12 protein-coding genes (1 of these 12 running past the window's edge) are annotated in these 57,671 nt (G+C 50.0%); 11 read left to right on the forward strand and 1 reads right to left on the reverse strand.

The window, feature by feature from the left end; all coding sequences use genetic code 11:
* The 5 genes from ACOMHB_RS22485 to ACOMHB_RS22505 form a co-directional block, all read left to right on the forward strand.
* Window positions 1–5,391 carry the 3' portion of an AAA family ATPase gene (locus ACOMHB_RS22485; RefSeq protein WP_448218286.1) on the forward strand. It extends 2,070 nt beyond the left edge of the window, so the window shows 5,391 of its 7,461 coding nt (coding positions 2,071–7,461); the start codon falls outside the window, past its left edge; its stop codon occupies window positions 5,389–5,391.
* A gap of 147 nt (window positions 5,392–5,538) precedes the next feature.
* Window positions 5,539–13,014, forward strand: a complete 7,476-nt coding sequence (locus tag ACOMHB_RS22490) for an AAA family ATPase (protein WP_448218287.1) — start codon at window positions 5,539–5,541, stop codon at window positions 13,012–13,014.
* A 355-nt stretch (window positions 13,015–13,369) separates the two neighbouring features.
* Window positions 13,370–14,413, forward strand: a complete 1,044-nt coding sequence (locus ACOMHB_RS22495) for a PDDEXK nuclease domain-containing protein (RefSeq protein WP_448218288.1) — start codon at window positions 13,370–13,372, stop codon at window positions 14,411–14,413.
* Entirely contained in the window at window positions 14,410–16,461 is a 2,052-nt protein-coding gene (locus ACOMHB_RS22500) for a type I restriction enzyme subunit R domain-containing protein (RefSeq protein WP_448218289.1), read from the forward strand. The genes ACOMHB_RS22495 and ACOMHB_RS22500 overlap by 4 nt, the downstream gene beginning before the upstream one ends.
* Window positions 16,461–17,237 (forward strand): M48 family metallopeptidase, encoded by a 777-nt coding sequence (locus ACOMHB_RS22505; protein ID WP_448218290.1) that lies wholly within the window; start codon window positions 16,461–16,463, stop codon window positions 17,235–17,237. The genes ACOMHB_RS22500 and ACOMHB_RS22505 overlap by 1 nt, the downstream gene beginning before the upstream one ends.
* Before the next feature lie 178 nt (window positions 17,238–17,415).
* On the opposite strand, the gene ACOMHB_RS22510 is transcribed toward ACOMHB_RS22505, so the two are convergent.
* A complete protein-coding gene (locus tag ACOMHB_RS22510) occupies window positions 17,416–17,823 on the reverse strand; it encodes a type II toxin-antitoxin system HicB family antitoxin (RefSeq protein WP_448218291.1) in 408 nt (135 codons plus the stop codon).
* A 266-nt stretch (window positions 17,824–18,089) separates the two neighbouring features.
* Between ACOMHB_RS22510 and ACOMHB_RS22515 the strand changes: the two genes are divergently transcribed.
* From ACOMHB_RS22515 to ACOMHB_RS22540, 6 genes are all read left to right on the forward strand, one after another.
* A complete protein-coding gene (locus ACOMHB_RS22515) occupies window positions 18,090–25,748 on the forward strand; it encodes an AAA family ATPase (protein WP_448218292.1) in 7,659 nt (2,552 codons plus the stop codon).
* 123 nt (window positions 25,749–25,871) lie between these two features.
* Complete coding sequence (locus tag ACOMHB_RS22520) at window positions 25,872–33,398, forward strand: AAA family ATPase (RefSeq protein ID WP_448218293.1); 7,527 nt, start codon at window positions 25,872–25,874, stop codon at window positions 33,396–33,398.
* A 125-nt stretch (window positions 33,399–33,523) separates the two neighbouring features.
* Window positions 33,524–40,981 (forward strand): AAA family ATPase, encoded by a 7,458-nt coding sequence (locus ACOMHB_RS22525; RefSeq protein ID WP_448218294.1) that lies wholly within the window; start codon window positions 33,524–33,526, stop codon window positions 40,979–40,981.
* 113 nt (window positions 40,982–41,094) lie between these two features.
* Window positions 41,095–48,522, forward strand: a complete 7,428-nt coding sequence (locus tag ACOMHB_RS22530) for an AAA family ATPase (protein WP_448218295.1) — start codon at window positions 41,095–41,097, stop codon at window positions 48,520–48,522.
* Between the two features lie 499 nt (window positions 48,523–49,021).
* Window positions 49,022–56,611, forward strand: a complete 7,590-nt coding sequence (locus tag ACOMHB_RS22535; RefSeq protein WP_448218296.1) for an AAA family ATPase — start codon at window positions 49,022–49,024, stop codon at window positions 56,609–56,611.
* Between the two features lie 142 nt (window positions 56,612–56,753).
* The gene (locus ACOMHB_RS22540) at window positions 56,754–57,461 is read left to right on the forward strand and encodes a hypothetical protein (RefSeq protein ID WP_448218297.1); all 708 of its coding nucleotides are present in this window, start codon (window positions 56,754–56,756) and stop codon (window positions 57,459–57,461) included.
* The last annotated feature ends 210 nt before the right edge of the window (window positions 57,462–57,671 follow it).

Below are 57,671 nucleotides of genomic sequence, written 5' to 3' on the forward strand. Positions count from 1 at the left end.
CGTAATTTTATGAAAGTAGCTTGTTGGATGTTGCTGCCAGACGCCCCCGGGAAGCGGGATGAGGATCAAACTGCCTCGGTCGATCCGGATCAGTTAAATGAGATCATCAATAGTGCCCCACGGTTAGACAGAGAGTTTGTGAAGCAGAACCTGTGGCCGCTGATCAGAGCAGCCTCTGACCCTGGAGTCTTAAAGCAATTGCAACTGTCCTATTGCGATCCATTCCCAGAGCAGAGAAAAGAAGACGCTTTGGACAGACTCTGTGCCCTGATCGTGAGCCATACCCCTGAAAAACATCGACAGGCAATGGCCTGTCAGTTGGCAGTCGATCCGCAGGCAGCAGAACACTATCAAACCTTAGCCTTAAGGCCATCAAGACAGATTAAACGTTTACAGGATGCACTGGCCTCCGGCTGGCAGTTACCTCTGCCCTCAGGGCAGACCCGATCCGAAGCCATTAAATCTCTGGCTGCTGATTGTTTTCAGATGGCCAGAACCGCGAATTCTGAAACAAAAGGCATTGAACGTATAAAACATCGACTGTCTGAATCACTGGCATGGCAGGGCTCGACTTATGAGCCCTGGTCAGCACTGGCCCGGGATCTTTATCACGGTGAGACGAGTCAGAAGGATCGTGAAAGCCGTCGTTTATCCCGACTCCATGACCGGCTTACAGACTCTCCTGTTATATTCCTGCAGGGGGAAACCGGCACCGGGAAAAGTTACTTTTCAGCGAAAATAGCAAAAGCTTCAGGATCGGCTGTGGTGCTGTCCCTTGGACCTTCTGACAGCGAGCAGACCCTGATGAAACGCTGGCAGTGGCAGCAACACGCTGATGGCGACCGCTCTATGGCACAGCAAAACCGGGCGCTGATGGAATGGGCCAAGACCTCACACCCCAGAGATGGAGGCTATGTTGAAGGAAAATATATCACTCTGGTTCTGGATGAAGCCAACCTGGCCAAAACCGGATTGCTGGCGTCATTGAACGGCTTATGGGAACCGGAACCCTGCATTTATGTGAATGGTCATCCTGTCCCGGTCAGCACAGAACACCGGGTGATTCTCACCGGTAACCCCATTCATTACGGCGGACGCCAGTTGGATTCTGCCCTGAAAGAGAAACTGCCCAGGGCTTACTATCCTCGTCTGGACCAGGCTTTTCTTCGGGACAGAGTGGTGGAGCCGGCTCTGCTCAATCATTTACAACGGCATCTGCCGGAGTCTCGGCAAATAGACGACATGGCACGCATTGCCACCGAGAGCGTCATGCTACTCTGGCAGTATTATCAGGAACTGTTGCCAGAACATGAGTTTACCCCCAGGGATCTGACGGATATCTGCAGCTGGGTAGGTTGGTATCTTGATCGTTCGTTATCCACAGGTGACAGGGTTAACTGCAAGCAAGTACAAGGTTTAATCCAACAAGGTTTTCGGGATGTGCTGGTGCCCGAAATCACCGAAACTCATCGGGATGCCCTGTCAGCACTGGAAATCTGGTTTGCTGCCCGTTACCAACCGGAGAATACCCTGAGTGACAGAGTTCGCAACAAGACCCTGTCAGATATTCAGCAGACTTTCAGTACAGTCACCCAAAAAATCCGACCTGAGTTTGACACCTCCGGAACAGCAGTCATTGAACTGGTGCAACAACTTGGACAGGATTTAAGCCGCTGTCAGCAGGCTTATCACCTCGACAGGAAACACGGCGGACGACAGGCGACGCTGATCGAAGGTCCAGCCGGACGGGGTAAGGATGCCACGCTAAACCTGGTGATTGAAAGTGTCAGAAAGGAGGCTAAGCGACGGGGAGAATCCATGCCGGAAGTCTTTTACCTGAATGCCTGTGATTGTTCCTGGGACAGAGTGTGTGAAGCGATCCAGAAAGCAAAAGTGGAAGGCGGCATCGTGGTGATTTCGGAAATGAATCTGATCGACAGCCAGCATCTGGAAGGTGAGTTAAACGATATTCTGGCCGGTGACGCCCACCCGGGCTTCCACCTCTTTGCCACCATCAACCCGCCAGAGTACAGCGGACGAAAACCCTTATCACCGGCGCTGAAAGGGCGCTTCAGACATTTGCCCATCCGGCAGTACAACCTGGCAGAATTACAGACCATTGCCGGGAAAGTGTTGCCAGAGTCCTTAGAAGGGACATTCGCCGCCAAAAAGCTAACAGAAAAACATTGTCTTTTAAGGGCTCACCTGCAACGCAAAAAGCTGCCGTTGCAGCCAACCAGTCGTGATTTACAGAACGTCACCAGGGCTGTTATCAGGACATGGGATTTTACCGAAAACGGACTGAATCAATGCTTCCAGCGGTACTACCGGCTTTACCTGATGGCAGCCAGGCTGACGCTGGAAGAACTGCCCGGGTCATCAGCTATTGCCGTAACTAACGAAGCACTTGATACCAGGCTTTGCGAATGGTTTAACCAAAAGGTACCAGGCATTGATCGACCCTGGTTGATACGACGCAGTGATTGCCAGAGTATGGATGAAAAACGCCATGAAATTCGTATTAAAACTGATCTGAATAGAGAGGAAGCCAGAACGGAAATCATCAGGATGCTGGCACGTACCCGCTGGCAGGCATCGGGTCTTTCAGTGAAACCGGATAAGTCCGACGATATTCTCACCCAGACACTTTACCGACACTGGCAGCGACGCTGGTTTGATTGTGAGTATGGCCAGTTGGGCGTGGACGCTGATAGCGTATTTCCCCTGACGGATGCACAGAAACAAACATTGAAAACGTCAACCAACCAGCCTTATCTCGAGGCGGCTGACCAGCAGATAAGGGCGTGGAAAGCCAGTGAAGTTCAATTTTGGCCTGGGTTCTGGCATCAGATCAGTGATCTGCTGAGCCATTGTGCGCACGATTATACTCACCAGGATATAGTGATCGACAGTGACAAGGCTCCTGAGGAATGCCTTTCAGAAGTTCGCAGGAAACAGGCCAATACCCTGGACCGGGGCACGGAATATCAGCGCCAGAAGAAGAGAGTATTCGACAATTATAAAATTTTTGACACGAACTACCCTTTCAATATGTATCGCTTGCGAGCGAGAGATATTAATGTATCTGCCAAGGGTGAGGTCGAGCTGACTGATATGGGTGATCAACACCTGCAGGGGATCGAAATCCTTATACCCGAAGAGTTACCGGGGCGTAACCAGGAACTGACGTTAGCCAAAAACCAGACACTGGCAAACTACAAAGCGTCATCAAACAATGGTCAATATGCATTGCCCAGTCTGACGCCTGAAGACTATATCGTGGCCCTGCGTATAGAACCCGTTTTGCCATGTACCCTGCTCAGGGATCGATATACCGGGCTGCACACACTGTCTGTTCCCGAAGCCAAAGCCGGTCAGATTATTCAATTTACTTATGTCGTGGAACCCAGAGCGCCGAGCAAAAAAACACTGGCTAAAAAAGTCCAGCCAGCACAATCAATACGTTTTGACGCCCGCTGTTCCAAAGGTATAGAAACAGTATTGAACAAACTGTTTGCTGAGGTTGAACAACAACTGCCTGAAATAAAGGTGCCTTTGCAGGCAATAATGAACGCAAAAAACACGACGCAACGCATCAGGGCGATCAAGGACTATTGCCTGAAGTTTTCCGGAGGTGCTGAACCAGCAGGGCATCATCTGAATTTCTTTCACTTCCTCGTAACACAGCGACAAGGCAGTTGTCGTCATCGGACGCCTGTTTTTATTGCTTTTTGTCGCTATTTTGGGATTCCATGTCGGGAAATGATCAACCATATCCACGCCTTTGCAGAGTATTCTGTGGATAGAGGTCAAACCTGGGAGTCAGTGGATTTAGGCGGGGCGCCTGGTGAGCTAAAAAAAATCCCATCCAACTTCCAGCGCACCAATAAAGTCAGTAGTGAGTCAAAGAAGGCGAGGGATCTCTTGCGGGGTCTTCTGGTGGGTGCTGATTCAGCACAACAACAAACTCTGGCTAAAACCTATGGTATGAGCCTTGAGGAACTTAACAGGATCATTGAGACAGGCGGTACATTACCAGGAAAAAACCCGGGTATCCGCGAAACGGTATTGAAGCTTTGGAAAGGAAAAGATTTAACCGGTTTCTCCATGGGTGTCTCAATGATAGAGTCGCTGGATACAGAAGCATTGGGCTATTTCGAGCAGCAACTGGTCGGTAAGTTTATTACTTGCGACTGGAGTTTCTGGCCGATGTCGGCGGTTGTCATAAACATATTATCTGACGGTGATGAAGTCCGGGTCATCGAACAACTGCAATCATTGCACTCAAAAATGATTGTTGAGGCTAAAGCACGCCCCCTCGAGTGGTTGGGTTCAATGGTGAATATACTTGAGCACAGTGACCTGGCCAACCCCTCGGTTATTCGCTTTGCCCTTAAAATTCTGAAATTGGGTTGGCTGAATCCACTGCCACGGTATATGGACGAAATTATTGCGCCCCTTCAACATCACGAGCTGTTGATGCGTCTGAAAGGTATCGAAGAACTCAAGGTTGAAGCGACGAATTGCCTGAAAGAGTGGTATCAGTCTGTTCTGAAAAGGGGAAAACAAAGCCTGAACTGGTGGTCCATTTATGAATACTTTCTGAGGAGAAAAGGCAATGACATGTTCGTCAGTCATTGTCACGAAGGGGCTTCGCCATCCCTTAATGATAAAATTGCCAATCCATCTTTAGATACCGCCTGGACGGATGACCCTGAGGGTGTTCCGAATATAAAACGAATGCTGGTGAACCAGCCCGCATTTGTGCAGTTGCACTCGGTCAGAGCCAGACACCGTCCGCTGATTATCCTGGGCGACCCTTTCCTGAGCAGCACATTAATTGATAAAAAAGCCCGGGAGCTGTTGCAACTGAAAGCTAAGACAAACCCCGATTTAAAGCTGTTATTGGAAAAAGTCAAACAAGATAATGGGGTCTCAAACCGAGGCTACATGATTGGTATTTACAATCGCTACAGACCCATTCCTGAGTCTGGTGACATTTCACAGAAGGACGCAGAGTTTGCCAGTGATTTAGAAAACAAATGCAAACAAGCGATTCTTCAGGCCTTTTGTCATTACCTGTATGAATTGACACACTCGAAGGGTGGTCGTTTAACCTATTGTTGGGGCGATGCTCTTATCCGGTTTGTGAGCAATCGGAACTACTATGGCGCCCATGACCCATCTTCCCCGCAAGAGCTGTATGCCATGTTCTCTGAAATTGATCGATCCGAGTGGTTTGAGAAATCGGTTGATGATACCTACTTACGACAGACGCTGGGCGACAGTAACGCCCTGGTGCTCAGATCCGCAGAGCTGATAAAAATTACCGAAGAATTTTTGAACAGTGTGAATTTGAATTCGCTTTGTGAGTCACTGAATACTTGTTAAAGGTTTGATCATGATGAGTTTTTCGAGACTGTTGACTTCCCACAATGGCAACGAGCCAGTACCAAAATGAAACTTTTGTATTATTTGAAGGTCGAATAATTAAACAGTTTTAATGCAATCCTTCAGATGGTAGTAGTGAGGTTAACTATGGATGGTCAGATTGGTGGAGAAATTAACAAATCCGTTCCGGCTAGGCCAGCCAGGAGGTCAGGGCAGGATTTAGATTTACCATCAAACGTCAAAGCTGTCTGCTCTGGTCTCAATTACCAACTGAATCTATCGCCATCTCAGATTATGACACCTGACAGGACGAGAACCGTATCCTCAACGGATTCCCCGCTCCAAAAAAACCCTCATGCCTTCGATTTCCGTTTTGTCGCCAGTGATGATGAGGTTCGTCAGCTTTTGGCTGACCAGACCTGCGATAAAAATCGCGATGTCACGCTTATTTCCCACCCTGATGACCTTGCACAGGCTAACCTGGTGAGCCGGTTGACCATTGCCGGCAATGGTCGCCACGCTTTGCGCCCAGGCAAGCTCTTTGAAGGTTCACAGCCATTGACCCTGGTGATAGATATCCGAAAACTCACCAGTGAGGATCTGCCAAAATTTAACGATCTGCTGGACCCGGATAACCCCTGTCTATACGACAAGGTCAGCCAGAAGAAACGCCCTCTGGGAGAGCATGTTTCTCTGCTGGTTCTGGCAGCCCCTGAACAATTGACATCGGTTGGCCAGCATGACGAGGCACCTGCGGCCGGCGCTCCGGCGGCCGGCGCACCGGGCGCTGACTTCTGGCGGCGAATTAACCGACCGGGCAATACCTGGCAGTTCGAGGCTGAGACTGGCAATGAACCATCGATGGACATTGACCGGGCCCCACCGCTATTGCCTGAATTCCCCAGTGCCGAAAACGCCATGGACGACGACACTATCCTGGTTATTGACTGCCACTTGCACAACAACTGGCGACAATTACTGCTGGGTGCTCCCGGTGTCGATCAACAGGGGCGAATCCAGCACATTCCTGGCAGGCTTGAACAGTTGACATCCGGACAACGGGTGATACTGAAAGGCGCCGACTGGCAGGATCTGACCTTTGAACAGACCATTCGACAGATGCTGGTGCAACAGTGCTTTGAGAGCAATGGGGAAGTCTGTCCATTACCCAACGATGTTCAGTTTTATCAGATGCCGGTGGGGAAGGACGAGCTTCATTCGCTGTTCCAAAGTCAGTCTAAAGAGCACGCCGCAGAAAACCCGATCATCATTAACCAGCGGAATATCACAGAATGGCTGAGCCCGATTGCCATTACGCCTGAAGGCTATGCAATCCCTAACACCTGCCTGTTGGAACAGGTTAAGACGGGGCGTATCGTCACCGTAACATCTCCACTTACTGAAGCCCTCTGGTTTCGTTTGCTGAGTTCATTGCAAACCCTTCGCGAGACCACCGGCCCGGAGCCCCGACTTCAGGTGGCTCATACAAGACAGCAGCCAAAAGCCCTGGGATTGGCAGAAAACGATGGGCGCTTTCTGTCCAACCTGCATGAAAAAGCCAGGGCCCATGCCACCTTTGATACCATCACTTACCAGCAACATGCCCAGGCCAGTCATTGGATTAATCATCAGCCACAAGCCCCTCTGGTCATTCAGGTCAATGAACAGACTGGCTTCACTCAGCTCTTTGATAATATCCATATCGCCTCGGAACAAAAGGCGCATTTCAGACGATCTCAGAGTGAGTTGCAGGAGGCATTAACCGCTGGCAAACCCGTGGTATTCAGGGGACTGGAAAGTAATCCAAGGCTTCAGCAGCTTCTGGAACCCCTGGTTATTGGGCAACCTCTGTTGGTGAATGGCCAGTTGCAGGCCTATCCACGAGCTCATGTCACAATACTCTGGCCTGAGTCTGTGAAAAGCGCCTCTTCAGTATTTCATGGGATGGTCGCCACGGGTAAGTCCTGTCCTGAGCTCGATCTCTGGGATATCAATGCCCGCAGGCATGGTATCGTCCGGACTGAGCTGCCAGAACAAGCGCTTAAACAGCTTTACAAAGCGTTTAAAACCGTACCTGACCTCCTTTGCAGCCCTCTGCCTGAAATGACCGAAGGGCTGTTGAATAATCTGATACTGGCTGCTCGTCGAGCACAGCAGGTTGACCACTCCCTGCAGCTCCTGCCCCGCCACTGGCGCAAGGCCATCAATAGTGTCATCACCCATGGCATCCGGCAGCATCCGTCCGTGCGGGATTTTATGAAAGTGGCCTGTTGGCACTTGTTACCGGATAAGACGCCGGACGAGGATCAAGCCGCCTCCGCAGACCCGGATCAGTTAGCTGCCATCATCAATAGCGACCCGCGACTGGATAGAGAGTTTGTCAAACGGAACCTGTGGCAACTGGCCCGAGCCTTTGACCCGGCAGTATTTATAGGTACCGAATTACAACTGTCCTATGAAAGTCCATTTCCAGAGTCGGGTGAAAAAGAAGTTATGGACAGGCTCTGTGCCATGATCCTGGCCCACGCGCCTGAAAAACAACGAGATGCCATAGCGTATCAGTTGGCAGTCGATCCGGCGGCAACAAAGCCCTGGCAATCCTTAGCCATCGAGCCAACAAGACAGATTAAACGTTTGCAAGATGCACTGGCTTCTGGCTGGCACTTACCTTTGCACTCAGGGCAGACTCGATCCGATGCCATCCACGGTCTGGCCAGCGATTGTTTTCATAGGGCCAGAACAGCGAGTTCTGAGGCAGAAGGCACTGAACGCATAGAAAATCGCCTGTCTGAATCACTGAAATGGACGGGTTCCGCTGATGAGCCTCTGTCTGCACTGGCCCGGGATCTTTATCATGGCGTGACCAATCAGAAGGATCGTGAAAGTCGTCGATTATCCCGGCTCCATGACCGGCTTAAAGACTCCCCCGTTATATTCCTCGAGGGAGAAACCGGCACTGGTAAAAGCTACTTTTCCGCCAAAATGGCAAAGGCTTCAGGACAGGCTTCGGTCATTTCTCTTGGACCTTCTGACAGCGAACAGACCCTGATGAAACGCTGGCAGTGGCAAAAGCATGCCGATGGCGACCGCTCTATGGCGCAGCAAAACCGGGCATTGATGAAATGGGCCAAGACCGAATCCAACAAAGACGGAGTATACATCACCCTGGTGCTGGATGAGGCTAACCTGACCCAAGCCGGATTGCTGGCGTCATTGAACGGCCTGTGGGAACCGCAACCCTGCATCTATGTGAATGGTCATCCTGTCAAGGTCAGCGAAAAACACCGGGTAATTCTCACCGGCAACCCCGATCATTACGCCGGGCGCCAAATGGATCCGACCCTGAAAGAGAAACTGCCCAGAGCTTATTACCCGCGTTTGGATCAGGCTTTCCTTCGGGACAGAGTAGTGGAACCGGCTTTGCTCAGTCAGTTACAACGGCATCAAATAAACGACATTGCACACATTGCCAGCAAGAGTGTGATGGCACTGTGGCAATATTATCAGGAGCTGTTGCCCGAGCATGAGTTTACTCCCAGGGATTTAACCGACATCTGCAGCTGGGTGGGTTGGTATCTGGATCGTGCGTTATCCAAAGGCGACAGTGCCAGCTGTAAGCAAGTGAACAGTTTGATCCAGCAAAGTTTCCGGGATGTCTTGGGTCCCGAAATCAGCGAGACTCAACAGGATGCTCTCTCAGCACTGGAAATCTGGTTTGCTGCCCGTTACGAACTGGACAACACCCTGCGAGACAGAGTTCATAACCACACCCTGCCAGATATTCTGCAGGACTTCAGAACATTGACCAAAGAAATCCGACCTGAGTTTGATACCTCCGGATCGGCAGTCATTGATCTGGCGCAAGGGCTGGGACAGGATTTAAGCCGCTGTCAGCAGGCTTATCATCACGACAGAAAACACGGCGGTCGTCAGGCAACGCTGATTGAAGGTCCGGCCGGACGGGGTAAGGATGCCACGCTGAATCTGATGATCGAAAGTGTCAAACAGCAAGCTAAAGAACGGGAAGAAACCATGCCAAAGGTCTTTCCCCTGAATGCCTGTGATTGTTCCTGGGAGCAACTGTGTGAAGTGATCCAGAAAGCAAAAGTAGAGGGCGGCATCGTGGTAATTTCAGAAATGAACCTGATCGACAGCCAGCATCTGGAAGGTGAGTTAAACGACATTCTGGCCGGTGACGCCCATCCGGGTTTCCACCTCTTTGCCACCATCAACCCTCCTGAGTACAGCGGGCGAAAACCTTTGTCACCGGCGCTGAAAGGGCGCTTCAGACATTTGCCCATCCGGCAGTACAACCCGGCAGAATTACAGACCATTGCCGGGAAAGTGTTGCCAGAGTCCTTAGAAGGGACATTCGTCGCTAAAAAGCTAACAGAAAAACATTGTCTTTTAAGGGCTCACCTGCAACGCAAAAAACTGCCGTTACAGCCAACCAGTCGTGATTTACAAAACGTCGCCAGGGCTGTTATCAGAGCAAGGGATTTTACCGAAAACGGACTGAATCAATGCTTCCAACGGCACTACCGGCTTTACCTGATGGCAGCCAGGCTGACGCTGGAAGAACTGCCCGGGTCATCGGCTATTGCCATAAGTAACGAAGCACTTGATACCAGACTTTGCGAATGGTTCAACCAAAGGGTATCAGGTATTGATCGACCCTGGTTGATACGACGCAGTTATTGCAACAGTACGGATGAAAAACGCCATGAAATTCGTATCAAAACTGATCTGAATGGTGAGGAAGCCAGAATGGAAATTATCAGGATGCTGGCACGTACCCGCTGGCAGACATCGGGTCTTTCAGTGAAACCGGATGAATCCGACGATATTCTCACCCAGACACTTTACCGACACTGGCAGCAACGCTGGTTTGACCGTGAGTATGGCCAGTTGGGCGTGGACGCTGATAGCGTATTTCCCCTCACGAATGCACAGAAACAAACGCTGAAAACGTCAACCAACCAGCCTTATCTTGAGGCGGCTGACCAGCAGATAAGGGCGTGGAAAGCCAGTGAAGTTCAATGGTGGCCTGCGTTCTGGCATCAGATCAGTGATCTGCTGAACCATTGTGTGAACGATCAGACTCACGAAGATATAACGATTGACGGTGATAACGCTCCTGAAGAATACATCTCAAAAGCTCGCGGGAAACAGGGTAAGACCCTGGACCGTGACACGGACTATGAGTGCAGTAAGAAGTCAAAAGTCGACGACTATAAAATTTTTGACACGGATTACCCTCGCCATATGTATCGCCTGCAGGCTGAGGATATTAGTGTATCTGCCGGGGGTGAGGTCGTGCTGACCGAAATGAGTGATCAACACCTTCAGGGGACCGAAACCCTTATACCCGAAGAGTTACCGGGGCGTAACCAGGAACTGACGTTAGCCAACAACCAAACACTGGCAAACTACAAAGCGCCATCAAGCAATGGTCAATATGCATTGCCCAGTCTGACGCCTGAAGACTATGTCGTGGCCCTGCGTATTGAACCCGCTTTGCCGTATACACTGCTCAGGGATCGATATACCGGGCTGCACACACTGTCAGTTCCCGAAGCCAAAGCCGGTCAGATTATTGAATTTACTTATGTCGTGGAACCCAGAGAGGCGAGCAAAAAAACACTGACTAAAAAAGTCCAGCCAGCACAATCAATAGGTTTTGACGCCCGCTGCTCCAAAGGTATGGAAGCAGTATTGAACAAACTGTTTGATGAGGTTGAACAACAACTGCCTGAAATAAAGGTGCCTTTGCAGGCAATAATGAACGCAAAAAGCACGACGCAACGCATTGAGGCGATCAAGGACTATTGCCAACAGTTCTCCGGTACCGCCGCAGCAGAGAGCAATGAAAATTTCTTTCAATTCCTGGTAACAAAACGGCAAGGAAGCTGTCGTCATCGTGTGCCTGTTTTTGTCGCTTTATGTCGCTACTTCGGGATTCCGTGTCGGAAAATTCGCAACCCTTCTCACGCCTTTGCCGAGTGTTCCATGGATAGAGGCCAAACCTGGAAGTCAGTGGATTTGGGCGGGGTGCCTTTAGAGGTAAGAAAATTCCCATCTGACTTTCAGCACAACAAAAAAGTCAGTAGTGATTTAAAGAAGGCGAGGGATCTCCTGCAGGGTCTTCTGAAGGGTGCTGATTCAGCACAACAACAAACTTTGGCTAAGACCTATGGTCTGAGCCTTGAGGAACTTAACAAGGTCATTGAGACAGGCGGCGCATTACCAGAAAAAAACCTGGATATCCGCGAAACAGTATTGAAGCTTTGGGAAGGAAAAGATTTAACCGGTTTCTCCCTTGGGATCTCAATTTTAGAGTCGCTGGAGACAAAAGCATTGACCTTTCGCGAGTGGCAACTGGTCGGTAAGTTTTTTTATCGCGATTGGCCTTCCAGGCCGATGTCGGCGGTTGTCAAAAAAATATTATCTAACGGTGATGAAGTGCGGATCATTGAACAACTCCAATCATTGCATTCAAAAATAATTGTTCAGGGTGGAGCAAACTACCTCGACTGGTTGGGCTCAATGGTGGATATACTTGAGGACACTGACTTGACCAACCCCTCGATTATTCGCTTTGCCCTTAAAGTTCTGAAATTGGGTTGGCTGGATCCGGATCCAGTGCCAAGGTATAGCCGCAGCATTATTATGCCCACTCAACATCACGAGCTGTTGATGCGTCTGAAAGGTGTCGAAGAACTAAAGGTTGAAGCTATGAATTGCCTGAAAATGTGGCATCAGACATTACTGAAAAGGGGGAAAAATAGCCATAACTGGCGGTCGATTTATAAAGACTTTCTGAGGAGAAAAGGCAATGACATGCTCGTCAGTCATTGTCACGAAGGGGCTTCGCCATCCCTTAATGATAAAATTACCAACCCATCTTTAGATACCGCCTGGACGGATGACCCTAAGGGTGTTCCGAATATAGAACGAATGCTGGTGAACCAGCCCGCATTTGTGCAGTTGCGCTCGGTCAGAGCCAGACACCGTCCGCTGATTATCCTGGGCCACCCTTTCCTGAGCAGCACATTAATTGATAAAAAAGCCCAGGACCTGTTGCAACTGAAAGCTAAGAAAAACCCTGATTTAAAGCGGTTATTGGAAAAAGTCAAACAGGATAATGTGGTCTCAAACCGAGGCTATATGAATGGTATTTACAACCACTACAGACCCATTTCTGAGTCTGGTGACGTGTTACACAAGGACGCAGAGTTTGCCAGTGATTTAGAGAACAAATGCAAACAGGCGATTCTTCAGGCCTTCTGTCATTACCTGTATGAATTGACACACTCGAAGGGTGGTCGTTTAACCTATTGTTGGGGCGATGCTCCTGTCCGGTTTGAGACTCATCGGAACCACTATGGCGCCCATGACCCATCTTCCCCGGAAGAGCTGTATGCCATGTTCTCTGAAATTGATCGATCCGAGTGGTTTGAGAAATCGGTTGATGATACCTACTTACGACAGACACTGGGCGACAGTAACGCCCTGGTACTCAGATCTGCGGAGCTGATAAAAATTACCGAAGAGTTTTTGAGCAGTGTGAATTTGAATTCGCTTTGTGACGCAGTGATGGACCACGTAGTAGCCGGATCGTGATGAATTTTTCGAGACCGGTGATTTCCTTTAATCAAGAGTGTTCATAATCATCAATTCATGATGCAAAAAAGCAAGAGATACGCATCACGAGAGCAGCAAAAACAAAATTGCATAAAATAAATACTGCATTTTTTATTAAACTATTACTATCGTACTGCAATACTCTCCTCAGACTTACGATCCAGACTCTTTTTATGCCAACAGAAAAAAATTGCGACTGTACTCAGTTCTGCTGATAGTGAGCTAGAACATCTGGAACAAAACTTGCCAATCTCAAACAAGAGAAAAAATCTCTGATGCAACAATTGCTAACGGGCAAGCGCCGGGTAAAAGTGGAAACACAGGAGGTCGCCTGATGAGCGAAAGCCAGCACGACAAGCTGCTTAACAATATCCGTAAGCTGCTGACCCAAGGTCGCCAGCAGGTGGTGACGGCGGTCAATGCCGCCATGGTGCAGACCTACTGGGAAATTGGTTGCCTGATTGTTGAGGATGAACAGCAGGGCGAAACCCGTGCGGCTTACGGCAAAAAGGTATTAAAAAAGCTCACCGAAAGCCTCAGCCGGGAGTTTGGCAAGGGGTTTGATCTCACCAATCTGCGAAAAATGCGGGCATTTTACCTCTGTTTTCCAAAACGAGACGCACTGCGTCTCGAATTGTCATGGACCCACTACAGAGCACTGACACGCATCGAAAATGAACGGGCTCGCCAGTGGTATATGAAGGAAGCTGCTGAGCAATGCTGGAGCGCCCGTGCCCTTGAGCGCCAGATGGGGACACTGTACTACGAGCGCCTGCTGGCGACCCAGGACGGAAAGCACGGTTTGCAGCCTGTACTGGCAGAAGCCGAGCAAAAGACCTCGGTTCTGCAAGACACACCGCAGGACTACCTGCGTGACCCCTATATTCTGGATTTCCTCAATCTGCCTGCTGGTTCAGTTCAGGAAAATGAGCTTGAGCAGGAGCTGATCAACAATCTGCAAAAATTCCTGCTGGAGCTGGGCAAGGGTTTTGCATTTGTCGAGAGGCAGCAACGCATCAGCACAGACGATGGCGATTATTTTATCGATCTGGTGTTTTACAACTTCCATCTCAAGTGCTTCCTTCTGATCGACCTGAAAATGCACAGGCTCACCCATCAGGATGTGGGGCAAATGGACATGTATGTGCGCATGTATGAAGAGAAAAAACGCCGTGGGGATGATAACCCCACCATTGGCCTGATTCTCTGCTCCGAAGGCAATCACACTGTCGCCAAATATTCTGTGCTGAACGACAGTCAGCAACTGTTTGCTTCCAAGTACAAGCTGGAGTTGCCCAGTGAAGAGGAGCTGCGCCTGCAACTGGAGCAGCAGCGGCAGCAGTTGTTGAGCCAGAAGACAGAAGAGAAAGAAGATTGAACTTGCCTTTAAGCCAGAATGATAAGTTCGGGACAGCCAACAAGCTACCGGATTGCTACAACGACAGCCCGGATATCATTGTGCTGGTTGATGAAGGGCATCGGAGCCAGAATGGTGAAAACAATATCCGTATGCAGCAAACCTTACCCAAGGCGGCGTATATTGCGTTCACTGGCACACCTTTGCTGCAAGATGACAAAACTGAAAACAAGTTCGGTAAGATCATCCACTCTTACACCATGCAGCAGGCAGTTGAAGATGGCACTGTAACACCATTGTTGTATGAAGAGCGTATTCCTGAACTTTCTACCAATGACAAAGCCATTGATGCGTGGTTTGATCGAATCACCGAGAAGCTGACCGAAAAGCAGCGTTCAGACCTGAAAAAGAAATTCGCTCAAAAGGGACAGATTTATCAGACTGAAGGTCGGATTGAGTTGATTGCCCATGATATTTCCGACCACTTCCAGAACTTTAAGCAGCAGGGGTTAAAAGGCCAGCTTGCCTGCGACTCCAAGGCTTCTGCCATTCAATACAAAAGAATGCTGGATGAGATTGGCAAGGTCACGTCTGTTGTTGCCATGTCACCACCAGATACCCGTGAGGGGCACGACTGTGTTGATCAGGAGAGTACCGATCTGGTGCAGAACTGGTGGAAAGAAACCGTTGGCAGTCAGGATGAGAAAGCCTATACCAAGAAAATCATTGCAGAGTTTGGCGAGGAAGATGGGCCAGACATTATGATTGTGGTGGATAAGCTTCTTACGGGTTTTGATGAGCCAAAAAACACGGTGCTCTATATCGATAAGCCCCTGAAGCAACACAACCTGATTCAAGCCATCGCAAGGGTTAACCGCCTGCACAGCAAAAAGCAGTTTGGGTATCTGATCGACTACAGGGGCATTCTCAAAGAGCTGGATGCCACCATTGAAAAGTACCAAAACCTGGCGGAACGCACTCAGGGCGGATTTGATATAGATGATCTGAAAGGTCTCTATAACCGCATGGACACCGAATATAAAAAGCTACCGAGCTTGTATGCTGATCTGTGGGCTATTTTCGATAGCGTCAAGAACAAGCAGGATGGACAGGCTTTACGACAAGCATTGGCTCCCAGGATTGACACCGTTGATGGACAGCTTACGGATACCCATCTGAAAAAACGGGATGATTTTTATTCGGCACTCACCGCATTTGCCAACTGCATGAAGGTTGCACTGCAATCTGCGACTTACTTTGAAGACAAAAGTTTTGACCTACTATTTCCTGGAACCTATACCACTACCCGCCAGCATTACAAAGATACGCTGAAGATGATGTCGCAACTGCGTAAGCAAGTGCGGGAGGATGCAGAAGAAACCGTTGATTACGATGAGTACACAGACGATATCCGGGCATTGCTGGATAAGCATATTGGCGGCGTTGAAGTCAGGGAGTCTGAAGGCGTTTATCTGGTTGGCAACATGGGCAAAAGCACCAAGCCTGAGGAAATGACCGACGACGAAGCCCGGAACCAGAAAGATAAGATTACTGGCCGCATTAGCAAGATGATTGATCAGGATCTGGCTGATGACCCGTATGCACAGGAGTATTTTTCAAAGCTGTTGAAGAAAGCCATTCAACAAACCAGGGATATGTTCGACGCTCCGGTCAAACAGTACCTGATCTTTGCTGACTTTGAACAACAAGTGAAAGAACGAAGAGTTGAAGGCATTCCAACAGACCGGTTTGAATCTCTGGAGCCCAACATCAGGCAACAGGTTCAAGCGTATTACGGGTTGTTCCTGAAGCACCTGGGTGAACAACTACCTCCTGAAGGTCACGATACTCCATCGGAAGCTCAGTGCTTTGAGCATGCATTGAAAATTGATGAAGTGGTCAGGAAGTCTGTTGCCGAGTTCAGCATTAACCCACAGGAAATCGAGAACCAAATTACTATTGGCCTTCTGCCACTGCTGTTTGGTGATATCGGGATTGATAAGGCTCAGGCATTGATTACGGATGTTGTGCAAATCACACGGTCAGGTTTGTCAGGACTTAACAAATAATGGCATCCGTCGGTTCCGATGAACGTTCCAGGGAAGAGTACAGCTTTGTCTATGGAGATGAAGCTGTATCCTATGAGGTTGTCAGAAAGCCTCACCCTGAGGGAAAGAAACGAAAGATCAGTATCCGTGTTCACCCCGACTGCCAAGTGGTAGTCACTGCCCCTGATGATGCGGTCAACTCCGACATTCATGATGCAGTCCTTAAGCGTTCAAAATGGATATGGAATGCCCTGATAGAATTCAGAAACCATCAAAAGTTCGTGCAGAACAAACAGTATGTCAGTGGTGAAATGACCTTTTACCTCGGCAGACGTTATGTGCTGAAAGTGGTGGAAGATAAAGAGTCAACGGCTTCTGTAAAGATGGATCGAGGGAAGCTGCTGGTCACACTGCCACGGTTTGATAGTAATAAAGGCAAGCTAGTCAAAGGACTGCTTCAAGACTGGTATAAATACCGGGCGGAGATCATTTTTCAGGAGCGCTTAAACCACTTGCTGCCTCAAGCTACATGGGTCACAGGCATCCCCGGCTTTCGCATTATGAAAATGCAGAAACAATGGGGTAGCTGTTCTGCAAAAGGTTCTCTACTACTCAACCCTCATCTGGTGAAAGCCCCAAAGGAATGCATTGATTATGTCGTACTCCATGAGCTGTGCCATATTGCTGAACATAACCACAGTGAGCGCTTCTGGCGTTTACTGACCCAGGTTATGCCGCACTGGAAAGAAGTCAAAAGTCGTTTGGATGGGATGGCTGAATTGTACTTGAACGAATGAACTATTTTTTGCGGTGATTATCGAACAAGCGTAAAAACCCGTACTTTGAGAGGCTGTCAAAAAACTCTGATTCCCATGCTTTCAGGCCTTTGGGTCCCAGCGCAGGAACCCATACCCATCTCGCGCTGCAGAGTAGGCTTTTCAGGGGAGGCATGCATTCCCACGCAGAGCGAGGCTGTCAACCCATTGAGCGCAGCTTGGCGCGGGCAATTTCCTGAAGGAAACCAGAGCGGGTTCGGTATGCCGGGTCAGCTTCCACCAACTTGTCGATCTGCCGCAACAGCAGGACCGGCAAAGTGATGTTGATACGCTCTGACTTGCCCAGGAATGGCGTGATGTCGACATCCACCAATGCCCAGATACCATCTTCGTAGTCAAGGTTATTCTGGTGGTCGGCGATGCGGCCTGCTTCAGGTATTGTCATTTCATCTTCCGCCAGGATCTCAAGATGGCCTTCGATGGCTTCTTTGACGTTTGCCAGGGCTTCTTCGATGCTGTTACCGGCGGAGAAACATCCTTCGATGTCCGGCACCATTACGCCATAGCTTTCGCCGTCGTCTGTATGCAGAACTACTGGATATTTCATGGTTACCACCTCCGGGGGGTTCATTATGCCTTTTTGGGCCGCTGCGGTTTCACCCGGTCCGGCACCTCAGTATTCATTAACAACCTATACACTCAACCATGACTGGGTAGCACTGACAACTAACGTTATAGTCCACTGGATAGCACTGACAACTACACTTATTGTCCTTTACTGGTTTCGGGTAACCCTCCAAATAGAACTTTTCTCCTGTCTGAAGGTCAAACGATTAAACAACTTCAAGCAGTCCTCCGGGAGAAAGATTGATTATGGATGGTCAGATTGGTAGAGAAATCAACAAACCCGTTCCGGGTAGTGACGTGCCAGCCCAGAGGCCAAGGCTGGATTTGGACTTATCGCCTACGGTTAAAGCTGTTTGCACTGATTTCAGTGACCAACTTAATCTATCGTCATCTCAGGTTATGCCTACTGACAAGGCGAGAACCGTATCCTCAACGGATTCCCTGCGTCAAAAGTCCCCTCATGCCTTCGATTTTCGTTTTGTCGCCAATGATAATGAGGTTCGACAGCTTTTGGTTGCCCAAACCTGCGATGCGCATCGGGATGTCACACTTATTTCCCACCCCGATGACCTCTCACAGGCCAGCCTGGTGAACCGGTTGTGCATTTCCGACGATGGTCGCCACACTCTGGGTTCAGGCAAGTTGTTTGAAGGTTCAAAGCCATTCACCCTGATAATGGATATCCGAAAGCTCACCAGCGATGAACTGCCTAAATTTAACGATCTTCTGGACCCGGATAACCCTTGTTTATATGACGCAGTCAGCCAGACGAAACGCACTCTGGGCGAGCATGTTTCTCTATTGGTCGTGGCAGGTCCTGAACAGTTGGCATCGGTAGGCCAGCGTGACGACGCACCGGGAGCTGACTTCTGGCGACGAATTAATCGACCGGACAATACCTGGCAATTTGACGCAAAAACCAGCAATGAGCCATCGATGAAAATCGACGCGGTTCCTCCGGTATTGGCTGAACTCCCTTCTGCCGAGAGCGCTATGGACGACGACAACACCCTTCTAATTGACTGTCACTTACACAGCAACTGGCGGCAGTTGCTGCTGGGTGGCCCCGGTGTGGATCAACAGGGCCGAATCCGGCACATCCCCGGCAGGCTTGAGTCATTAAGGGCTGGACAACGGGTGATTCTGAAAGGGGCCGACTGGCAGGATCTGGCCTTTGAACAGACGATTCGGCAAATGCTGGCGCAACAATGCTTTGAGAGCAATGGGAAGATCTGTCCATTACCCGACGATGTTCAGTTTTATCAGATGCCGGTGGGGAAGGACGAGCTTCATTCACTGTTCCAAAGTCTGTCCTGCTCTGATCATTCATCAGAAAATCCGATCATCATTAACCAGAGTAACATCAACGATTGGCTGAGCCCGATTGCCATTACCTCGGCAGGCTATGCCGTGCCTAACACCCGTCTGTTGGAACAGGTTCAGGCGGGTGGGACAGTCACCCTAACCTCTCCCCTCACTGAGGCACTCTGGTTTCGTTTGCTGGGTTCACTGCAGACTATTCGTGAGACAACCGGTCTGGAGCCGAGACTTCAGGTGGCTCATTCGCAACTGCAGCCGGAAGCCCTGGGATTAGCAGAAAACGATGAGGGTCCTCTGTCCGGGAGCCCTCAGTTACAGAAAAAAGTCAGAGACCACAATGCTTTTGAGGCAGTCACATATCGACAACCTGCCCAGGCCAGTCATTGGATCAACCGTCACTGTGGGACAGCTCTGGTCATCCAGATCAATAGACAGACCGGCTTCAGCCAGCTATTTGATAATATCCATATCACCTCGGAGCAAAAGGCCCATTTTGGACAACGTGAGAGTGGGTTGCAGAAAGCATTAACCGCTGGCAGGCCGGTGGTATTCCTGGGACTCGAAAGTAATCCAACCCTTCAGCAGCTGCTGGAACCTCTGTTTGCTGGGCAGCCTCTGCTGGTGAATGGCCAATTACAGGCCTACCCGCAGGCTCATATCACCCTGCTCTGGCCTGAGTCTGCCAAAAGCCCATCGCCAGTCTTTCGTTCGAAGCTTGCCACGGGTAAACCCTGCCCCGAAATCGATCTCTGGGATATCAATGCCGACCAGCATAATATCCCCCGGTCCCAGCTGCCAGAGCAAGCGCTTGATAAGCTTTACGAAGCGTTTGCAACCGTGCCAGACAAACTATCTAACCCTCTGCCTGAAATGACCGAAGGGTTGTTGCATAACCTGATACTGGCCGCCCGACGAGCACAGCAGGTTGACTACTCCCTGCAGCTTTTACCCCGCCACTGGCGCAAGGCTATCAATAGCGTTATTACCCATGGCACCCGGCAGAATCCGTCAGTACGTGATTTTATGAAATGGGCTTGCAGGCAGTTACTGCCGGATGAGGATCAGGCCGCCACAGTAGACCCTGATCAGTTAGCGACCATCATCAACAGTACCCGGCAGTTCGATAGAGCGTTTGTGACGCAGAACCTGTGGTCACTGACCAGTGCCTTTGACCCGGCTGCATTTAATGAAAAATTTCTTCTGTCCTATGAAAAACCATTTTTTATGTGGGATAAAAAAGAAGCGTTCAACAGACTCTGTGCCCTGATCGTGGCCCATGGACCTGAAGCACAGCGACAGGCAATGGCGTACCAGTTGGGAGTCACTCCGGAGGCAACAAGGCAATGTCCAGCGTTAGCCATCAGGCCATCAAGACAGATCAAACGTTTACAGGATGCACTGGCTTCTGGCTGGCAGCTAAACCTTCCATCAGGTCAGACCCGATCCGATGTTATTCAGGCTCTGGCCAGCGATTGTTTCCACATTGCCAGGGGAGAATATGTCACAGAGAATCCCGTCGCAGAACGCATTGAACGCATAGAAAAACGACTGTCTCAATCAATGCAATGGCCGGGTTCCACTGATCAATCCCTGTCAGCAATGGCCCATGATCTTTATCACGGCGAGACAGGTCAGAAGGATCGTGAAAGTCGTCGATTATCCCGACTCCATGACCGTCTTACAGACTCTCCCGTTATCTTCCTTGAAGGGGAAACCGGCACCGGGAAAAGCTACTTTTCCGCCAAAATGGCAAAGGCTTCAGGACAGGCCTGGGTCATTTCCCTTGGACCTTCTGACAGTGAACAGACCCTGATGAAACGCTGGCAGTGGCAAGAGCACGCTGATGGCGACCGCTCTATGGTGCAGCAAAACCGGGCGTTGATGGAATGGGCCAGTACCGAATCCGACAAGGATGGAGAATATATAACCCTGGTGCTGGATGAGGCTAACCTGACCAAAGCCGGATTGCTGGCGTCATTGAACGGCTTGTGGGAACCGGAACCCTGCATTTATGTGAATGCTCATCCTGTCAAAGTCAGCGCAAAACACCGGGTAATCCTCACCGGCAACCCTGATCATTACTCCGGACGCCAGCTTGACCAGGCGCTGAAGGAGAAACTGCCCAGAGCTTACTACCCACGTCTGGACCAGGCTTTCCTTCGGGACAGAGTGGTGGAACCGGCGCTGGTCAATCAGTTACAACGGCATCTGACAGGACCTCAAATAAACAAAATTCTACCCGATGCTACAGTGAGCGTGATGGCACTGTGGCAATATTATCAGGAACTGTTGCCCGAGCATGAGTTTACTCCCAGGGATTTGACCGATATCTGCAGTTGGGTGGGCTGGTATCTGGATCGTGCGTTATCCGAAGGAGAGAGTGCCAGCTGTGAGCAAATGAACAGCTTGATCCGGCAAAGTTTCCGGGATCTACTGGGTCCCGAAATCAGTGAGACTCAACAGGATGCCCTTTCGGCACTGGAAATCTGGTTTGCCGCCCGTTACCCACTGGACAACACCCTGCGCGACCGAGTTCATAACCACACCCTGCCAGATATTCAGCGGGACTTCGAAGCATTCACCAAAGAATTCCGACCTGAGTTTGATACCTCCGGATCAGCAGTCATTGAGCTGGTACGAGGGCTGGGACAGGATTTAAGTCGCTGTCAGCAGGCTAATCATCGCAAGATAAAACACGGCGGCCGTCAGGCGACGCTGATTCAGGGCCCGGCCGGGCGGGGTAAGGATGTCACGCTGAACCTGATGATTGAAAGTGTCAGACAGCAGGCTGAGCAACGGGGAGAATCCATGCCGGACGTCTTTCTCTTGAATGCCTGTGATTGTTCCTGGGACAAAGTGTGTGAAGCGATCCAGAAGGCAAAAGTGGAAGGCGGCATCGTGGTGATTTCAGAAATGAACCTGATCGACAGCCAGCATCTGGAAGGGGAGTTGAACGATATTCTGGCCGGCGATGCTCATCCGGGCTTCCACCTGTTCGCCACCATCAACCCGCCAGAGTACAGCGGGCGAAAACCCTTATCACCGGCGTTGAAAGGGCGTTTTAGACATTTGCCGATCCGCCAGTATAACTCGGCAGAATTGCAGAACATTGCCGGGAAAGTGTTGCCAGAGTCCTCAAAAGGGAAATTCGTCGCTAAAAAGCTAACAGAAAAACATTGTCTCTTAAGGGCCTGCCTGCAACGGAAAAACCTGCCGTTACAGCCGACCAGTCGCGATTTACAGAATGTCGCCATGGCTGTTAAGAGAGGAGGCGATTATACCGAAAAAGCCGTTCATCAATGCCTCAATCAGCACTACCGGCTTTATCTGATGGCCGCCAACCTATCACTGGACAAACTGCCCAGGTCAGCAACGCTTGCCATGGGTAAAAATGAGCTTGATTCCGGACTTTGCCAATGGTTCAACGAAAAGGTCCCCAGGATCGATCGCCCGTGGTTGATACGAGGCAGCGATCGCAACAGTATTGATGAAACAAACCATGAAATTTGTATAAACACTGATCTGTCTGAAAAGGAAGCCAAAAAGGAAATCATTACGAGGGTGGCTCAGGCCAGGTGGCAGGCATCTGGTCTTTCCCTGAAGCCGGATGAGTCGGACGATATTCTCACCCGGGCACTGTACCGACACTGGCAAGGATGCTGGTTCGATCGTCTGTTTGGCCAGACTGGTGTGGACGCTGCCAGCGTATTTCCCCTGACGGCAGAAGAGAAACAAACGCTGAAAATGACAGCTAACCAGCCTTATCTTCAGGCGGCTGATCAGCGGATAAGCGCGTGGAAAGACGATGAAGTTCAATGTTGGCCTGGGTTCTGGCTTCAGATCAGTGATCTGCTGAACCATTTGACAGACGATTTTAGCAACCAGGCATCAGCTGTTGGCGGTGATAAGGCTCCTGCAGAAGACATGCCACAAGTCCACGAGGTACAGGCTCCGGCATTGGGTCAGAGACCGAACCATGAGCCACAGCCTGCAAATAAAGCGCCTGAAAAATGCAATCCGCAAGCCCTTGTAGCTCAGACTCCGACATTGGACCATATCACTGACTATGAGAACCTGGGTGAGTTACGGCATATCGATTATATAATTTTTCATCAGAATTACCCTTCTATCGAGCTGTATCGATGGTGGGCAGAAGATATTTATGTGTCTCCTGAGGGCGAAGTCGAAGCGATCAGCCTCAATGACAGACACATACAGGGGGCCGAAGTCATCATACCTGCCCTCTTGCCAGAACATGACCAGCCAGCGACATTAGCCAGCAAACAAACGCTGGGGACCTTTGACTGTAAACCGAGGAATGGTCGCTATACCTTGCCCAGCCTGAAGCCTGATAACTATATAGTGGCCCTGCGCATAACACCCGAATTGCCATTTACCCTGGTCAGAGACCGATATACCGGGCTTCATACAGTGATTGTTCCGGGGGCCAGAGCCAACCAGAGTATTCGATTTGCTTATGTCGTAGAATCCCGGAAACCAGACAAAAAAACTTCTGCCGAAGAAGTCCGATCAAACACATCAAACCGTCTTGACGCCCGCTGTTCCGCAGGTATGAAGACGGTAATGAAAGGAGTGCTTGAGAACATTAGCCTGCAACCAACCGAAATACAGGAGCCCCTGCTGAGAATAAAAACAGCCAAAGACACGAGGGAACGGATCAGGGCAATCAAGGACTATTGCACAGAGTTTTCCGGCGCTGCTGCACCCGGGCACAATCAAAATTTCTTTCACTTCCTCGTAACCCGGCGGCAGGGGAGCTGTCGTCATCGTGTACCAGTTTTTATTGCTTTTTGTCGTTATTTTGGGATTCCATGCCGACAAATGGTTAACAATGTCCACGCCTTTGCAGAGTATTCCACGGATAGCGGCCAAACCTGGACGTCAGCGGATTTGGGCGGGAGACCTGGCGAAATAACAGAAATTCTGCCCGACTTCCAGCCCATCAAAATTTTCTCTGGTTCTGGCACTGAGTTAAAGAAGAAAAGCAATCTCCTGCAGGGCCTTATGAAGACTGCTGATCTGGCACAACAGCAAACTCTGGCCAAAGCCTGTGGCATAAGTCCTGAAGAACTGGACAAAGCTCTTGAGACAGGCTGTGAATTGCCCGCAGCCCATCTAAGCATTGCCAAAATGGTAGTGAACCTTTGGAACAGAAAAGATTTAACCGGTTTTTCCATGGGCGTCTCAATCCTGGAGTCGCTGGAGACAGAAACATTGAGCAGTGAAGAGAAAAGTCTGGTCAGTCTTGTAGCTGACAGGGATTTGGATATCTACAGTAGACCGATGTCGGAGGCAGTCAAACAAATCTTGTCTGACAGTGATGAAGACCAGGTCACTGAACCACTCAGGATATTGCACTCAAAAATGATTGTTCAGGGCAAAGCGGCCCCCCAGGATTGGTTGTTTTCAATGGTGAAAATTCTGATAGACAGTGACCTGACCAGGCCTCCGGTTATTGACTTTGCCCAAAAGGCTTTGACATCGGGTTGGCTGGATAGTGTGCCGACCTTTTTTAGAAATCATCCACAGTTCCGTGAGCACCATGAGCTATTAGTGCGTCTGCAAGGTATCGATGCAGTGAAGGTTGCAGCCGACCGATGCCTGAAAAAGTTCTATAGGGTATTACTGTCCAGAGAAAAAAATTGCGGGCTATGGCAGCGGGCTTATGAAATCCCCCGGTGGGGAAAAGTCAGGACCTCGCTGGTCTCTCATTGTCATGATGGTTTTTCACGATCTCTGGAAGATCAAATTATCAGCTCGTCTATAAAAAAAGACTGGACGGACGAACCTGAGGGCGTTCCATGTATAGATCGGATGCTGCTGCGCCATCCTGCCTTTGTGAAGTCAATCTCGGGCAAGGCGAATCATCGTCCGGTGATTATCTTGGGGCAGCCTTCCTGGGACGATACACTGTTGAATGAAAAGGTCGAAGCCCTGTCACAACGACTCGCTGAGAACCGTCCAGACCTGAAGCATTTATTGGAAAGACTCAATCAAGTGCAGGCAACAAAAAAGCAACTCCAAAACACTCTTGCAGCGTTGCTAAGGGATCGCAACAAAGTCCCGGGTCGTCTGCGAGATCGAACTCTGGAAGAAGAATATCAGAAAAAAAGGTCTGTTATCCTAAGCAGGTACGAAGCCATTCTGGAACCCCTTAAGCTTTCACTCAGGGAGGATGTTCTTGTGGGAAATTTACAAGACAACTGCAGGAAAGCCATTCTGCAGGCCTTCAGTCATTATCTCTATGGAGTGACACACTCGAAAGGCGGTTGCTTAACCTATTGCTGGGCCGATGCTGGTGTGGAGGGCTGGCAAAAACACAGCTATGGCGCTCATGCCCCATCCTCACCAGAAGAGCTGCATGCCATGATGCTTGAAATAAAGAGCTCTTCCGCGTTTCAGCAATCTGTTAAGGATAACTACTTGCGTCAGGCACACAACGCCAATAATGCACTGGTACTCAAATCCGATGAGATGAGCACCATCGCCGAAGAGTTTTTGCACAGCGTGAATTTGAATTCGCTTTATGACGCATTGAGTGACCAGGTAGTAGCCGGATCGTGATGAGTTTTCGAGACCGGTGATTTCCTTTAATGGTTTCGGGTAGCCCTCCAAATAGAACTTTTCTCCTGTCTGAAGGTCAAACAACAAAACAACTCAAGCAGTCTTCCGGGAGAGAGATTGATTATGGATGGTCAGATTGGTGAAAAAACAGACAGTTCTGCGCTTAAGAGATACGTGCCTGATGGACCTGTGCCAACCAAGCCATCATCGGAGGAAAAGGAAAAGGGCATAGAAATCTGCTACCAAGTGACGTCCAAACTGAAGACATCGCCTTCTTCGGTGGCAATGCCTGACAAAGCGAGAACCGTATCCTCAACGGATTCCTCACTGCAAAAAAATCCTCATGCCTTCGATTTTCGTTTTGTCGCCCATGATGATGAAGTTCGACAGCTTTTAATTGCCCGGACCGGCGATGAACATCAGGATGTCACCCTTATTTCTCACCCCGATGACCTCTCACAGGCTAATCTGGTGACCCGGTTAAGCATTTCCGGCGACGGTCGCCAGACTCTGCGTTCAGGCAAGCTGTTTGAGGCTTCACAGCCATTAACCCTGGTGATGGATATCCGAAAACTCAGCAGCGATGAGCTACCAAAATTTAACGACCTGCTGGACCCGGATAACCCCTGTCTGTATGACAAAGTCAGTCAGCAGAAACGCCCTCTGGGACCTCATGTTTCTCTGCTGGTCCTGGCAGACCCTGTGCAATTGGCATCGGTTGGCCAGCATGACGACGCGCCTGCGGCCGACGCTCCGGGTGCAGACTTCTGGCGGCGAATTAATCGACCGGACAATACCTGGCAGTTTGACGCAAAAACCAGCAATGAGCCGTTGATGGAAACCGACGAGGTTCCTCCGGTATTGGCTGAATTCCCTTCTGCCGAGAGCGCTATAGACGGCAATACCCTTCTAATTGACTGCCACTTTCACAATAACTGGCGACAGTTGCTGCTGGGCGGCCCCGGAGTCGATAAACAGGGACGAATCCAGCACACCCCCGGCAGGCTTGAGTCATTAAGGGCTGGGCAACGGGTAATTCTGAAAGGGGCCGACTGGGAGGACCTGGCCTTTGAACAGACGATCCGACAAATGCTGGCGCAACAGTGTTTTGAGAGCAACGGGAAAGTCTGTCAGTTACCGGACGATGTTCAGTTTTATCAAATGCCGGTGGGGAATGACGAGCTTCATTCACTGTTCCAAAGCCTGTCCTGCTGTTTTGACAAACACGATGAGAAAGGACTTTCCCTCGACGCACCACGAAACCCGATCATCATTAACCAGAGCAATATCAGGGAATGGCTGAGCCCGATTGCCATTGCCCCGGAAGGTTATGCCGTCCCTAACAGCTGTCTTTTGGAACAGGTTCGGTCGGGAGGGATCGTCACCGTAACCTCTCCCCTCACTGAGGCTCTTTGGTTCCATTTGCTGGGCTCATTGCAGACTATTCGCGAAACGACCGGCATGAAGCCCGGGCTTCGGGTGGTCGATTCAAGACAACAACCGGAAGCTCTGGGATTGACAAAAAATGATGAGTGCCCTCTGCCCGGGAGCCATCAGCAAGATAAAAAAAGCAGGAATCAGGCCGCTTTTAGTACCGTCACTTACCAGCATCATGCCCAGATAAGTCACTGGATAAAAGATCACCTGGAAGCCCCTTTGATCATTCAGGTTAATGACCAGACCAGCCTCAGCCAGCTATTTGATGAGATCCATATCACCTCGGAACTTAAGGCCCATTTCAGGCGACGCCAGAGTCAATTGCAGGAGGCATTAACGGCTGGCAAGCCGGTTGTAATGCTGGGTCTCGAGGGTAACCCAAGCCTTCAGCAGCTGTTGGAGCCCCTGGTTGTCGGGCAACCTCTGATGGTGAATGGCCAATTACAGGCCTACCCACAGGCTCATGTCACAATACTCTGGCCTGAGTCTGCGAACAGCCCATCTTCAGTATTCGCTTCGATGGTCGCCGCAGCCACCCCTTGTCCTGAGATCGATATCTGGGGTATCAATGTCCTCAGGCATAAAATCTCCCGGACTGAGCTGCCAGAACAAGCACTTAATGAACTTTACGCAGCCTTTAAAACCGTACCTGCTGACCTTTGTAACCCTCTGCCTGAAATGACCGAGGGGTTATTGAATAACCTGATTCTGGCCGCCAGGCGAGCACAGCAGGTTGACCAGTCGCCACATCTTCTGCCCTGCCATTGGCGCAAGGCAATCAATAGCGTCATTACCCATGGCACCCGGCAGCACCCGTCCGTGCGTGATTTTATGAAAGTGGCCTGTTGGCAATTGTTCCCGGATAAGACGCCGGATGAGGATCAAGCCGCCTCGGTAGATCCGGATCAATTAAATGACATCATTAGTAGCACCCTGCAGTTGGATAGAACGTTTGTCGAGCAGAACCTGTGGCCTCTGGCGAGAGCCTTTGACCCGGCAGTCTTTAATGGCGACTTACAGCTGTCCTTTGAAAATCCATTTCCGCAATGGTACGAAGAAGGAGTCCCGGACAGTTTCTGTGCCATGCTCCTGGCCCATGCTCCTGAAGAAAAACAACAGGCAATGGCCTATCAGCTGGAAGTTGATCCGAAGGCAACAGAGCCCTGTCAATCGTTAGCCATCAGACCAACCAGACAGATTAAACGTTTACAGGATGCACTGGCCTCTGGCTGGCAGTTGTCCTTGCCGCTGGGGCAGACCCGATCCGATGCCATTCAGGCTCTGGCCAGCGATTGTTTTCACATAGCCAGAACAGCGAATTCCAGGACAGAAGGCATTGAACGTGTAGAACAGCGACTGTCTGAATCACTGAAATGGACCAGCTCCATTGATAAGCCCTTGTCAGCACTGGCCCGGGATCTTTATCACGGCGAGACGAATCAGAAGGATCGTGAAAGTCGTCGATTGTCGCGACTCTATGAACGATTTGCTGACTCTCCCGTTATATTCCTGCAGGGAGAAACCGGCACCGGGAAAAGTTACTTTTCTGCCAAAATGGCCAGGGCTTCAGGACAGGCCAAGGTCATATCCCTTGGACCTTCCGACAGCGAGCAGACCCTGATGAAACGCTGGCAGTGGCAACAACACGCCGACGGCGACCGCTCTATGGCGCAGCAAAACCAGGCGTTGATGGAATGGGCCAAGATCGAATCCGACAAAGACGACGAATACATAACACTGGTGTTGGATGAGGCCAACCTGGCCAAAACCGGATTACTGGCATCATTGAACGGCTTATGGGAACCGGAACCCTGTATTTATGTGAATGGTCATCCTGTCAAGGTCGGCCCGAAACACCGGGTGATTCTCACCGGCAACCCGGATCATTACGCCGGGCGCCAAATGGACCCGGCCCTGAAAGAGAAACTGCCAGGGGCATACTACCCTCGCTTAGACCAGGCTTTCCTTCGGGACAGAGTAGTGGAACCAGCTTTGCTCAATCAGTTACAACGGCATCTGCCTGAAACTGAAATAAACGACATTGCACACAGTGCCACCCAGAGTGTGATGGCACTGTGGCAATATTATCAGGAACTGTTACCAGAACATGAGTTTACCCCCAGGGATTTAACGGATATCTGCAGCTGGGTCGGTTGGTATCTGGATCGTGCGCTGCCCAGCGTTGACCCTGTTACCTGTGAGCAAATAAACAGTTTGATACTGCAGAGCTTTCGGGATCTTCTGGGTCCGGAAATCGCCGAGACTTATCAGGATAACTTGCTGGCACTGGAAATCTGGTTTACTGCCCGATACCAACCGGACAACATGCTGAGCGACAAAGTTCGTACACAGAACCTCAGGGATATACAGCAGCCCTTCATGCAACTCACCGAAAAAAAACGACCTGAGTTTGATACCTCCGGATCGGCAGTCAGTGAACTGGTGCAACAGCTTGGGCAGGATTTAAGTCGCTGTCAGCAGGCTTATCACCTTGACAGGAAACACGGTGGACGACAGGCAACACTGATTGAAGGCCCGGCTGGGCGGGGTAAGGATGCCACGCTGAATCTGATGATTGAAAGTGTCAGACAGCAGGCAAAGCAACGGCAAGAATCCATGCCGGAGGTCTTTTACCTGAATGCCTGTGATTGTTCCTGGGACAAAGTGTGTGAAGCGATCCAGAAGGCAAAAGTCGATGGCGGCATCGTAGTCATTTCAGAAATGAATCTGATCGACAGCCAGCATCTGGAAGGTGAGTTAAACGATATTCTGGCCGGTGACGCCCATCCGGGTTTCCACCTGTTCGCCACCATCAACCCGCCTGAGTACAGCGGCCGAAAACCGCTATCGCCGGCGCTGAAAGGACGTTTTAGACATTTGCCCATCCGGCAGTACAACCCGACCGAATTGCAAACCATTGCCGAGAAAGTGTTGCCGCAAACTGAGCAGGGGAAAAGCGTGGCTAAAGAGCTGACCCGGCAACATTGTCGATTAAGAGCTTGTCTGCAAAAGAAAAACCTGCCGTTGCAGCCCACCAGCCTTGATTTACAGAATGTGGCAAAGGCCGTTAACAGCGGCGGTGATTTCACCGAAAAAGCACTTCATCAATGCCTCAATCAGCACTATCGGCTTTACCTGATGGCCGCCAAAAGAACGCTGGAACAACTGCCCGAGTCATCGGCTTTTGCCATGGCCAGAAGAGAGCCCGATGTTGAACTTTGCGATTGGTTCAACCGAACGATACCGGGCATTAATCGCCCGTGGTTGATACGACGCAGTGATCGCAATGGTATGGATGAAAAAAACCATGAAATTTTCTTTAACGCTCTTCAGAGCGATGAGGAAACCAAAGCGGAAATCATCGACAGAGTGGCCCTGGCCAGGTGGCAGGCGTCCGGTCTTTCTGTGAAGCCGGATGAGTGGGATGATGTGCTCACCAGTACGCTGTATCGACACTGGCAACAATGCTGGTTTTCTTCTGAATTTGCCCAGACGGGCGTGAACGCTGATCGTGTATTTCCCCTGACGGAAGAACAGCAACAAACGCTGAAATTACCGGCTAACCAGATTTACCTCAGGGAGGCTGATCGCCGGATAAGTGCATGGAACGCCAATGCGGTTCAACTGTGGCCTGCATTTTGGCATCAGCTGAGTGATCTGCCGAGCCATCTGGTTGACCATTATGTTGACCAGGCGCGGGCTGCAAAAATCGACGAAGAACAGGCTCCGGCATTGGCTCAGAGCACGAGCCATGAGCCACAACCTGTTAACGAAGCCCTGACGACTGGCGATGATAACACTCCTGAAAAATACAATCCGGAAGACCACGAGGAAGAAGCTCTGGCATTGGACCGGAGAACAAGCTACGGGAAACGGGGTAAGTCACAGACTGACAATCATATAATTTTTAACAGGCCGGGCCTTTCTTCCGGTATGTATCGGTGGTGGGCAAAGGATATTTTTGTGTCTGCCAAGGGCGATATCAAATGGATCGATATTAATGATCAACACCTGCAGGGGGCCGAAGTCCTGATTCCGGAAGTCTTGCCAGAACCTGACCAGGAAGTGACATTAACCAGAGATCAAACGCTGGCAACCTTTGAATGGTCATCGGAAAATGGTCGATATGAATTGCCCAGCCTGACGCCTGACGACTATATCGTAGCCCTGCGCATAACACCCGAATTGCCATTTACCCTGGTCAGGGACCGATATACCGGGCTTCACACACTGACAGTTGCAGAGGCCGAAGCCAACCAGATTATTAAATTTGCTTATGTCGTAGAACCCAGGGAGCCCGGCGAAAAAATAGCTGCTGAAGAAGCCCGATCGGAACAATCAAAACGTTTTGACGCCCACTGCTGCGAAGGTATGAAAACAGTGCTGGAAGAACTGTTTGAGGCCATTGAGGACCAGTCAGCGGAATTAAAGCGGCTTCTGCAGACCGTGGAAAAAGCTGAAAACATCAGGCAACAAACCGAGGCAATCAAGGACTATTGCCAACAGTTTTCCGGTGATTCTATACCCAAGTGCGGTGAAAATTTGTTTCGATTCCTGGTAACACAGCGGCAAGGCAGTTGTCGTCATCGTACGCCTGTTTTTGTCGCTCTTTGTCGTTATTTTGAGATTCCATGCCGACAGATTATTAACCGCGATCACGCCTTTGCAGAGTGTTCTCTGGATGGAGGCCAAACCTGGGAGTTCGTGGATTTGGGCGGGGAGCCTGTCGAGGCAACAGAAATCCTGCCTGACTTCCAGCCCATCCATTGGGCCAGTGGTTGTGGCACTGAGTCAAGGAGGATCAAGAATCTCCTGAAAGGGGCTGATTCGGCACAACAGCAGGCTCTGGCTGAAGCCTGTGGTATCAGCCTTGAGGAGCTGAACAAAGCTCTTGAAACAGGCAGTGCATTGCCAGTAACCGATGATCTGAGTCAAGCCAAAATAGTAAGGAACCTTTGGGAGAAAAAAGATTTAACCGGTTTTGCATCGGGTGTTTCACTATTAGAGTCGCTAGAGGCAGAAGCACTGGGCCCTGACGAGCAGGCATTGGTCGGTGATGTGCGTTACGGCCCTGGGTATACCTATAAACCGCTGTCGGAAGCAGTACAGCAAATTTTGTCCGACAGTGACGAAGATCAGGTCACAGATCTACTCAGGTCATTGTATTCAAAAATGATTGTTCAGAACGGAGCCAGCCCCCACCAGTGGATGAAATCAATAGTGGATATATTGGCAAAGAGTGATGAGGAAACCCCTTCGTTTATTCGCCTTGCCGATGAAGCACTGAAATCGGGTTGGCTGAATCCACTGCCGGACGATGAAAACCCTGTTACGATGACCAGAGAACATCATAATCTGTTGCTGACTCTGGAAAGAATCGATGAACTCAAGGTCAGAGCCGCCCATTGCCTGAAAATGTGGTACAGGAAATTATTGCCCAGAGGAAAGAGTAGCCAGGTATGGCCGCCGGTCTATGAAAGCTTCCAAAAGCAAAAAAATAACGCCTTCTTCATCACTCATTGTCATGATGGGAGTTCGTCACTCCTTGAAAAGAAAATTCTCGATCCATCTATGCAGATCGTCTGGACGGAGGTACCTGAGGGCATTCCGAATATAGAACGAATGTTGGTACATGATCCTGCGTTTGAGCAGTTAAAGTCGGGCAAGGTGAACCGCCGTCCGGTGATTATCTTGGGGAAACCTAACTGGGGCGACGGAGACATGTGTGAAAAGTATGAAGCCCTGTTTCAAAAAGTCAGCAACAGCCCTCGCATGAAGCAGTTCTTCGAAGATGGGAGGATAAATAACTTTTTTGCGACAGATACGCAATATAGCCTGAAAGATAAATGTCGGGAAGCGGTTGAGCAGGCCTTCTGTCATTATCTCTGTGACTTGACACTCTCGGAGGCTGGTCATCTAACGTATTGCTGGGGTAATGCACTCATCAACAGGTCGTATGATCCGGGCAGCTGCTATGGCTCTCGTGACCCATCCTCAGCCAAAGAGCTGTATGCCATGATGGATCGAATTGGAAGCTCTTTCGATTTTCAGTGTTTTGTTAAGGTTGACTACTTAAAGCAGGTTCAAAACGCCAGCACCGCCCTGGTGCTCAAACCCCATGAGCTGACAAAAATTGCCAAGGAGTTTTTGCACAGCGTGAATTTGAATTCGCTTTGTGACGCAGTGATGGACCAGGTAGTAGCCGGATCGTGATGAGTTATTCGAGACCAGTGATTTCCCTTTAATGGTTTCGGGTAACCCTCCAATAGAACTTTTCTCCTGTCTGAAGGTCAAACGATTAACCAACTTCAAGCAGTCCTCCGGGAGAGAGATTGATTATGCATGGTCAGATAGGTGAAAAAACAGACAGTCCTGTTCTTGAGAGATACGTGCCTGATGGACGTGTGCCAGCCAAGCAACCATCAGAGGAAAAGGAAAAGGGCATAGAAATCTGCTACCAGGTGACGTCCAAACTGAAGACATCGCCCTCTTCGGTGGCAATGCCTGACAAAGTGAGAACCGTATCCTCAGCCGATTCCTCACTGCAAAAAAAACCTCACGCCTTCGATTTTCGTTTTGTCGCCAGTGATGATGAGGTTCGACAGCTTTTGGTTGCCCGAACCTGCGATGAACATCAGGATGTCACCCTCATTTCTCATCCCGATGACCTCTCACAGGCTAATCTGGTGACCCGGTTGAGCATTTCCGGGGAGGGTCGCCATACTTTGCGTTCAGGTAAGCTCTTTGAAGGTTCAGAGCCATTAACCCTGTTGATAGATATCCGAAAACTCAGCAGCGAGGATTTGCCCAAATTTAACGATCTGCTGGACCCGGATAATCCCTGTCTGTACGACAAAGTCAACCAGCAGAAACGCCCTCTGGGTGAGCATGTTTCTGTGCTGGTTGTGGCAGACCCTAAACAGTTGGCATCGGTTGGCAAGCGTGACGAAGCTTCGCCGGTCGGCGCACCAGGCGCTGACTTTTGGCGGCGCATTAATCGGCCAGGTAATACCTGGCAGTTCGAAGCTCGAATCAGCAATCACCCGTCGATGACTGTCAACAAGGTTCCTCCGGTTTTGGCTGAACTCCCCTCCAGCGAAAGCACCATAAACGACAAAAGTGTTTTAATTAACTGTCACTTGCACAGTCACTGGCGACAGTTACTGATGGGCGGTCCCGGAGTCGATAAACAGGGGCGAATCCAGCATATACCCGGCAGGCTTGAGTCTTTGAAAGCCGGACAACGAGTCATTCTGAAAGGAGCCGACTGGCAGGACCTGACTTTTGAGCAGACGATTCGACAGCTGTTGGCGCAACAGTGCTTTGAAAGCAATGACAAGGTCTGTCCGTTACCCGACGATGTTCAGTTTTATCAAATGCCGGTTGACAATGACGAGCTTTATTCACTGTTTCAAAGCCTCTCCTGCTCTGATAATGCACCAGGAAACCCAATCATTATTAACCAGAGTAATATCAGCGAATGGCTGAGCCCTACTGCCATTGCCCCGGAAGGCTATGCAACAACCAACACCTGTCTGTTGGAACAGGTTCAGGCGGGAGGTGTCGTCACCGTAACCTCTCCCCTCACTGAGGCACTCTGGTTTCGTTTGCTCGGTTCACTGCAGACGATTCGCGAGACAACCGGCCTGCAACCCAAACTTCAGGTGGCTCATTCTAAACAGCAGCCGGAAGCTCTGGGGTTGAATGAACACGACGAATGCCTTTTGTCCAGGCTACAAAATACAATCAGAGATACTGTCGCCGTTAATACCGCCACTTACCAGCAAAATGCCCAGGCAAATCACTGGATCAATCATCAGCCGGAAGCCCCTCTGGTCATTCAGGTCAATGAACAGACCGGCTTCAACCAGCTATTTGATAATATCCATATCGCCTCGGAACAAAAGGCCCATTTTGGACGAAGTCAAAGTAAGTTGCAGAAGGCATTGACTGCGGGTAAGCCTGTTGTGCTTCTGGGACTGGAGACTAATCCAGCGCTTCAGCAGCTTCTGGAACCCCTGATGGTTGGGCAACCTCTGTTGGTGAATGGTCAATTACAGGCCTACCCACAAGCTCGTGTCACACTCCTCTGTCCTGAGTCTTTGAAAAGCTCATCTTCAGTATTTAATTCGCTGGTTTCCACGGGTAAGCCCTGTCCTGAAGTCGATCTTTGGGATATCAATGCCGACAGGCATGATATCTCCCGGACTGAATTGCCAGAACAAGCAATTTGCTCACTTTACGAAGCCTTTAAAACCGTACCTGGCGACCTTTGTAATCCTCTGCCTGAAATGACCGAAGGGTTATTGAATAACCTGATACTGGCTGCCCGGCGAGCACGGCAGACCGACCAGTCCCCACAGCTCCTGCCCTGCCACTGGCGCAAGGCTATCAACAGCGTTATCACCCACGGCACCCGGCAGAATCCGTCAGTGCGTGATTTTATGAAAGTGGCTTGCTGGTACTTGTTACCGGACAAGGATCAAGCCGCCTCGGTAGACCCGGATCGGTTAAATGGCATCATCAACAGTGCCCTGCGGCTGGATAGAGAGTTTGTGGAGCAGAACCCCTGGCAACTGGCCCGGGCCTTTGACCCGGCGGTGTTTAATGGCGACTTACAACTGTCCTATGACAATCCATTTCCAGAATGGGATGGACAAGGAGTCCCGGACAGTTTCTGCGCCATGATCCTGGCCCATGCTCCTGAAGAAAAACAACAGGCAATGGCGAATCAGTTGGCAGTCGATCCAGCGGCAGCAGAACAATATCAATCCTTAGTCGTCAGGCCATCAAGACAGATCAAACGTCTGCAAGACGCACTGGCCTCTGGCTGGCTGTTGTCTTTGCCACTGGGGCAGACCCGATCCGATGCCATTCACGCTCTGGTCTGCGACTGCTTACACATTGCCAGGGGAGAATATGTCACAGAAAATCCTGACGCAGAACGCATTGAACGCATAGAAAATCGACTGTCTGATTCGCTACGGAGGGGTTCTGCTTATAGGCCATTGTCAGCACTGGCCCAGGATCTTTATCACGGCAAGATGAGTCAAGAGGATCGTGAAAGCCGTCGATTATCCCGGCTCCATGACCGGCTTAAAGACTCTCCCGTTCTATTCCTTGAGGGAGAAACCGGCACCGGGAAAAGTTACTTTTCCGCCAAAATGGCAAGGGCTTCAGGACGGGCTGCGGTCATTTCTCTTGGACCTTCTGACAGCGAACAGACCCTGATGAAACGCTGGCAGTGGCAACAACACGCCGACGGCGACCGCTCGATGGTGCAGCAAAACCGGGCATTGATGGAATGGGCCAAGACTCCGTCCGACAAGGATGGACACTATGTCACTCTGGTTCTGGATGAAGCCAACCTGGCCAAAGCCGGATTGCTGGCATCATTGAACGGCCTCTGGGAACCGCAACCCTGCATTTACGTCAATGGCCATCCTGTCAGGGTCGGCCCGAAACACCGGGTGATTCTTACCGGCAACCCGGATCATTACTCCGGGCGCCAAATGGACCCGGCCCTGAAAGAGAAACTGCCCAGAGTTTACTACCCTCGCCTGGATCAGGCATTCCTTCGGGACAGAGTGGTGGAACCGGCTCTGTTCAGGCATCTACAAGAGCATCTGCCGGAGCATCAAATAAACGACTTTGCAGACAGTGCCAGCAACAGTGTGATGGCACTCTGGCAATATTATCAGGAGCTGTTGCCAGAGCATGAGTTTACCCCCAGGGATTTAACGGATATCTGCAGTTGGGTGGGCTGGTATCTGGATCATGCCCTGCCCGCTCGCGGCACTGTGACCTGTGAGCAAATAAACAGTTTGATCCAACAAAGTTTTCGGGATGTACTGGGGCCTGAAATCACCGAGACTCAGCAGGATGCCCTGTCAGCACTGGAAATCTGGTTTGCTGCCCGTTACAAATCAGAGAACACCCTGAGCGACAGAGTTCGTAACAAGACCCTGTCAGATATTCAGCAGACCTTCAGCACAGTCAGCGAAAAAATCCGACCAGACTTTGATACCTCCGGATCGGCAGTCTGTGAGCTGGTGCAACGACTTGGACAGGATTTAAACCGCTGTCAGCAGGCTTATCATTTCATCAGGAAACACGGCGGTCGTCAGGCAACACTGATTGAAGGCCCGGCGGGACGAGGTAAAGATGCCACGCTGAACCTGGTGATTGAAGCTATTAAAAAGCAGGCTGAGCAACAGGATGAATACATGCCGGAAGTCTATCTTCTGAATGCCTGTGATTGTTCCTGGGACAAACTGTGTGAAAAGATCCAAAAGGCAAAAGTCGATGGCGGCATCGTGGTGATTTCAGAAATGAATCTGATCGACAGCCAGCACCTGGAAGGTGAGTTAAACGATATTCTGGCCGGTGACGCCCATCCGGGTTTCCACCTGTTTGCCACCATCAACCCGCCTGAGTACAGTGGGCGAAAACCCTTATCACCAGCGCTGAAAGGACGTTTTCGGCATTTGCCCATCCGGCAGTATAACCCGGCAGAATTACAGACCATTGCCGAAAAGCTGTTGCCAGAGTCCCCGGAATGGACATTCGTCGCTAAAAAGCTAACAGAAAAACATTGTCTTTTAAGGGCTTACCTGCAGCGCAAAAAACTGCCATTGCAACCCACCAGCCGTGATTTACAGAATGTCGCCAGGGCTGTCTTCAGAGGCGGCGATTTTACTGACAGAGCACTTCATCAATGCCTCCATCAACACTACCGGCTTTACCTGATGGCTGCCAACCTATCGCTGGATGAACTGCCCGAATCTTCGGCTCTTGCCCTTGATAAAGGTGAACTTGATTCCGGCCTGTGCGAATGGTTCAACCGGACAGTACCGGACGTTGATCGTCCATGGCTGATTCGACGCAGTGATCACAACAGTGTTGATGAAAAAAACCACGAAATTTGTTTCAACACTCTTTTGAATGAAGAGGACGCCAAAAAGGAAATCATCAAGAGGGTAGCTCAGGCAAAATGGCAGGCATCCGGTCTATCCCTGAAGCCGGATGAGTCCGACAATACGCTCATCCGGGCACTATACCGACACTGGCAGCAACGCTGGTTTGATCGCCAGTTTGGCTGGGCAGGCGCAGACGGCAATAGTGTTTTTCCCATGACGGAAGAACAGAAACAAACGCTGAGACTATCGGCTTGCCAGCCTTACCTTCAGGAGGCTGATCGGCAGATAAGTGCATGGAACGCTCGTGACCTTCAAGGGTGGTCTGCATTTTGGAACCAGCTAAGTGATCTGACGAATCATCTGGTAGACAATTTTATTAACGATGCATCACAAGACATACCACAAGTCCATGACCAACAGGCTCCGGCATTGGCTCAGGGAACCGACCAAGAGCCACAACCTCTAAACCGGGCGTTGACTATTGACGGTGATAAGGCTCCTGAAAAATACCTCCCGGAAGACCACGAGGAACAGGCTCCGGCATTAGACCGGAAAACGAACTATAAGGCTCTGCAAAAGCCACAAATTTACCGCTATATAATTTTTGATTTACCGAACCATTTTCCCGGGATTTATCGATGGTGGGCAAAGGATATTTATGTATCTGCTGAGGGTGAAATCAAAAGTATCAATATCAGTCATCAGTTCATACAGGGGGCCGAAGTTCTCATACCTGCCCGGTTGCCAGAACAGGATCAGGAACTGATATTAGCCAGCGATCAAACCCTGGCAACCCTGGACATCTCATCCGACAATGGTCAATTTGCATTGCCCAGCCTGACAGTTAACGACTATATCGTGGCCCTGCGAACAGAACCCCGTTTGCCATTCACCCTGATCAGGGATCGATATACCGGGCTTCACACACTCTCTGCTCCAGAGGCCAAAGCCAACCAGAGTATCCGATTTGCTTATGTTGTAGAACACAGAAAAGCGGACCAGAAAACACCTGCCGGAGCAGCCCGCCGCGAACGATCAACAGGTTTTGACAGCCACTGTTCAGAAGGTATGAAAACAGTACTCAGGGAACTGCTTGAGAACATTGAGCAACAACTACCCGAAATACAAATGCCTTTGCAGAGAATAAAAAGCGCTGAAAACACGAGACAACGCATTGATGCAATCGGGGACTATTGCCGAGAGTTTTCCGGTGCTGCTATGCCAGAGCAAAATGGCAATTTTTTGCACTTCCTCATAACACAGCGGCAAGGCAGCTGTCGTCATCGTGTGCCTGTTTTTATCGCTTTTTGTCGTTATTTTGGTATTCCATGTCGGCAAATATCTAACCGTACCCATGCCTTTGCAGAGTGTTCTGTGGATGGTGGTCAAACCTGGGAGCCAGTGGATTTGGGCGGGTCGCCTGTCGAGGCAACAAAAACCCTGTCTTTCTTCCAGCCCAACAGAAGGGTCAGCGGTTCTGGTTCTGAGTCGAAGAAGATCGGTGATCTCCTGAAAGAGGCTGATTCAGCACAACGGCAAGCTTTGGCTGAGGCCATGGGTATGGGCCTTGAGGAATTGAACAACGTCCTTGAGACAGGCAGTGCACTGCCAGCAACGAACCTGAACACTTACAACACGGTATTGAATCTCTGGGCGAGAGGAGATTTAACCGGTTTTGTCATGGGTGTCTCAATATTACTGGAGACAGAAACATTGGGCTATTTTGAGATGAAATTGATCGGCGAATTGGATGACAGTAAAGGTCGTCACAGGCCAATGTCCAAGGCGGTCAAACAGATATTGTCCAAAAGTGATGAAAATCAGGTCACTGAACAACTCAGGTTACTGCACTCAAAAATGATAAATCAGGCTGGGGCCGACCCTGAAGACTGGTTGAATTCAATAACACGTATATTGAAAGAGAGTAACCTGGACAACCCTTCGGTTATTCACTTTGCCTATGAAGCCCTGAAATCGGGATGGCTGGATCCACTGCCGGACTGCAAGAGCCTTGTTAAGGGAGCCATTGAACATCATCAGCTTTTGGTGCGTCTGGAAGGCGTCGATGAGCTAAAGGCCAGAGCCGCCCAGTGTCTGAAAATGTGGTACCGGGGATTATTGTCCAGGGGAAAAAATAGCCTGGAATGGGAACGCAGTTATAAACGCTTCCAACGGGAACATGGTGATACCTTGTTCGTCACTCATTGTCATGAAGGGTTTTCGCCACTGCTTGAAGAAAAAATGACCAGCTCATCCATAAAGACCGTCTGGACGGACGAACCTCAGGGCACTCCGAATATAGAAAAAATGTTGCTGCACCATCCTGCATTTGTGAAGTTAAACTCGGGCAAGGCAAACCACCGTCCGGTGATTATCGTGGGGCAACCTCACTGGTACGGCTCTGTGCTCTATGAAAAGATCGAAGCTCTGATTCAAACAGCCGTTGAGAATAGCCTGAACTCGAAGCAACTGTCGCAAATAAACGAACTAGCCCACCTTGGGATATCTCCTGAGGATGCAGGCTTTTTGAGTGATTCAAACGAGAGATGCTTGCATGCGTTAATACAGGCCTTCAGTCTTTATCTTTACGGAGTGACACGCTCGAAAGGCGATTGTTTAACCTATTGTTGGGGCGGTGATGCCAACAGGCCGGAATATGGCGCTCATGACCCATCCTCACCAGAAGAGCTGTATGCCATGATGGCTTCTGTTTTCAGCTCTTATTCTTTTGAGAACTCTGTTAAGGATGACTACCTACGGCAGGCACTCAACACCAGTAATGCTCTGATACTCAAACCCAATGAGCTGACAGAAATTGCTGATGAATTTTTGAGCAATATGAATTTAAATTCGTTTTATGAGTCATTAAGAATGTGATCATAGATGACTTCCTTCAATGGCATAACTATCCAAATGAACTTCTCTTCAATCCGAAGGTCAAATGATCAAACAATTTCAATTTAGCCTCTCAAAGGACAGGAGAAGTGGCTATGGATGGCCAGATTGGCGGAGGAATAACCCCCTCCTTTTGTAACAATGGCGTATCCCATAATGGCATGCCAGCAGAGAGATCACAGTTCGGTTCACCGCCAAAGGTTGAAGGCATCGACCCTGTTGTCACTGTCAAAGCTTTATCGTCAACTCCGATGACCTTGTCTGACAGAGCAGGTACCCTTTCCTCAACCGATTCCTCACAGGCAGCCCCTTATTCCTTCGATTTCCGTTTTGTTGCCAATGATGATGAGGTTCGACAGCTTCTGGCTGCCCGAACCGGCGATGAAGGTCGGGATGTCATCCTTATTTCCCACCCCGATGACCTTTCACAGGCTAATCTGGTGAGCCGGTTGAGTATTGCCGCCGACGGTCGCCACACTCTGGGTTCTGGCAAGCTCTTTGAAGGTTCAAAGCCACTAACGCTGGTGATGGATATCCGAAAACTCACCAGCGACGAGCTGCCAAAGTTTAACGATCTGCTGGACCCGGATAATCCCTGTCTATACGACAAAGTCAGCCAGAAGAAACGCCCTCTGGGTGAGCATGTTTCTCTATTGGTCCTGGCAAGCCCTGCGCAGCTGGCATCGGTTGGCCAGAGCTACGAAGCGCCCTCGGCCGACGCACCCGGTGCTGATTTCTGGCGCCGAATTAATCGACCGGAAAATACCTGGTGGTTCGATGCTCAGACCGGCAATGACCCATCAATGAGCATCGACAAGGTTCCTCCAGTATTGACTGAATTCCCCGCCGAAAGTGTTTTGGATGACGGCAATACTGTTCTTATTGACTGTCACTTACACAAAAACTGGCGACACATACTTCTGGGCGGCCCCGGAGTGGATCAACAGGGGCGAATCCGGCATCTCCCCGGCAGGCTTGAGTCATTAAAAGCCGGACAACGGGTCATTCTGAAAGGGGCCAACTGGCAGGACCTGGCCTTTGAACAGTCGATTCGTCAGATGCTGGCGCAACAATGTTTTGAGAGCAACGGGAATATTTGTCCGTTACCCGACAATGTTCAGTTTTATCAAATGCCGGTAGGGAATGATGAGCTTCGTTCATTGTTCCAGAGCCTTTCCTGCTCCTGCGACAGAGAAGGTGACACAGAAGGTGAAAAAGGACTTGATAAAGAGCAGGCACCAGGAAACCCGATCATCATTAACCAGGGTAATATCAATGAATGGCTGAGCCCTATTGCCATTGCCCCGGATGGCCATGCAGCCCCAAACACCTGTCTGTTGGAACAAGTTCAGGCGGGGGGTGTCGTCACCGTAACGTCTCCCCTCAGTGAGGCGCTCTGGTTTCGTTTGCTGGGTTCACTGCAGAGGATTCGCGAGAAGACAGGTTTGCAGCCAGGGCTTCAGGTGGCTCATTCAAAACGGCAGCCGAAAGTCCTGGGCTTGGCAGAAAACGATGAATACCCTCTGCCCATGCCACTGGAAAAAACCAGAAATCGCGCTGCCTTTGAAACAGTCACTTATCAGCAACATGCCCAGGCAAGCCATTGGATCAATAATCACCAGCCAGCACCTCTGGTCATTCAGGTCAATGAACAGACCGGCTTCAGCCAGCTATTTGATAATATCCATATCACCTCGGAGCAAAAGGCCCATTTTGGACGAAGTCAGAGTGAGTTGCAGAAGGCATTAACCGCTGGCAAGCCGGTCGTATTCCGTGGGCTGGAGAGTAATCCAACGCTTCAGCACCTGCTGGAACCTCTGGCTGCCGGGCAACCTCTGTTGGTGAATGGCCAATTACAGGCCTACCCACAAGCTCATGTCACCCTGCTCTGGCCTGAGTCTGCCAAGAGCCCGTCTTCAGTATTTAATTCGCTGGTCGCCACAGGTAAACGCTGCCCTGAAGTCGATCTCTGGGCTATCAATGCCGACAAGCATCATATCCCCGGAACTGAGCTGCCAGAACAAGCAGTTGATAAACTTTACAAAGCGTTTAAAACCGTACCTGTCGGCCTTAAAAACTCTCTGCCTGTAATGACCGAAGGGTTGTTGAATAACCTGATACTGGCTGCCCGGCGGGCAAAGCAGGTTGACCAGTCCGCGCAGCTCCTGCCCTGCCACTGGCGCAAGGCCATCAATAGCGTCATCACCCATGGTACCCGGCTGCATCCGACTGTGAGGGATTTTATGAAAGTGGCCTGTTGGCACTTGTTACCAGATAAGACGCCGGACGAAGATCAAACCGCCTCGATAGACCCGGATCACTTAAATGCCATTATCAACAATTCTCTGCGCCTGGATAGAGCGTTTGTGGAGCAGAACCTGTGGTCACTGGCCAGAGCCTTTGACCCGGCAGTCTTTGATGAAAAATTACAACTGTCCTATAAAAGTCCATTTTCAGAGCAGAATGAAAAAGAAGTTCTGGACAGGCTCTGTACCATGATCGTCGCCAATGCACCTGAAGAAAAACGAGATGCGATGGCGTATCAGTTAGAAGTCGATCCGGCGGCATCAGAGCCCTGTCAATCATTAGCCGTCAGGCCAACAAAACAGATTAAACGTTTGCAGGATGCACTGGCTTGTGGCTGGCAGTTAACTTTGCCATTGGGGCAGACCCGATCCGATACCATTAACGCCCTGGCCAGCGATTGTTTTCATAGGGCCAGAACAGCGACTTCCAAAACAGAAGGCATTGAACGCATAGAACATCGACTGTCTGAATCACTGAAATGGACGGGTTCCACTGATATGCCCTTATCAGCACTGGCCCGGGATCTTTATCACGGTGAGATAAGTCAGAAGGATCGTGAAAGTCGTCGCTTATCCCGACTCCATGACCGGCTTACGGACTCTCCTGTTATATTCCTGCAAGGGGAAACCGGCACCGGAAAAAGTTACTTTTCCGCCAAAATGGCGAACGCTTCAGGGCAGGCTACGGTCATTTCCCTTGGGCCTTCCGACAGCGAACAGACCCTGATGAAACGCTGGCAGTGGCAACAACACGCCGATGGCGACCGCTCTATGGTGCTGCAAAACCGGGCGCTGATGGAATGGGCCAAAACCGAATCCGACAAAGACGGAGGCTGTGTTGGAAAAGAGTACATTACCCTGGTTCTGGATGAAGCCAACCTCACCAAAGCCGGATTGCTGGCATCATTGAACGGCTTATGGGAACCGCAACCCTGCATCTATGTGAATGGTCATCCTGTCAAGGTCAGCGAAAAACACCGGGTGATTCTTACCGGCAATCCCGATCATTATTCCGGGCGCCAAATGGACCCGGCCCTGAAAGAGAAACTGCCCAGAGCTTACTACCCTCGCCTGGATCAGGCATTCCTTCGCGACAGGGTAGTGGAGCCGGCTCTGGTCAGGCATTTACAACGGCATCTGCCGGAGCAGCAAATAAACGACATTGCACACAGTGCCAGCAAGAGTGTGATGGCACTGTGGCAATTTTATCAGGAGCTGTTGTCCGGGCATGAATTTACTCCCAGGGATTTAACGGATATCTGCAGTTGGGTGGGTTGGTATCTGGATCGTGCCTTATCCAAAGAAGACAGTGCCAGCTGTGAGCAATTGAACAGTTTGATCCGGCAAAGTTTCCGGGATCTACTGGGTCCCGAAATCACCGAGACTCAACAGGATGCCCTTTCGGCACTGGAAATCTGGTTTGCTGCACGCTACCACCCGGACAACACCCTGCGCGACAGAGTTCATAACCAAACCTTGCCAGACATTCTGCAGGACTTCAGAACATTGACCAAAGAAATCCGACCTGAGTTTGATACCTCCGGATCGGCGGTCATTGAGCTGGCACAACGGCTTGGACAGGATTTAAGCCGCGCTCAGCAGGCTTATCATCTCAACATAAAACACGGCGGACGACAGGCGACGCTGATTGAAGGTCCGGCTGGACGGGGTAAGGATGCCACGCTGAATCTTATGATCGAAAGTATCAAACAGCAGGCTGAACAACAGGGAGAGTCGATGCCGGAAGTTTTTCTCCTGAATGCCTGTGATTGTTCCTGGGACAAAGTGTGTGAAGCCATCCAGAAGGCAAAAGTCGATGGCGGCATCGTTGTAATTTCGGAGATGAACCTGATCGACAGCCAGCACCTGGAAGGGGAGTTGAACGATATTCTGGCCGGTGACGCCCATCCGGGTTTCCACCTGTTTGCCACCATCAACCCGCCTGAGTACAGCGGGCGAAAACCCTTATCACCGGCGCTGAAAGGGCGTTTCAGGCATTTGCCGATCCGGCAGTACAGCTCGACCGAATTACAGACCATTGCCGAAAAAGTCTTGCCAGCGAACGAGCAGGGAAAAATCATGGCTAAACGGTTGACTGAAAAACATTGTCGTTTAAGAACCTGCCTGCAACGGAAAGACCTGCCGTTACAACCGACCAGTCGCGATTTACAGAATGTCGCGATGGCTGTTAACAGAGAAGGCGATTTTAGCGAAAAAGCACTTCGTCAATGCCTCAATCAGCACTACCGACTTTACCTGATGGCTGCAAAACTATCGCTGGAGGAACTGCCAGATCCATCAGCTATTGCCATGAGTAATGGTGAGTTTGATTCCGGACTTTGCAAATGGTTAAACCAAACAATATCGGACATTGATCGTCCGTGGTTGATACGACGCAGTTATCTCAACAGTACGGATGAGAAACGCCATGAAATGCTTATTGATGCTGATCTGAATGCAAAGGAAGCCAGAACGGAGATCATCAAAAGACTGGCTCAGGCCCGGTGGCGGGCATCCGGTCTTTCCCTGAAACCGGATGAATCGGACGATATCCTCACCCAGGCACGGTACCGACACTGGCAGCAACGCTGGTTTGATCGTAACTTTTGCCAGACAGGCATGGACGCCAATAGCGTCTTTCCCCTCTCGGAAGAACAGGAACAAACGCTGAAATTACCAGCTTCCCAGCCTTATCTTCAGGACGCTGAACAGCGGATAGCGGCATGGAATGCCCATGACGTTAAACTATGTGACATTAAACTATGGCCTGCATTTTGGCATCAGATGGGCGGTCTGCAGAACCTTCGGGTTGACGGTTGCAGTAACCAAGTGTCAGCTGTTGGCGGTGATAAGGCTCCTGAACCCTACAATCCCGAAGTCCACGAGAATCAGGCTCCGACATTGGATCGGACAACGGACTATGAGTGCCAGGAGATACCACAACTTGAGGATTATAAAATTTTTAAGACACAGAGCCCTTCCTATATGTATCGCTGGCGGGCAAAGGATATTTATGTGTCTGCTGAGGGTGAGGTTAAAGAGATCGATCTTAATGATAAAGACATTGATGGCTTCGAAAACCTCATACCGACCCGGTTGCCGGGGCCTGATCAGCAACTGACATTAACCAGAGATCAAACGCTGGCGACTTTTAACCGGATATCGGGCAATGGTCGACATGCATTGCCCAGCCTGACAGTTAATGACTATATCGTGGCCCTGCGTTTAAAACCTGATGTGCCATTTACCCTGGTCAGGAACCGATATACCGGTCTTCATACACTGACTGTTACTGAGGTCCAGGCCAACCAGCGTATTCACCTGGCTTATGTCGTAGAATCCAGAGAGCCGGGCAAAAAAACGCCTGCCAAAGGAACCCGTGCGGAACGATCAACATGGTTTGACAGCCACTGTTCAGAAGGTATCAAAACCGTACTGGATGAACTGTTCGCGAGAACTGACCACCCATCCGAAGTAAAGATGCTGTTGCGGCAAATAAAATCCCCTAAAAACACGCTGCAACGAATCAGGGCGATCACGGACTATTGCCGACTGTTTTCGGGTAAGGTTCAACCAGAGCGCCATGAAAATTTCTTTAAATTCCTTGTAACACAGCGGCAAGGGCACTGTCTTCATCGTGTGCCTGTTTTTATTGCTTTTTGTCGTTATTTCGGGATTCCCTGTCGAAAGATTCAAAGCGCTATTCACTCATTTGCCGAGTACTCCGTGGATGACGGTCAAACCTGGAAATCCGTGGATTTGGGTGGAGCACCTTTCAAGGCAATAGAAATCCTGTCTGCTTTCCAGCCCAACAGAAAGATCCGTTGTTCCAGCGATGAGTCAAAGAAGATTGAGGCTTTCCTGAAAGGGGGTGATTTGGCCCAAAAGCAAGCTCTGGCTAAAAACCTTGGCGTGAGTCTGGAGGAGCTGAACAAAGCCCTTGAGAAAAACAGTGCATTGCCGGAAACCCATTCAGGTAATTCCAAAATGGTAAAGAACCCTCGGCAGGAAAACAATTTAGCCGGTTTTCTCATGGGAGTCTCAATGCTGGAGACATTGGAAACCAAAGCACTGATCGATCAGGAAATGGACTTTAAACTGATGAGAGGAGCATTAATGCACATATTGTGCAACAGTGCTGAATATCAGGTCATTGAACGACTCAAGTCAATCCATTCGACAGTGATTGATCAGGCCGAAGCAAGCAGTTTAAAGTGGATAATGACATTGCTGCACATATTGCAAGACATCGACATAACCAGACTTTCGGCTATCCACCTGGCACTTGGTGCCATGGAATTGGGTTGGCTGGATCCAGTGCACTTTGACAACCGTCTCTGGGGATTTGATAGATATCACCAGATATTTGTGCGTCTGGAAGGCGTCGATGAACTGAAGGTTAAAGCCGCTGATTGCCTGAAAAAATGGTATAAGCATGTATTCAGGAAAAAAAGTAGCCCTGCATGGCGGTTGGCTTACAGGAACTTCCGGGAGAAAGAAGGTGATGCCTTATTGGTCACTCACTGTCATAACGGGCTTTCGCAGTCTTTTGAAGATTTCATTATCAGTCGGTCTTTAGGGACCGGCTGGTCGAACGAACCTGAGGGTATGCCGAATATAGAACGAATGCTGGTGCACTCGCCTGCGTTTCCAAAGTTAATCTCGGGCAAGGCGAACCACCGTCCGGTGATTATCATGGGGCAGCCTTCCTGGAACAGCACTGTGATTAATGAAAGGGTCGAAGCCCTGTTGCAACGAAAAGTTGACAATAGCCCGGAATTGAAACAGTTATTGGAAAAAGCCATACAACAGCCCTTTGACGTATTAAGGCAGAATCAGAAGCTTTTAGATGATTTAAGAGCCATATACAGGCGGGCAATTCAGCAGGCCTTTAGTCATTACCTGTATGAAGTGACGCATTCGAAAGGTGGTAGCTTAACGTATTGTTGGGCCGATGCTACCGTGAAGCCTGAAATTGATAAACCATACAAATATGGAGCTCGTGATCCATCCTCACCGAAACAGCTGTATGCCATGATGTCTGAAATCAACAGCTCTTCCTGGTTTCAGGAATATGGCAGGGATGCCTACTTGCGCCAGGCATTCAACGACAGTAACGCTCTGATACTCAAATCCGGTGAGCTGACAAAAATTGCCGAAGAGTTTTTGAACAGCGTGAATTTGGATTCGCTTTATGAGTCACTGGATACAGACTGACACTCCCCGCCCTATCGGGCGAGGGTTCTTGATCGCTCAAGAACGTTTCTGTTTCATAGTTCGTTGCTCAGGGAACAGGCTTGGTTATCGCATAAAAGTTCCACAGTGGGAGCTTTTACGATGGCGAATCAACCCATGCTCCCCAAGTCTCACACAAACTCCACAGACTTAACATCCCGTCTGCCCGACGGTAGGTCTACAAGAGACAGGACAAAAGGTAGCAGTTTACCTGCAAACACTCAACCGGAACGCTCTACGCGTTCCCGCCTTATATCCCCGCCCGCATTGGGCGAGGCTTTACGGCGAAACTGGTAAACAAACCGTCCCTTTAATTCCTTGAGTCCCTCAGGACATTGCCCATATTTTCTGTTTACCATTTCCCTGTGCAACCGGGCCCGGCCTTTATTACCACTAAAATGGAACTTTCATACAAACTGAAAGTCCAATAACTAATCAGTTTCACTTTAGTTGTTCAAATGACAGTGGGGAAATATTGACTATGGACGGTCGTATTGATGTAAAAATATATAAACTCGGTCCTGAGAGTGGCGTGCCGGTCAAGATAGCAAAGCCGGATTTATCTTCAGAGGAAACGAAGGATGTAGGAATCTGCTCAGAAGTAAGCGCCAAACTAAAGATTTCACCCTGTCCGGTGAACTTGCCTGACAAAGCAAGAACCGTATCAGCAATGGAGTTCTCGCTCCAAAAGACCCCTCATGCCTTCGATTTTCGTTTTGTTACCAGTGATGATGAAGTTCGCCAGCTTCTGATTACCCAGACCTCCGATGCGCATCGGGACGTCACCCTTATTTCCCACCCCGATGACCTTTCACAGGCTAATCTGGTGAGCCGGTTGAGCATTGCCGCCGACGGTCACCACACTCTGGGCTCTGGCAAGCTCTTTGAAGGTTCAAAGCCACTGACGCTGGTGATGGATATCCGAAAACTCACCAGCGACGAGCTGCCAAAGTTTAACGATCTGCTGGACCCGGATAATCCCTGTCTGTACGACAAAGTCAGCCAGAAGAAACGCCCTCTGGGTGAGCATGTTTCTCTATTGGTTCTGGCCAGCCCGGCCCAGCTGGCATCGGTTGGCCAGAGCGACGAGGCTCCCGCGGCCGGCGCTCCGGGTGCTGATTTCTGGCGGCGAATTAATCGACCGGAAAATACCTGGTGGTTCGATGCTCAGACCGGCAATGAACCATCGATGGACATCGACAAGATTCCTCCGGTATTGACTGAATTCCCCGCCGAAAGTGTTACGGATGACGGCAATACTGTTCTTATTGACTGTCACTTACACAATAACTGGCGGCAGTTACTTCTGGGTGGCCCCGGAGCGGATCAACAGGGGCGAATCCAGCACGTCCCCGGCAAGCTCGAGTCACTAAGGTCAGGTCAACGGGTGATTCTGAAAGGGGCTAACTGGCAGGATCTGATATTTGAACAGACCATTCGACAGATGCTGGCGCAAAAATGTTTTGAGAGCAATGGCAAGGTCTGCCAGTTACCCGACGATGTTCTGTTTTATCAGATGCCCGTAGGAAATAACGAACTTCATTCGCTGTTCCAAAGCCTGTCTCACTCTGATGAGGAAAGACTTTCCCATAAGGTGCCAGCAAACCGGATCATCATTAACCAGAGTAATATCAGGGAATGGCTGAGCCCGATTGCCATTGCCCCGGAAGGCTACGCAGTCCCTAACACCTGTCTGTTGGAACAAATTCGGGCGGGTGGTTTGGTCACTGTGACGTCTCCCCTCACAGAGGCATATTGGTTTCGTTTGCTGGGCTCACTGCAGACGATTCGCGAGGCGACCGGCCTTGAGCCCCAACTTCAGGTAGCTCATTCAAAACAGCAGCCAAACGCCCTGGGACTGGCAGAAAACGATGAGCACTCTGTGTCCTGCCTGTCCTGCCCAGAAGAAAAAATCAGCGATCAGGCCGCGTTTAGTATCGTCAGTTACCAGCAAGCTGCCCAAGCCAGTCACTGGATCAATAATCAGCCGGAAGCACCTCTGGTCATTCAGGTCAATGAACAGACCCGCTTCAGTCAGCTATTTGATAATATCCATATCGCCTCGGAACAAAAGGCGCATTTTGGACAACGTCGGAGTGCATTGCAGATAGCGTTGACCGCTGGCAAGCCGGTGGTACTCCTGGGGCTGGAAAGCAATCCAACACTTGCGCAGCTTCTGGAGCCCCTGGCCGTAGGCCAACCTCTTTTAGTAAATGGCCAATTACAGACTTACCCAAAGACTCAGGTCACAATACTCTGGCCTGAGTCCTTGCAAAAACCCTTTTCAGTATTTGGTTCGATGGTCGCCACGGGTAAGCCCTGTCCTGCGGTCGATATCTGGGATATCAATGCTATCAGGCATGATATCCCCCGGGCCGATCTGCCAGAACAAGCGCTTCATAGACTTTATGAAGCATTTGCAACGGTACCTGCCGACCTTTGCAACCCTCTGCCTGAAATAACCGAAGAATTGCTGAATAACCTGATACTGGCTGCCCGGCGAGCACGGCAGGTTGACCGGTCCCCACAGCTGCTGCCCTGCCACTGGCGTAAGGCTATCAACAGCGTTATCACCCATGGTACCCGGCAGAATCCGTCAGTGCGTGATTTTATGAAAGTGGCTTGTTGGCAGTTACTGCCCGATGTTCATGAGGATCAGACCGCTTCGGTAGATCCGTACCAGTTAACTGCCATCATCAGTAGTGCTCCGCGGTTGGATAGAAAGTTTTTGAAACAAAACCTGTGGCCACTGGCCAGAGCCTTTGACCCGAGCGTATTTAAACTATTCCAACTGTCCTATAAAAATCCATTTCCATTGCATCATAGAGAAGCAGTTCCAGACAAACTCTGTGCCCTGATTCTGGCCCATGGGCCTGACGAACATCGACAGGCAATGGCGCATCAGTTAGGAGTCAGTCCGGCGGCAGCAAAGCGATATAGACAGTTAGCCATCAGACCATCAAAACAAATTAAACGTTTGCAGGATGCATTGGCTAACGGCTGGCAGTTAACTTTGCCATTGGGGCAGACCCGATCCGATGCCATTCAGGCTCTGGCCAGCGATTGTTTTCACATAGCCAGAACAGCGAATTCCAGGACAGAAGGCATTGAACGTATAAAGCATCGACTGGCTGAATCACTGGCATGGCAGGGTTCCACTGATATGCCCTTGTCAGCACTGGCCCGGGATCTTTATCACGGTGAGATAAGTCAGAAGGATCGTGAAAGTCGTCGCTTATCCCGACTCCATGACCGGCTTACGGACTCTCCTGTTATATTCCTGCAGGGGGAAACCGGCACCGGAAAAAGTTACTTTTCCGCCAAAATGGCGAAAGCTTCAGGGCAGGCTATGGTCATTTCCCTTGGGCCTTCCGACAGCGAACAGACCCTGATGAAACGCTGGCAATGGCAACAACACGCCAATGGTGACCGCTCTATGGTGCAGCAAAACCGGGCGCTGATGGAATGGGCCAAGACCAAATCCGACAAAGGCGGAGGCTGTGATGGAAAAGAATACATCACCCTGGTTGTGGATGAAGCCAACCTTGCCAAAACCGGATTACTGGCATCATTGAGTGGCTTATGGGAACCGCAGCCCTGCATCTATGTAAATGGTCATCCTGTCAAAGTCAGCCCGAAACACCGGGTGATTCTCACCGGTAACCCCGATCATTACGCCGGGCGCCAAATGGACCCGACCCTGAAAGAGAAACTGCCCAGAGCTTACTACCCACGCCTGGATCAGGCATTCCTTCGGGACCAGGTAGTGGAACCGGCTCTGGTCAATCAGTTACAACGGCATCTGTCGGAGTCTGAAATAAACGACATTGCACGCATTACCGCAGAGAGCGTTATGGCACTCTGGCAATATTATCAGGAACTCTTGCCCGAGCATGAGTTTACCCCCAGGGATTTAACGGATATCTGCAGTTGGGTGGGTTGGTATCTGGATCGTGCGTTATCCAAAGGAGACAGTGCCAGCTGTGAGCAAATAAACAGTTTGATCCAACATAGTTTTCGGGATGTACTGGGGCCCGAAATCACCGAAACTCATCAGGATGCCCTGTCGGCACTGGAAACCTGGTTTGCTGCGCGCTACCACCCGGACAATACCCTGAGCAACAAAGTATATAACCACACCCTGCAGGATATGCAGCAGACCTTCGGTATAGTCAGCAAAAAAATCCGACCAGACTTTGATACCTCCGGATCGGCAGTCCGTGAACTGGTGCAGTGGCTTGGGCAGGATTTAAGCCGCAGTCAGCAGGCTTATTATCACGACAGAAAACACGGCGGTCGTCAGGCAACGCTGATTGAAGGCCCGGCTGGACGGGGTAAAGATGCCACATTGGACCTGGTGATTGAAAGTGTCAGAAAGCAGGCTAAGCGACGGGGAGAGTCCATGCCTGAAGTTTATCTCCTGAATGCCTGTGATTGTTCCTGGGACAAAGTGTGTGAAAAGATCCAGAAAGCAAAAGTCGATGGCGTCATCGTGGTGATTTCGGAAATGAACCTGATCGACAGCCAGCATCTGGAAGGTGAGTTAAACGATATTCTGGCCGGTGACGCCCATCCGGGTTTCCACCTGTTTGCCACCATCAACCCGCCTGAGTACAGCGGGCGAAAACCCTTATCACCGGCGCTGAAAGGGCGTTTCCGGCATTTGCCCATCCGGCAGTACAACGCGACCGAATTACAGACCATTGCCGAAAAAGTGTTGCCAGAGTCCTCACAAGGGACATTCGCCGCCAAGACGCTAATAGAAAAACATTGTCGTTTAAGGGCTCACCTGCAACTCAAAAAACTGCCATTGCAACCGACCAGCCTTGATTTACAGAATGTTGCCAAGGCTATCACCAGTGCTGGCGATTTTAGCGAAAAAGCCGTTCATCAATGCCTCAATCAGCACTATCGGCTTTATCTGATGGCCGCCAACTTATCGCTGGAGGAACTCCCCGGGCTATCGGCTATTGCCATGAATAAAGCAGCGCTTGACCCTGAAATGAGCGAATGGTTCTACCAAAGGGTATCGGGCATTGATCGTCCGTGGTTAATACGACACAGTGATCACAACAGTGTTGATGAAAATCGCCATGAAATTTGTTTTAACACTCGTCTGGATAAAGAGAAAGCCAAAGCGGAAATCATCAAGGAGGTGGCTCAGGTCAGGTGGCGAGCATCAGGTCTTCCCCTGAAGCCGAAGCACTCAGACGACATTCTCACACAGGCACTATACAGACACTGGCAACAACGCTGGTTTACGGGTGATTTTGGCCGAACGGGCGTGGACGCTAACAGCGTATTCCCCCTGACAGAAGAACAGAAACAAACGCTGAAATTGTCAACTAACCAGCCTTATCTTAAGGCAGCTGATGCGCGGATAAGGGCATGGAAAACCAATGAAGTTCAATGGTGGCCTGCGTTATGGCATCAGATCAGTGATCTGCCGAACCACCTGGTGGACGATTTTATCAACGAAGCATCCGCTATTGACGGTGATAAGGCTCCTCAACAAGACAAGCCAGAAGTCCACGAGAAACAGGCTTCGGCATTGGCTCAGAAGAGTAACCACGAGCCGCAAGTTAATAACGCGTTGGCTATTTACAGTGATAAGGCTCCGGCATTGGCTCAGAGAAGGAACCATGAGCCGCAATCTGTTAATAACGCGTTGGCTATTTACAGTAATAAGGCTCCTGAAAAATACATTCCGGAAGTCCATGAGAAAAAGGCTCCGGCATTGGACACATCAACAAACTATCAGAGGCTGGCAAAACCAAAATATGACGATTATGTTATTTTTGACAAGCCGGGCCTCTTTACCGGGACCTATCGGTGGATTGCAGAGGATATTTATGTGACTGCCGAGGGCGAAGTCAAAGAGATCAGCATCAATGATAAACACTTGCAGGGAGCCGAAGTCCTTATACCTGCCCGGTTACCAAGGCAGGACCAGGAAGTGATATTAGCCAGCAACCAAACACTGGCAACCTTTTATATGACATCAAAAGATGGTCAATATCCATTGCCCAGCCTGACAGCTAACGACCGTATCCTGGCCCTGTGCATAGAACCCAACCTGGCCTTCACACTACTCAGGGACCGATATACCGGTCTTCACACACTATTTGTTCCAGAAGCCAAAGCCGACCAGAGCATAAGAATTGCTTATGTCGTAGAACCCGGAGAAGCGGGTAAAAAAATACCTGCTAAAGAAGTCCGACCAGCACCATCAAAACGTTTTGACGCCCACTGTTGCGAAGGTATGAAAACAGTGTTGAACAAAGTGTTTGTATCCATTAACGAACAACCACTCAAAGTAAAGCGGCTTTTGGAGACAATAGAAAACGCTGAAGACATAAAGCAACGCATTCAGGCAATCAGGGACTATTGCAAACTGTTTTCCGGTGTTGCTGTACCAGAGCGCAATAAAAATTTCTTTCAATTCCTCGTAATGCAGCGGCAAGGCAAATGCTGTCATCGTGTGCCTGTTTTTATCGCTTTTTGTCGTTATTTTGGCATTTCATGCCGACAAATATCTAATCATATCCACGCCTTTGCAGAGTATTCCCCGGATGGCGGTCAAACCTGGAAGCCAGTGGACTTGGGCGGGTCACCTATCGAAGCAACAAAAATCAAATATGGCTTCCAGCCCAACAGAAGGGTCAGAGATTCTGGCACTGAGTTAAGGAAGATCCGGGATCTCCTGAAAGGGGCTTCTTTAACAGAACAGCAAGTACTGGCTGAAACCTGCGGCATCAGCCCTGGTAAACTCAACAAAGCCCTTAAGACAAAGGGGGCATTACCAAACCTATATCTGAGTACTTACGACCGGGTAAAGAAGCTTTGGGAGAGAAAAGATTTAATCGGTTTCTCCATGGGGGTTTCAATGTTACTGGAGATAGAGGCAGTGGACGATTGCGAGAAGCGACTTGTCAGAGGCATGCTTGACTCTGAGTCCGACAGCAAGCGGTTGTCTGAGGCAGTACAACAAATATTGTCCAACAGTGATGAAGATCAGGTCACTGAACTACTCAAGTCACTCCATTCTAAAATGATTGATCAGTCCGGAGCATGTCCTCGCAAGTGGTTGAATTCGATAGTGAACATATTGACAGACAGTGACTTGACGAATCCTTCGGTTATTCACTTTGCCCATGAAGCCCTGAAATCAGGTTGGCTGGATCCACTGCCGCCCAGTATGGGTTATTTTATTAAGGCCATTCGACATCATGAGCTGTTGGTGCGTCTGGAAGGCGTCGATGAGCTGAAGGTTAAAGCCACCCGTTGCCTGAAAATGTGGTACAGGGAATTGTTGTCCAGGGAAAAAAATAGTCAGGCATGGCAACTTACTTATCAACGTTTCAAAAAGGAAAATGTTGGTGGCTTTTTCGTCACTCATTGTCATGGCGGGTTTTCGCCAACCCTTGAAGCTAACATGGTCAATACATCTTTACAGATCACCTGGACGGATGAACCCGGTGGGGTTCCGAATATAGAACGTATGTTGGTGCACCACCCCGCGTTTGTGCAGTCAAACTCGGGCAAAGCGGACTACCGACCGGTGATTATCCTGGGACCTTGCCATTGGAGCAGAAAATTGCAGGAAAAGGCCGAAGCTCTGTTTCAAAGAAAAGTTGATACCAGACCCGACTTGAAGCAGTTATTGGAAAAACACGAACTGAAGCCCTTTGAGGTTTCACCGGAGAAAGAAAGACTTTTGGATGATTTAAAAGACAAATGCGAACGAGCAATTGAGCAGGTCTTCATTCATTACCTGTATGGAGTGACATGCTCGAAAAGCAGTTGTTTAACCTATTGTTGGGGCGGGGTCGGCAGGACAGAGGACTACTTCGGTGCTCATGATCCATCCTCACCAGAAGAGCTATATGCCATGATGAATAAAATTAACAGCTCTTACTGTTTTCAGAAATCTGTTAAGGATGACTACTTAAGGCAGGTGCAAAACGCCAGTAACGCTCTGATCCTCAGATCCCATGAACTGACAAAAATTGCCGAAGAGTTTGTGAGCAACGTGAATTTAAATTCGCTTTATGACTCATTGGATACGTGATCCTGGTTTGTTCGTCATGAGTTTTTCGAGATTGGTGACTTGCTTCCATAGTCCATCCAAAGGGAACTTCCGTCCTGTCTGAAGGTCAAATTATTAAGGAATTTTAATAAAGGCCTGTAAGATAACAGGAGGGAAACTGACTATGGATGGTCGGATTGGTCCAGCTACAATCAAACACGCCTTTGATGATAACCCTCTTCATAGTGGCTTTTCAGCCAGGTTAGCAAAGCTGGATTTATCATCAGAGGCAAATAATAATGCAGGAATCTGCACTGAAGTCAGGTCCCAACTGAAGCGATCGCCATCTTCGCAGAGAATGCCTGACAAAAAGAGAACCGTCTCCTCGACGGATTCCTCGCGCCAAAAGGCGACTCATTCCTTCGATTTTCGTTTTGTTGACAGTGATGATGAAGTTCGTCGGCTTTTAAGTGCCCAGACCGACGATGCACATCGGGATGTCACCGTTATTTCCCATCCCGATGACCTCTCACAGGCTAATCTGGTGAGCCGGTTGAGCATTGCCACCGACGGTCGCCACACTCTGGGTTTTGGCAAGCTCTTTGAAGGTTCAAGGCCACTGACGCTGGTGATGGATATCCGAAAACTCACCAGTGATGAACTGCCAAAGTTTAATGATCTGCTGGACCCGGATAGCGCCTGTACGACAAAGTCAACCAGAAGAAACGCCCTCTGGGCGAGCATGTTTCTCTATTGGTTCTGGCAGAGCCTGGGCAGCTGGCATCGGTTGGCCAGAGCGATGAAGCACCCGGTGCTGATTTCTGGCGACGAATTAACCGACCGGGAAATACCTGGCAATTCGATGCGCAGACCGGCAAGAACCCATCAATAGAGATAGACTTGGTTCCTCCCTTATTGCCTGAATGCACCAGTGCCGAAAGTGCTATAAACGACAATACCATTATTATTAACTGTCACTTGCACAGCAACTGGCGACAGTTGCTGCTGGGTGGCCCCGGAGTGGATCAACAGGGGCGAATCCAGCACCTCCCTGGCAGGCTTGAGTCATTGAGGGCCGGACAAAGAGTGATTCTGAAAGGCG

It is taken from the genome of Endozoicomonas sp. 2B-B, assembly GCF_053470045.1.

Coding starts and splice junctions, on each gene's coding strand:
- ACOMHB_RS22495 (WP_448218288.1), top strand. CDS start 13,370: ATGAGCGAAAGCCAGCACGACAAGCTGCTTAACAATATCCGTAAGCTG.
- ACOMHB_RS22510 (WP_448218291.1), bottom strand. CDS start 17,823: ATGAAATATCCAGTAGTTCTGCATACAGACGACGGCGAAAGCTATGGC.
- ACOMHB_RS22530 (WP_448218295.1), top strand. CDS start 41,095: ATGGATGGCCAGATTGGCGGAGGAATAACCCCCTCCTTTTGTAACAAT.
- ACOMHB_RS22525 (WP_448218294.1), top strand. CDS start 33,524: ATGCATGGTCAGATAGGTGAAAAAACAGACAGTCCTGTTCTTGAGAGA.
- ACOMHB_RS22490 (WP_448218287.1), top strand. CDS start 5,539: ATGGATGGTCAGATTGGTGGAGAAATTAACAAATCCGTTCCGGCTAGG.
- ACOMHB_RS22515 (WP_448218292.1), top strand. CDS start 18,090: ATGGATGGTCAGATTGGTAGAGAAATCAACAAACCCGTTCCGGGTAGT.
- ACOMHB_RS22540 (WP_448218297.1), top strand. CDS start 56,754: ATGGATGGTCGGATTGGTCCAGCTACAATCAAACACGCCTTTGATGAT.
- ACOMHB_RS22505 (WP_448218290.1), top strand. CDS start 16,461: ATGGCATCCGTCGGTTCCGATGAACGTTCCAGGGAAGAGTACAGCTTT.
- ACOMHB_RS22520 (WP_448218293.1), top strand. CDS start 25,872: ATGGATGGTCAGATTGGTGAAAAAACAGACAGTTCTGCGCTTAAGAGA.
- ACOMHB_RS22535 (WP_448218296.1), top strand. CDS start 49,022: ATGGACGGTCGTATTGATGTAAAAATATATAAACTCGGTCCTGAGAGT.